At 49.5% G+C, this 57,671-nt stretch carries 42 protein-coding genes, 1 tRNA gene, 3 rRNA genes and 1 pseudogene (2 of these 47 only partly in view); 13 read left to right on the top strand and 34 right to left on the bottom strand.

Annotation, left to right across the window (positions count from 1 at the left end; genetic code table 11):
- From steA to CIP100161_RS05645, 23 genes are all read right to left on the bottom strand, one after another.
- On the bottom strand, positions 1–1,126 hold the 5' portion of the coding sequence (steA, locus tag CIP100161_RS05755; RefSeq protein WP_166443189.1) for a putative cytokinetic ring protein SteA. It extends 68 nt beyond the left edge of the window; the window shows 1,126 of its 1,194 coding nt (coding positions 1–1,126); it begins with the start codon at positions 1,124–1,126; its stop codon lies off the left edge, out of view.
- Positions 1,127–1,230: 104 nt separating this feature from the next.
- Positions 1,231–2,976 carry a DNA repair protein RecN gene (gene recN / locus CIP100161_RS05750; protein WP_155872678.1) on the bottom strand — a complete coding sequence of 582 codons (1,746 nt, stop codon included), beginning with the start codon at positions 2,974–2,976 and terminating at the stop codon, positions 1,231–1,233.
- Positions 2,977–3,099: 123 nt separating this feature from the next.
- Complete coding sequence (locus tag CIP100161_RS05745; protein ID WP_155872676.1) at positions 3,100–4,038, bottom strand: NAD kinase; 939 nt, start codon at positions 4,036–4,038, stop codon at positions 3,100–3,102.
- Entirely contained in the window at positions 4,038–4,859 is an 822-nt protein-coding gene (locus CIP100161_RS05740) for a TlyA family RNA methyltransferase (RefSeq protein ID WP_155872674.1), read from the bottom strand. Before CIP100161_RS05740 ends, CIP100161_RS05745 begins: the two co-directional genes overlap by 1 nt.
- 42 nt (positions 4,860–4,901) lie before the next feature.
- A complete protein-coding gene (locus CIP100161_RS05735; RefSeq protein ID WP_166443147.1) occupies positions 4,902–5,063 on the bottom strand; it encodes a hypothetical protein in 162 nt (53 codons plus the stop codon).
- Between the two features lie 17 nt (positions 5,064–5,080).
- A complete protein-coding gene (locus CIP100161_RS05730) occupies positions 5,081–6,076 on the bottom strand; it encodes an HAD-IIA family hydrolase (protein ID WP_155872672.1) in 996 nt (331 codons plus the stop codon).
- A 37-nt stretch (positions 6,077–6,113) separates the two neighbouring features.
- Complete coding sequence (locus tag CIP100161_RS05725; protein WP_155872670.1) at positions 6,114–7,235, bottom strand: hypothetical protein; 1,122 nt, start codon at positions 7,233–7,235, stop codon at positions 6,114–6,116.
- Between the two features lie 98 nt (positions 7,236–7,333).
- Positions 7,334–7,450: ribosomal RNA gene (rrf, locus tag CIP100161_RS05720) — 5S ribosomal RNA — on the bottom strand.
- A gap of 139 nt (positions 7,451–7,589) precedes the next feature.
- Positions 7,590–10,674: ribosomal RNA gene (locus tag CIP100161_RS05715) — 23S ribosomal RNA — on the bottom strand.
- Between the two features lie 355 nt (positions 10,675–11,029).
- Positions 11,030–12,551, bottom strand: a 16S ribosomal RNA gene (locus CIP100161_RS05710).
- Together the 16S, 23S and 5S rRNA genes form the textbook arrangement of a ribosomal RNA operon.
- A 623-nt stretch (positions 12,552–13,174) precedes the next feature.
- Complete coding sequence (gene tyrS / locus CIP100161_RS05705; protein ID WP_155872668.1) at positions 13,175–14,437, bottom strand: tyrosine--tRNA ligase; 1,263 nt, start codon at positions 14,435–14,437, stop codon at positions 13,175–13,177.
- A 13-nt stretch (positions 14,438–14,450) separates the two neighbouring features.
- Positions 14,451–14,642, bottom strand: coding sequence for a Trm112 family protein (locus CIP100161_RS05700; RefSeq protein WP_162495022.1), 192 nt, complete (start codon positions 14,640–14,642; stop codon positions 14,451–14,453).
- Between the two features lie 84 nt (positions 14,643–14,726).
- Positions 14,727–16,160 carry an argininosuccinate lyase gene (gene argH / locus CIP100161_RS05695; RefSeq protein ID WP_155872666.1) on the bottom strand — a complete coding sequence of 478 codons (1,434 nt, stop codon included), beginning with the start codon at positions 16,158–16,160 and terminating at the stop codon, positions 14,727–14,729.
- A complete protein-coding gene (locus tag CIP100161_RS05690) occupies positions 16,160–17,359 on the bottom strand; it encodes an argininosuccinate synthase (protein ID WP_155872664.1) in 1,200 nt (399 codons plus the stop codon). Before CIP100161_RS05690 ends, argH begins: the two co-directional genes overlap by 1 nt.
- Before the next feature lie 157 nt (positions 17,360–17,516).
- The gene (locus CIP100161_RS05685) at positions 17,517–18,008 is read right to left on the bottom strand and encodes an arginine repressor (RefSeq protein ID WP_155872662.1); all 492 of its coding nucleotides are present in this window, start codon (positions 18,006–18,008) and stop codon (positions 17,517–17,519) included.
- Between the two features lie 105 nt (positions 18,009–18,113).
- The gene (argF, locus tag CIP100161_RS05680; RefSeq protein ID WP_155872660.1) at positions 18,114–19,073 is read right to left on the bottom strand and encodes an ornithine carbamoyltransferase; all 960 of its coding nucleotides are present in this window, start codon (positions 19,071–19,073) and stop codon (positions 18,114–18,116) included.
- Positions 19,074–19,101: 28 nt separating this feature from the next.
- The gene (locus CIP100161_RS05675) at positions 19,102–20,343 is read right to left on the bottom strand and encodes an acetylornithine transaminase (protein ID WP_155872658.1); all 1,242 of its coding nucleotides are present in this window, start codon (positions 20,341–20,343) and stop codon (positions 19,102–19,104) included.
- On the bottom strand, positions 20,336–21,268 hold the full coding sequence (gene argB, locus CIP100161_RS05670; protein ID WP_155872656.1) for an acetylglutamate kinase: 933 nt from the start codon (positions 21,266–21,268) through the stop codon (positions 20,336–20,338). Before argB ends, CIP100161_RS05675 begins: the two co-directional genes overlap by 8 nt.
- A 36-nt stretch (positions 21,269–21,304) precedes the next feature.
- Positions 21,305–22,465, bottom strand: coding sequence for a bifunctional glutamate N-acetyltransferase/amino-acid acetyltransferase ArgJ (gene argJ, locus CIP100161_RS05665; RefSeq protein WP_155872654.1), 1,161 nt, complete (start codon positions 22,463–22,465; stop codon positions 21,305–21,307).
- A gap of 76 nt (positions 22,466–22,541) precedes the next feature.
- On the bottom strand, positions 22,542–23,585 hold the full coding sequence (argC, locus tag CIP100161_RS05660; protein WP_166443146.1) for an N-acetyl-gamma-glutamyl-phosphate reductase: 1,044 nt from the start codon (positions 23,583–23,585) through the stop codon (positions 22,542–22,544).
- A gap of 125 nt (positions 23,586–23,710) precedes the next feature.
- On the bottom strand, positions 23,711–26,221 hold the full coding sequence (pheT, locus tag CIP100161_RS05655; RefSeq protein ID WP_155872650.1) for a phenylalanine--tRNA ligase subunit beta: 2,511 nt from the start codon (positions 26,219–26,221) through the stop codon (positions 23,711–23,713).
- Between the two features lie 41 nt (positions 26,222–26,262).
- On the bottom strand, positions 26,263–27,318 hold the full coding sequence (pheS, locus tag CIP100161_RS05650) for a phenylalanine--tRNA ligase subunit alpha (protein WP_155872648.1): 1,056 nt from the start codon (positions 27,316–27,318) through the stop codon (positions 26,263–26,265).
- A gap of 131 nt (positions 27,319–27,449) precedes the next feature.
- On the bottom strand, positions 27,450–28,268 hold the full coding sequence (locus CIP100161_RS05645; RefSeq protein WP_155872646.1) for a TrmH family RNA methyltransferase: 819 nt from the start codon (positions 28,266–28,268) through the stop codon (positions 27,450–27,452).
- A gap of 245 nt (positions 28,269–28,513) precedes the next feature.
- Here CIP100161_RS05645 and CIP100161_RS05640 point away from each other — a divergent pair.
- Positions 28,514–29,057: pseudogene (locus CIP100161_RS05640) on the top strand (hypothetical protein).
- A gap of 248 nt (positions 29,058–29,305) precedes the next feature.
- Here the strand turns inward: CIP100161_RS05640 and rplT are convergent.
- From rplT to uvrA, 4 genes are all read right to left on the bottom strand, one after another.
- The gene (gene rplT / locus CIP100161_RS05635) at positions 29,306–29,689 is read right to left on the bottom strand and encodes a 50S ribosomal protein L20 (protein WP_003851301.1); all 384 of its coding nucleotides are present in this window, start codon (positions 29,687–29,689) and stop codon (positions 29,306–29,308) included.
- A gap of 61 nt (positions 29,690–29,750) precedes the next feature.
- Complete coding sequence (gene rpmI, locus CIP100161_RS05630) at positions 29,751–29,945, bottom strand: 50S ribosomal protein L35 (protein WP_003851299.1); 195 nt, start codon at positions 29,943–29,945, stop codon at positions 29,751–29,753.
- A gap of 29 nt (positions 29,946–29,974) precedes the next feature.
- Positions 29,975–30,496: a translation initiation factor IF-3 gene (gene infC / locus CIP100161_RS05625; RefSeq protein WP_071570303.1), complete on the bottom strand. Its 522-nt coding sequence runs from the start codon at positions 30,494–30,496 to the stop codon at positions 29,975–29,977.
- A 270-nt stretch (positions 30,497–30,766) separates the two neighbouring features.
- Positions 30,767–33,628, bottom strand: a complete 2,862-nt coding sequence (uvrA, locus tag CIP100161_RS05620; protein ID WP_155874541.1) for an excinuclease ABC subunit UvrA — start codon at positions 33,626–33,628, stop codon at positions 30,767–30,769.
- A 160-nt stretch (positions 33,629–33,788) separates the two neighbouring features.
- On the opposite strand from uvrA, the gene CIP100161_RS05615 reads away from it, so the two are divergent.
- The 3 genes from CIP100161_RS05615 to CIP100161_RS05605 all read left to right on the top strand — a co-directional run bounded on the left by CIP100161_RS05615 (position 33,789) and on the right by CIP100161_RS05605 (position 37,904).
- Complete coding sequence (locus CIP100161_RS05615) at positions 33,789–34,427, top strand: MBL fold metallo-hydrolase (protein WP_155872644.1); 639 nt, start codon at positions 33,789–33,791, stop codon at positions 34,425–34,427.
- A gap of 184 nt (positions 34,428–34,611) precedes the next feature.
- Positions 34,612–35,469, top strand: a complete 858-nt coding sequence (locus CIP100161_RS05610; protein WP_155872642.1) for a DoxX family membrane protein — start codon at positions 34,612–34,614, stop codon at positions 35,467–35,469.
- Between the two features lie 122 nt (positions 35,470–35,591).
- Positions 35,592–37,904, top strand: a complete 2,313-nt coding sequence (locus tag CIP100161_RS05605; protein ID WP_155872640.1) for a HelD family protein — start codon at positions 35,592–35,594, stop codon at positions 37,902–37,904.
- 47 nt (positions 37,905–37,951) lie between these two features.
- Here the strand turns inward: CIP100161_RS05605 and CIP100161_RS05600 are convergent, their stop codons facing one another.
- The 4 genes from CIP100161_RS05600 to coaE all read right to left on the bottom strand — a co-directional run bounded on the left by CIP100161_RS05600 (position 37,952) and on the right by coaE (position 42,787).
- On the bottom strand, positions 37,952–38,392 hold the full coding sequence (locus CIP100161_RS05600; RefSeq protein ID WP_003851286.1) for a universal stress protein: 441 nt from the start codon (positions 38,390–38,392) through the stop codon (positions 37,952–37,954).
- A gap of 228 nt (positions 38,393–38,620) precedes the next feature.
- Positions 38,621–40,717 carry an excinuclease ABC subunit UvrB gene (gene uvrB, locus CIP100161_RS05595; RefSeq protein WP_155872638.1) on the bottom strand — a complete coding sequence of 699 codons (2,097 nt, stop codon included), beginning with the start codon at positions 40,715–40,717 and terminating at the stop codon, positions 38,621–38,623.
- Positions 40,718–40,766: 49 nt separating this feature from the next.
- Positions 40,767–41,999 (bottom strand): TIGR04053 family radical SAM/SPASM domain-containing protein, encoded by a 1,233-nt coding sequence (locus CIP100161_RS05590; RefSeq protein WP_155872636.1) that lies wholly within the window; start codon positions 41,997–41,999, stop codon positions 40,767–40,769.
- 185 nt (positions 42,000–42,184) lie between these two features.
- Entirely contained in the window at positions 42,185–42,787 is a 603-nt protein-coding gene (coaE, locus tag CIP100161_RS05585; RefSeq protein WP_155872634.1) for a dephospho-CoA kinase, read from the bottom strand.
- Between the two features lie 386 nt (positions 42,788–43,173).
- Here coaE and CIP100161_RS05580 point away from each other — a divergent pair, with 386 nt between their 5' ends.
- From CIP100161_RS05580 to dcuC, 3 genes are all read left to right on the top strand, one after another.
- Positions 43,174–45,201 carry a glucose PTS transporter subunit IIA gene (locus tag CIP100161_RS05580; RefSeq protein WP_155872632.1) on the top strand — a complete coding sequence of 676 codons (2,028 nt, stop codon included), beginning with the start codon at positions 43,174–43,176 and terminating at the stop codon, positions 45,199–45,201.
- Positions 45,202–45,312: 111 nt separating this feature from the next.
- Positions 45,313–46,140, top strand: a complete 828-nt coding sequence (locus CIP100161_RS05575; RefSeq protein ID WP_155872630.1) for a PRD domain-containing protein — start codon at positions 45,313–45,315, stop codon at positions 46,138–46,140.
- Positions 46,141–46,359: 219 nt separating this feature from the next.
- Positions 46,360–47,772 carry a C4-dicarboxylate transporter DcuC gene (dcuC, locus tag CIP100161_RS05570; RefSeq protein WP_155874540.1) on the top strand — a complete coding sequence of 471 codons (1,413 nt, stop codon included), beginning with the start codon at positions 46,360–46,362 and terminating at the stop codon, positions 47,770–47,772.
- 83 nt (positions 47,773–47,855) lie between these two features.
- On the opposite strand, the gene rpsA is transcribed toward dcuC, so the two are convergent.
- Positions 47,856–49,316, bottom strand: a complete 1,461-nt coding sequence (gene rpsA, locus CIP100161_RS05565) for a 30S ribosomal protein S1 (RefSeq protein WP_155872628.1) — start codon at positions 49,314–49,316, stop codon at positions 47,856–47,858.
- 210 nt (positions 49,317–49,526) lie between these two features.
- Between rpsA and CIP100161_RS05560 the strand changes: the two genes are divergently transcribed.
- Complete coding sequence (locus CIP100161_RS05560) at positions 49,527–50,294, top strand: class I SAM-dependent methyltransferase (RefSeq protein WP_155872626.1); 768 nt, start codon at positions 49,527–49,529, stop codon at positions 50,292–50,294.
- Positions 50,295–50,343: 49 nt separating this feature from the next.
- On the opposite strand, the gene polA is transcribed toward CIP100161_RS05560, so the two are convergent.
- Complete coding sequence (polA, locus tag CIP100161_RS05555) at positions 50,344–53,043, bottom strand: DNA polymerase I (RefSeq protein ID WP_166443145.1); 2,700 nt, start codon at positions 53,041–53,043, stop codon at positions 50,344–50,346.
- Between the two features lie 71 nt (positions 53,044–53,114).
- On the opposite strand from polA, the gene CIP100161_RS05550 reads away from it, so the two are divergent.
- From CIP100161_RS05550 to CIP100161_RS05530, 5 genes are all read left to right on the top strand, one after another.
- Positions 53,115–53,188: transfer RNA gene (locus CIP100161_RS05550), tRNA-Leu, on the top strand.
- A 219-nt stretch (positions 53,189–53,407) separates the two neighbouring features.
- The gene (locus tag CIP100161_RS05545) at positions 53,408–54,340 is read left to right on the top strand and encodes a DUF368 domain-containing protein (protein WP_155872624.1); all 933 of its coding nucleotides are present in this window, start codon (positions 53,408–53,410) and stop codon (positions 54,338–54,340) included.
- 69 nt (positions 54,341–54,409) lie between these two features.
- Positions 54,410–55,303 (top strand): ABC transporter substrate-binding protein, encoded by an 894-nt coding sequence (locus tag CIP100161_RS05540; protein WP_155872622.1) that lies wholly within the window; start codon positions 54,410–54,412, stop codon positions 55,301–55,303.
- Positions 55,304–55,360: 57 nt separating this feature from the next.
- Entirely contained in the window at positions 55,361–56,305 is a 945-nt protein-coding gene (locus CIP100161_RS05535; protein ID WP_155872620.1) for an amino acid ABC transporter permease, read from the top strand.
- Between the two features lie 3 nt (positions 56,306–56,308).
- Positions 56,309–57,076 carry an amino acid ABC transporter ATP-binding protein gene (locus CIP100161_RS05530; RefSeq protein WP_003851262.1) on the top strand — a complete coding sequence of 256 codons (768 nt, stop codon included), beginning with the start codon at positions 56,309–56,311 and terminating at the stop codon, positions 57,074–57,076.
- A 62-nt stretch (positions 57,077–57,138) separates the two neighbouring features.
- Here the strand turns inward: CIP100161_RS05530 and CIP100161_RS05525 are convergent, their stop codons facing one another.
- Positions 57,139–57,671, bottom strand: the 3' portion of a protein-coding gene (locus tag CIP100161_RS05525) for a sulfite exporter TauE/SafE family protein (protein ID WP_155872618.1). 211 nt of this gene lie beyond the right edge of the window; only the last 533 of its 744 coding nucleotides appear in the window; the start codon falls outside the window, past its right edge — the gene reads right to left on this strand; the stop codon is at positions 57,139–57,141.

The raw sequence follows: 57,671 nt of genomic DNA, 5'->3' as shown, positions 1-57,671 counted from the left end.
AACCATCGCCTGATGTACCCGCAATAGCGATAATGACCGCAGCTGCCACCAAAATTCCTAAAATTGCCCATAACCAAGCAAGACCAGTTGAAGAACGAACTGTATAGAGATCTGTGATAGCTGTAGCGTCTACTAATCGTGACCCCAGTTTGGAACGTGTCAACAACGTAGCAGGTGATGCGGTCTCTGAATCAGCGAAAATCAAATCCAAGTCGAATGGAGAACCAGCGTTAACCACTAGCTCTGCGCCATGATAATCAGCTAGCAAAAGAGCTAAGTTGGTCGATGAATCAACAGAGGACGGAAAAGTTACTGCACCAACACCTAGGTCTTGGATTCGTTCCAATCCCAAGGCATGACCATCTGGATCCGCGGGAAGAACTACTTGGGCACCACTACGTAATGCATCGGATCCAATCATTGAAGGATCACCAACGATAAAATCGGGTTTGTACCCCAACTCCACTATTGTATCAGCTGCTGCATCGACACCAATCAAAACTGGCTCGTACTCTCGAATAAAATTACGAAGACCTTTTAATTGTGTACGGTGTCCTGAACCTGGGCTGACCACCAATACTTTGCGCCCGCGGAGTATCCCACCGCGATCAGGTACGCCAAGTCCATCGATGAGCAATGGAGCCTCAGCATGAATAAACTGGATGGTATTACCAAAATAGGCTTCCATTCGGTCAATTAAGGACCCTTGAGCCTCTACGAATATAACTTCAGCATGTTCTGCAGTGATTACTGTTCCAGAAGCGACGAGTTTTTCGCCATAGAAAATCTGACCGTCTTCCGTTACACGGGCTTTCTTTCCATCTTTAAGACTCGTCCACACATCCTGCCCAACTGAATCAATCAGCATGATGCCCGCATCGAGTAGCATTTGTGGACCGAAATTAGGAATCGCCCCTGTGGAGAATTGCCCACTATTGACTACTGCAAGAGGCTTGGCATCGATCAACTGCTGTGCAATGGATCGAGTTATGTCGGGTGCGTCAACGACTGCGATCTCTCCGCTTTTCAGCCTTTTAAGACCTCGATTAAGCGATGAACAATCGCGCGTCACTGCATGAATACCGGGAAGATCCGCAGAACGGTTGAACAGACTCATGGTGAGCATTGTGCCTTCCATCAATGAATTGTGTACAGAGGCGCGCGGAAGGGAAAGCCTTATTTCGCATAAAAATTCGGCATCAACGGTATTTGTACAATGCTTATCACTGTCTACCGTTGAACGCGAAGCGCACGATTTTCCTCTTGAGCTTTGTCAAAAAGCTCCCTGGCGTGCGCCCGACCGGTATCAGTATCCTCAAGACCCGCGAGCATACGGGCAAGTTCTTCAACTCGGCGTTGTTCCGATAAATTTTCTACGCCTGAAGACACAGTTGAGTCACCAACGTCTTTTGCTACATGCAGATGGGTATCTGCATAAGCCGCCACTTGCGGCAAATGCGTGACAACGATGACTTGATTATTCTGGGCAAGACGGGCTAATCGACGCCCTATTTCTACTGCAGCACGCCCGCCAACTCCTGCATCCACCTCATCGAATACAAGTGTATTCCCGTGTTGTCCGGCCGAGAGAATAACTTCCAAAGCAAGCATGACACGAGACAGCTCGCCTCCTGATGCAGACGAAGCCAATGGCCGAGGATCAGTAGTTTTATTTGGCGCTAAGCAAAACTCAACTTCATCGAATCCAGAAGGTTGTGGTTCCGTTGGATTCACAACAACGGAAAACATGGCCTTAGGCATAGCCAATCCCCGCAGCTCTTTCGTAACTGCATTACTAAGTTCCGCCGCAGCTTCGATACGAGCTGCACGCAAAGCCATACCGGCATCATTCATTTTTCGCTCTGCGAGAGCTGTTTCTTTTTTGAGCTGATCAAGAGCTTCAGGTGAAACATCAATCGACTCCAGTTTTTGCTCAGCTTTAAGCTTCCATTTTATAACTCCATCGATATCGGAAGCATACTTACGCGTTAGCTGTTTAAGTGCCTGCTGCCGTTGAAGCAATTCATCTAACATTTGAGGGTCCGCTGGTAAATCATCCAGGAATCCACCTAATTGCGCGGAAACTTCCATCAAAATTGATGTAACGGCTTCTAGCTGTTGCGAAACACCTTGTAGTGTTGGATCACTACTTACTCTGACACTTGATAGTGCTTGACCAATAAGATCAGAAGCCGCATTATCCTCACCAGAGTTACACGTAGCATATCCTTCAACCCCTGCAGCACCATCAATTACAGAAAGCGCCCCTACAGCCTGCGCTCGAAGATCATCTACATCCTGTAGTCGTGTGATTTGAACAAGAAGATTTTCTTCTTCACCTGGTTGCGGATCGACCTCACTAATCTCTCGAATAGCAAACTCTAGGCGATCAACTTCTTGTGCAAGTTCTCGTTTCGATTCTTGACGTTCTCGGAGGTTCTTCGAGAGATTTTTCCACGCCCTATACGCTTCGGAATAAACTGCCATCAAAGCACTAATCTTTGAGGAAAAACGATCCAGAGCATCTCGCTGGCGATCCCCATTAAGCAGCCGAAGCTGGTCATTTTGACCATGAATTGTGAGAACTTCTTTCGAAAACTCCACTAGATTCGCTGCAGGAACGGATCGACCTCCAAGGTGAGCCCGAGAGCGGCCTTGCGCACTCACCGTGCGGGAAACTATAACCTCACCATTTTCATCCAGAGCGCCTCCTGCCGCGGATACCACCGCGCGTGCCATTTCGGCTGAACCGGGGGCAATAGAATCCAGCAAAAAACGCCCTTCTACAACAGCTTGGCTGCTACCACTTCGAACACGTTGAGCATCGGCACGGCCACCTGCCAACAGTCGCAATCCTGTAACAACCATCGTTTTACCGGCACCTGTCTCACCGGTCAAAACGGTAAGCCCCTCACTCAGCTCAAGTGACGCACTCGGAATAACCCCAAGGTCGTGAATGGTGATATCTGAAAGCATAGAGTCATGGTACATCAAAACCATTCAATTAAGGAACAGATGTTCTATTATGTTCGAATATTAAAAATTCTTCCCCGGTATTTTCGCTATGTTCCAACTAAATCTAAACAGCTTTAGTGGAGATTAACCTGTGGAATCATGCTTCTTCGGTCCCCTCCACCCTTCTACAGGCAGTCGCAATTTTGTAACAAGTCTGTCTGTAAACGGGATATCATCCAACCGCACCCACTTAATCGATTGAGCACCGCGTCTGACTTCTACTCGTGCGCCTGGCGGGACAGAAATCGAACGAAATCCATCCATGACGGCAGTTGCAGGAAATGCACTAGGATGCGATTCCACGGCCACCGATGACCGAGGACTTACTACTAGAGGCTTGGTGAATAGTGCATGTGCGTTGTTTGGAACGACCAAAATTGCGTCTAGCTCAGGCCACAATACGGGACCACCTGCGGAAAAAGCATAAGCGGTCGAGCCTGTAGGTGTTGAAACAATGACGCCATCACACCCAAATGAGCTTACAGGCCGACTATCAATTTCTAATGTTGCATCCAAAACACCACTTCGATTGCTATTTTCGATACTAACTTCATTCAAAGCCCACCCTCGACCAATAGCAGCACCATCTGAATCGTAAACGCTGACATCGAGAGTCATGCGCTCTTCAATTCTGAAACTTCCTTTTGTAACTCTACGGACAGCTTCGTCTAAAGAATCTTTCTCCCATTCGGCCAAAAAACCAACATGGCCTAGGTTAATACCTAACACTGGTAGATCAGCACCATGGGCGAGATCAGCTGCACGCAGAAATGTACCGTCACCGCCTAATACCAGTACTAGATCAATACTTCGAGTCGCTTCCGGAGAATGAGAAACTCGCTCAAATTGTCCCAAAACTGGATGTGTTGCAACCGTCGTGTCTTCGGCCGGAACGAGTACACGAACTCCCACACCTGAATCGTCGAGAAGCTCAGCAGCCAATGCAGCTGAAGCAACATTTTGTGGTCTTCCGGTATGGGGAACTAGTAAAACTCTGCGATCTTCAAGGGAATCAATAGTCATTACTGCGGACCTTTCTGCACTGCTTCCACGACTTTTTCATGAATCTCTTGTAAGCTTCTAGCAGACCTGCCTGCATCCTTTTTCAACCAAAGGAAATACTCAACATTTCCTGATGGGCCAGGTAACGGTGACGCAACTGCGTCGATAAAGCTAAGACCTAGTTGCTGAGCAAATAATGCGATATCTTCGGTAACTTCTGCCCGAAGCTTTGGGTCACGGACGACCCCGCCGTGACCCAGTCGTTCTTTACCTACCTCGAACTGAGGTTTAACCATAGGTAAAAGGTCCGCACCATCACTCATGCAAGTTGCGATAGCTGGCAACGTGAGCTTGAGGGAAATAAATGAGAGATCCCCCACCATTAAATCGCAGGGGCCTTCTGTGATTTCCAAGGTCAGATTTCGAATATTGGTACGGTCCAAAACCTTAACGCGATCATCATTTTGTAGCCGCCAAATTAGCTGACCATACCCAACATCGACTGCTACGACCTCAGAAGCAGACTCCCGTAATAAAACATCTGTGAAACCGCCAGTTGAAGCACCTGCATCAAGCGCACGACGTCCAGAAACATTCAAGCCTTTAGATTTAAACTCTTCGAGCGCACCCAATAATTTATGAGCCCCACGAGATGCCCAATCATCCAAACCGGCGTCCTCGACACGAATCGACGCCTCTGGGGTCACTTGAGTAGCTGGCTTTTGGGCAATGAAACCCTGTACGTAGACTCGGCCATCTTTAATCATCTCTACTGCTTGCTCGCGAGAGCGTGCGATTTTACGACGAACAAGCTCGGCATCGAGGCGCCTTTTAGGTTGCATCTGTTGTAGCTCTTTCCGATAACGATGTGTGCCATCCCCATTTTAGGAAAGCGCATCATGTAATAGTGAATGAGCCCGCATTAATAGCTGGGCTTCATCGTGGAGACTATTGGGATTTTGTGCCAATACTTCACTTATTTTTGCCGCAATTTGAGATGGGTTAATAGAAACACTTTGAGGATCATGAGGCTTAGGAATTTCCATTGGACACGATCCACTCATTAACGCCAGTCAGACATACACCGAACAGCATGCTCACTGATTGGTTTGACGGTGCCTCCAAAGCCAGCATTTTGCCAAGCAACAGACAACACTGATCTCAATGCTTCCATCGAAGTCGAAACCATCGAACCACCATCAAGAAGAATGTCACATCCTTGGAGATAAGCGTTAAAACCTCCCTGCATATGAGGCATTAACGACCTTCTATCAGAACTAAGAGAACGTAAATCCTCTGCTATAAGAGTTGGGCGTTCCGATTCAATAGCATTAATGAGCGCCCAATGCTGGGATACGCCTGTAAGAAGATGCAGGGTATCAAAACCCGCAGCCACGCCGCCAGCAATATCGGTATTTAAACGATCGCCGATAGCTAACGGACGCGCTGAAGCCAGTTTTTCAGCGGCAACATAAAACATAGCGGCGCCCGGTTTGCCCGCCGCAACGGGTTGAACACCAGTTGCGCTCACAACAGCCGCCACCATAGAACCATTGCCGATACAAAGCCCTCGTTCACTCGGAAGAGTTGTATCTAAATTTGAAGCGTAATATTTCGCGCCACTTCTAATTGCCAGAGCGGCCTCGCTCAACTCAGTCCAACCGGTGGCTGGGTTATGACCATGGAAGACAGCAACTGGCTTCATCTCTGCAGAAGCCACAACCGTATATCCAGCGTCAGCAGCCAGCGATTTAAACGAATCAGTGCCTAACACCAAGACGTTGCTACCTACAGGTACCTCTTTACGTGCTAGATCAATGGCCGCCTGAGCTGAGGTAAGAACCTGTTCAGGTTGAGTAAAAATACCCATATCCGACAACAGAGAAGCGACTGCTTCTGGACCACGCGAAGCATTATTGGTCACATACATAAGCGGAAGATTTGCTTGATTAATTGAATCAACGGCAAAGGGTAACGCCCTACCGCCTTCCCAGACAGTACCGTCTAAGTCAAACAACAGGGCATCATACTCATCCAAAACAGTCATGCGTATCAGCATAGTGGACGAAAGAGATCAGAGTTCAATCAAGCACAAATTAATGGCTGAGGGACTCCAAGCGATCAACTACATCGGTAGTCTCATCAATATCTTGTTCTTTGCAAATTGTGAACCAACGACGAGCATCTTCTTTTCTTCCAGCTTGCAGCAATGCATCAGCATAGGCATAAGACAGCCGAGCTGCTTCGAGTCCAGAAGCACTTTCTTTTGGATTCATGCTCTCTAAAATTGCTACTGCAGACTCAGATTGGCCCAAATCAAGACGTGCGCCAGCAACCACGATTGCAAGCTCGATACGAGTATCGTGATCCAGATGCTTAGTGTCTTCATCACGAGCTAGTTCAATAGCCTTTTCTGGACGTCCTAAACCACGTTCACAGTCAGCCATGACTGCGATAAGCCCTGGGCCGCCACTCATTCGACGCGCAGCACGAAGCTCAGACAAGGCTTCTTTCCATTCACCTGCATGGTAAGCAGCAATACCGCAGGTCTCACGAGCGATTGCAACTCTTCCAGCGCGGTCTTTGGCAGCACGTGCGTGCTTCAAAGCTAATTCTGGATCTTCAGCCATCCAAACGGCAGCCATAATCATATGCTTTGCAACTGCGTCGGCGTTATCCTTAGCTAATACCTTTAGATCTTGAAGCACCATAGGGTCAAGATCTCGCACGTCGATATCCGCGGGCAATGCTGGCTCATTTAGGCGCTTGGTAATACGTTCTTCTCGATATCCAGAACGCATAGGCCCATTGAAATGCTTATCACGATCAGAACCGCCACGCTGGCTATGCTGGCGCTTTAGGCCCTTTGACTCGAAGCGATTTCCGCGATCACCACGATAATCATCTCGACGTTCACCGCGGTTGCCAGGACGATCTGAACGATAGCCCTTACGGTCACCACGTTTCCGTTCGCCACCGTCGCGGTCATTTCGCCGTTGCGAATTCTCAGAATCTCCTCTATAGCTACGACGGTCGCCGTCCTGTTTTTCCCATCGCTTACCGTGGCCTTGACCACCACGTGACTCAGAGTTTTGGTTACCAGAGCGCCGAGGTTTTCCACCTTCTGAACGCTTTTTACCGTAGCTACCTCCACGTGGTCGCCCTTCGTTGGAACGGCAAGGTCCGTCGTGTGAGCTACGTGATGAGGAATCAGCCATAGAGAAAGTCCTTTGAAATTACGTAATATGCGATAAAGCGTGCACAGAAAAGAATATTCTCTTCTGCACACGCCTTACCATATCATTTTTAAGTTTTAGGTTGGCGGCGACCTACTCTCCCACACCCTCCCAGGTGCAGTACCATCAGCGCAATCGGGCTTAGCTTCCGGGTTCGGAAAGGGACCGGGCGTACCCCCGACACAATAACCACCAACACACACAACCAACCACCCACACGAAGAAGGCGTGTCATGCCAGACACTGCACAGCAGACGCGAGAAACACTTTCATACCTTCACTATCACCCAACAGGTGACACGCTCAATAATGCTATATATTTTTGCTCGTTACACACAATGTTATTACTCGGTCATATTAGTACCAGTCACCTTAACGCATTACTACGCTTCCAGATCTGGCCTATCAACCCCCTAGTCTAGAGGGAACCTCAAAAGAAACCTCATCTCAAAACAGGCTTCCCGCTTAGATGCTTTCAGCGGTTATCCCTCCCGTACGTAGCCAACCAGCCCTGCCACTGGCGTGACAACTGGCACACTAGAGGTACGTCCGTCCCGGTCCTCTCGTACTAGGGACAGCCTTCTTCAAGTTTCAACGCGCGCGGCGGATAGAGACCGAACTGTCTCACGACGTTCTAAACCCAGCTCGCGTGCCGCTTTAATGGGCGAACAGCCCAACCCTTGGGACCTACTCCAGCCCCAGGATGCGACGAGCCGACATCGAGGTGCCAAACCATCCCGTCGATATGGACTCTTGGGGAAGATCAGCCTGTTATCCCCGGGGTACCTTTTATCCGTTGAGCGACACCACTTCCACAAGTAGGTGCCGGATCACTAGTCCCGACTTTCGTCCCTGCTCGACCTGTCAGTCTCACAGTCAAGCTCCCTTGTGCACTTACACTCACCACCTGATTGCCAACCAGGCTGAGGGAACCTTTGGGCGCCTCCGTTACACTTTAGGAGGCAACCGCCCCAGTTAAACTACCCACCAGGCACTGTCCCCAACCCAGATCATGGGCCAAGGTTAAGGTATCCAATCCGATCAGAGTGGTATTTCAACTTTCGACTCCACAACCACTAGCGTGACCACTTCACAGTCTCCCACCTATCCTACACAAACCGAACCAAACACCAATACCAAGCTATAGTGAAGGTCCCGGGGTCTTTTCGTCCTGCCGCGCGTAACGAGCATCTTTACTCGTACTGCAATTTCACCGGGCCTGTGGTTGAGACAGCAGGGAAGTCGTTACGCCATTCGTGCAGGTCGGAACTTACCCGACAAGGAATTTCGCTACCTTAGGATGGTTATAGTTACCACCGCCGTTTACTGGGGCTTAAATTCTCCGCTTCGAACCACAAAAAGTCCTAACAGGTCCTCTTAACCTTCCAGCACCGGGCAGGCGTCAGTCCGTATACATCAACTTCCACGTTTTCGCACGGACCTGTGTTTTTAATAAACAGTCGCTTCCCTCTATTCTCTGCGACCACCACCAGCTCAACCACGTCGGTCACCAGCAATGGTCCCCCTTCTCCCGAAGTTACGGGGGCAATTTGCCGAGTTCCTTAACCACAGTTCACCCGATCGCCTTAGTATTCTCTACCTGACCACCTGTGTCGGTTATGGGTACGGGCCATATATGCACTCGCTAGAGGCTTTTCTCGACAGTACAGGATCACCAACATCAACCAAACGGTCTACGCATCACGCCTCACCCACAATGCGACACGGATTTACCTATGCCACGGGCCACACGCTTACACCACAATCCACTAAGTGGCTCAGCTACCTCACTGCGTCACCCCATCACTTGGCTACTACCAACGAAGATCCCACGCACATCACCACCAACCACACAAAAAGCATGACCAGAAGATCAGCGGATGGTTAGTACCATTGATTCACCACTGGGCGCACATACACGGGTACCAGAATATCAACTGGTTATCCATCGACTACGCCTGTCGGCCTCGCCTTAGGTCCCGACTCACCCTGGGAAGATTAGCTTAACCCAGGAACCCTTAGTCATCCGGCGGAAAAGTTTTCCACTTTTCATTCGTTACTCATGCCTGCATTCTCACTCGCACACACTCCACACCATCAAGTCACCCAGGTGCTTCACAGCAGTGCACGACGCTCCCCTACCCAACCAACAAAAAATGCTGACTGCCGCGGCTTCGGCGGTGTACTTGAGCCCCACTACATTGTCGGCGCAGAACCACTCGACCAGTGAGCTATTACGCACTCTTTCAAGGATGGCTGCTTCTAAGCCAACCTCCTGGCTGTCTTCGCGATCCCACATCCTTTTCCACTTAGTACACCCTTAGGGGCCTTAACCGGCGATCTGGGCTGTTTCCCTCTCGACCAACGGAGCTTATCCCCCGCAGTCTCACTGCCATGCTTAACATTACCGGCATTCGGAGTTTGGCTGACATTGCTAAGATTGTAGTCCCGCTCAACCAACCAGTAGCTCTACCTCCAGCAAGAAACACACAACGCTGCACCTAAATGCATTTCGGGGAGAACCAGCTATCACGGAGTTTGATTGGCCTTTCACCCCTACCCACAGCTCATCCCCTCAGTTTTCAACCTAAGTGGGTTCGCGCCTCCACAACCTCTTACAGCTGCTTCACACTGGCCATGGGTAGATCACCCCGCTTCGGGTCCAGGACATGCCACTAACAACACCCTCATTAGGATTCGCTTTCGCTACGACTACCCCACACGGGTTAACCTCGCGACATGCCGCTGACTCGCAGGCTCATTCTTCAAAAGGCACGCCATCACCCCACAAAAAGGCTCTGACGGATTGTAAGCACACGGTTTCAGGTACTATTTCACTCCCCTCCCGGGGTACTTTTCACCATTCCCTCACGGTACTAATCCGCTATCGGTCATCACAAGTATTTAGGCTTACCGGGTGGTCCCGGCAGATTCACAGCAGATTCCACGAGCCCGCTGCTACTCGGGAACATCATCCACTCGCATGCATGCACTTTCACGTACGGGACTCTCACCCACTACGGCAGGCCATTCCAAACCACTTCCGCTAACACACACATATCACAAGCGAGGAGCCGGCAGCCTCCTCCAACAACGCCCCACAACACCACACACGCAACCCCTGCCAGGTATCACACGCATACGGTTTAGCCTCATCCACGTTCGTTCGCCACTACTAGCAGAATCATTAATTATTTTCTTCTCCTACGGGTACTGAGATGTTTCACTTCCCCGCGTCACCCCCACACCAGCTATGAATTCACTGATGGGTAACCACACATAACCATGGCCAGGTTTCCCCATTCGGACACCCTCGGATCAACGCTCTATTGGCAACTCCCCGAGGCCTATCGCGGCCTTACACGTCCTTCATCGGCTCATAATGCCAAGGCATCCACCGTGTGCCCTTAACAAACAACACGAATATAACAAACAAAACACCAAGAACAATTAAAGAATAAAGATTACTCGCGTCCACTATACAGTTCTCACACAACACACCAACCACAAGACCCCATGACAGCACAACCAGCACACAACCAGCCACACCACACGAAACCACGTGAGTGATCAACCAGAACAACCACGTTGTCCCAGACACCCAACAGCGCACCAACACACAAACCTTAAGAAAAACACACAACAACACAACACACACAACAACCATGACACCCCACACCACACAGTGCAGAAAAACCATCACAGGTCACACGCATCCACCCGGATAAAAAACAAAAACAGGTAACAACTGTCACCCAACAATAAAAACTCCTTAGAAAGGAGGTGATCCAGCCGCACCTTCCGGTACGGCTACCTTGTTACGACTTCGTCCCAATCGCCGATCCCACCTTCGACAGCTCCTCCCACAAAGGTTAGGCCACTGGCTTCGGGTGTTACCAACTTTCATGACGTGACGGGCGGTGTGTACAAGGCCCGGGAACGTATTCACCGCAGCGTTGCTGATCTGCGATTACTAGCGACTCCGACTTCATGGGGTCGAGTTGCAGACCCCAATCCGAACTGAGGCCGGCTTTCAGCGATTCGCTCACCCTCACAGGCTCGCAGCGCGTTGTACCGACCATTGTAGCATGTGTGAAGCCCTGGACATAAGGGGCATGATGATTTGACGTCATCCCCACCTTCCTCCGAGTTAACCCCGGCAGTCTCTCATGAGTCCCCACCATCACGTGCTGGCAACATAAGACAAGGGTTGCGCTCGTTGCGGGACTTAACCCAACATCTCACGACACGAGCTGACGACAACCATGCACCACCTGTATACAGACCACAAGGGAAAACGTATCTCTACGCCGATCCTGCATATGTCAAGCCCAGGTAAGGTTCTTCGCGTTGCATCGAATTAATCCACATGCTCCGCCGCTTGTGCGGGCCCCCGTCAATTCCTTTGAGTTTTAGCCTTGCGGCCGTACTCCCCAGGCGGGGCGCTTAATGCGTTAGCTACGGCACAGAAGTCGTGGAAGACCCCTACACCTAGCGCCCACCGTTTACGGCATGGACTACCAGGGTATCTAATCCTGTTCGCTCCCCATGCTTTCGCTCCTCAGCGTCAGTTACTGCCCAGAGACCTGCCTTCGCCATCGGTGTTCCTCCTGATATCTGCGCATTCCACCGCTACACCAGGAATTCCAGTCTCCCCTACAGCACTCAAGTTATGCCCGTATCGCCTGCACGCCCGAAGTTAAGCCCCGGAATTTCACAGACGACGCGACAAACCACCTACGAGCTCTTTACGCCCAGTAATTCCGGACAACGCTCGCACCCTACGTATTACCGCGGCTGCTGGCACGTAGTTAGCCGGTGCTTCTTATCTAGGTACCGTCACAAAAAGCTTCGTCCCTAGCGAAAGAGGTTTACAACCCGAAGGCCGTCATCCCCCACGCGGCGTCGCTGCATCAGGCTTGCGCCCATTGTGCAATATTCCCCACTGCTGCCTCCCGTAGGAGTCTGGGCCGTATCTCAGTCCCAATGTGGCCGTCCACCCTCTCAGGCCGGCTACCCGTCGACGCCTTGGTAGGCCATTACCCCACCAACAAGCTGATAGGCCGCGGGCTCATCTCGTACCGAAAAAACTTTCCACCACACACACTAAAGCATGGTCCTATCCAGTATTAGACCCAGTTTCCCAGGCTTATCCCGAAGTACGAGGCAGATCACCCACGTGTTACTCACCCGTTCGCCACTCGAGTACCCCAGCAAGCTGAGGCCTTTCCGTTCGACTTGCATGTGTTAAGCACGCCGCCAGCGTTCGTCCTGAGCCAGGATCAAACTCTCCATAAAAAAAATCAGTCAAAAGACCAACCTTCAAGCTGGAACAAGCCCAACCAACTGGCTAAAAACCACCACAAACAACAATTGTTTGCAACTGGCAAAATAAAAAAATAATGATTTGCTCTATCAAACATGGTCACCATCCCTTGACGGGGAAAAAATAACAATGACCACCAATACAACAATTCACAACAACCACAAATGTTATTTACAAGCCATGGCACACTTGCCGGCCGTATGACACATCATGCCTGTTATCATTGCATGTATCTTTTTCTTAGAATCCAACCCCCACCCAAGATCAATCAAGGATGGGAATCAAAAGTACATTGGCACACTATTGAGTTCTCAAACAACACGCACACACAACACCAACCACCATCACAATGACGATCAGAACTTTGCGGTGAATGAAACGTTAAACCCTGATGAACATAAAGTCAAACAGAATCAACACTATTTCTAAAAATTTTGTCTTATCCGAACAACCTCTCAGCGTCGGCGACTCGCTATAAGTTACACACGTTCACACAAACACACAAACCCGCAGGTAGAACGGTTTTGAAGATATTAAAATGACTTAAGGTCCAATCTCACGAGAAAACGTGAGATTGGACCTTAAATATCGATCTTTATGCGGAGTACTTCACACCTGCAAAGTTTTTCTTGCCTTTGCGAAGCACCAACCATGTTCCATGTAGCAAAACCTCATCAGTTGGTTGCCAATCTTCTGATTCAATTCGCTCATTATTGACGTATGCACCGCCTTCTTTAATTGTTCTACGGGCTGCACCCTTCGAATCAACAAGACCTACACCAATTAGAAGATCGACAATCGTGGGCGATTCGCCTTCAGCTACTTCAAAAATGACGGTTTCAGACAATGCGCCTTCCAACGTAGCTTCATCTAAATCTCCTAACGAAGCTCGGCCGAAAAGTGCCTGAGCGGCCAGCTCTACCGAAACAGTTGCAGCGTGCCCATGAACTAAATCGGTCATCTCTTGAGCAAGTCGGCGTTGTGCTGCTCTTTGGTGAGGACGCTCTTGCACTTCAGTTTCTAATTCGGCGATTTCTTCTTGAGTTAAGAAAGTAAACCATCGAAGGTAATCAATGACTACAGAATCTCCCGCATTGAGGAAATATTGATACCACGAATATGCAGAGGTTTTCTCGGGATCAAGCCAAAGCTTTCCGCCGCCCGTTGACTTACCAAATTTCTGCCCCTGGGCATCAGTTACAAGAGGAACGGTCAGTGCATGAGTTTTTGTTCCGGATATTCGACGATTGAGATCGACACCCGAAACAATGTTGCCCCACTGATCTCCACCACCGATCTGCAATACACAGTCGTATTCACGATTCAGCTGAACAAAATCATTAGCCTGGAGCAGCATGTAGGAAAACTCTGTGTAGGAAATTCCGTCCGTTTCCAAGCGTCGCTTAACAGTTTCACGATCAAGCATCGTATTTAGTGAAAAGTTTTTTCCGACATCACGCAAAAAATCCACAACAGACATCGACATAGTCCAGTCCGCATTGTTTACCATGATGGCTGGATTATCACCGTCAAAGCGGACAAATGACCGAAGTTGTTTTTTAATCGACTCAAGATTGTGCTCGATAGTATCTTGGGACAGCATAGAGCGCTCCCCCACATCGCGTGGATCCCCAATAAAACCTGTTGCACCCCCAGCAAGAGTAATCGGTCGGTGACCAGCTTCTTGGAAACGTCGGAGCATAATCATCGGTACCAAGTGACCTGCGTGTAGAGAGTCACCAGTTGGATCAAATCCGCAGTATAGTGTGATCGGTTTTTCGCATGCTTCTCGCAACGCGTCGATGTTGGTGGACTGATTAATCAGGCCACGCCATTGGAGTTCGTCGATAATGTTCATAAAAGATCCCTAATTATTTTTCTGCTGGTGGCCACGCGATTGATTCGTCGACAAGCATTACTGGAATGCCGTCATCAATTCGATAGGCAATCCCGAGGCGTTCATTAACGAGGACTTGTTCCGCCTCGAGATATTTTAGTGGGCCTTTATCCTGAGGGCAGGCCAGCACTTCAAGCAGCTTAGGGTCAATACTCATGATTGGCATTGTACCTATCCCAACAGGCAATACTCATATCGCTACCCCAAATAAGAAAAATGCCAGTGCATCTCTTCACTGGCATTTTCTATGTCACTTACGAATAGGAGTAAGCGCCCATTCCTTGAAGGATTGAGAAGCCGCTTCTACTCGAGCACGTTGTTCCTCAACTCTTACACCTGCTGTCCCGCCGCGTGTGGCTCGCGATGCAACCGCGCCTTCTACAGTAAGCACGGTACGTACTTCTGGCGTCAAGCGTATATCCACGGAAGCAAGTTCATCATCAGTAAGCCCGTCTAGGCCGACACCACGAGATTCTGCAATCCTGACGCATGCTCCGGAAGCTTCGTGAGCTTCGCGGAATGGAACACCTTGACGTACCATCCACTCTGCCAAGTCAGTAGCAAGGGTAAAACCTGCTGGAGCTAATGAGAGGAGTCGGTCTTCGTGGAAGGTAAGCGTAGAAACGAGGCCTGTCATAGCTGGAACCAGCAAATTCAGCTGAGCAAACGAGTCAACAATAGGCTCTTTATCTTCCTGAAGATCTCTGTTGTAGGCAAGCGGCTGTGCTTTAAGAGTTGCCAAAAGCCCCGAAAGATTTCCGATCAAGCGTCCAGTCTTGCCACGAGTTAGTTCAGCGACATCAGGGTTCTTCTTTTGTGGCATGATTGATGAGCCAGTTGACCACGCATCAGAAAGAGTTACGTAGCCGTACTCTGGCGTACACCAATAAATAATTTCTTCTGCCAAACGCGACATGTCAATGGCAATTTGCGCTAAAACATATGCAGTTTCCGCTGCAAAGTCACGCGAAGACGTACCATCAATCGAGTTATCACACGCTGAGTCGAATCCTAACTCCTGGGCAATCGCCTCAGGATCCAAGTGTAAAGATGAACCAGCTAATGCACCTGAACCATACGGAGAAATAGCAAGGCGTTTATCTAGATCTTGAATACGATCGATGTCACGAAGCAACGGCTGCGCATGAGCAAGCAACTGATGCGCTAGCAAAACAGGCTGAGCTGCTTGAGAATGCGTCTTTCCAGGCATAATCGCACGGGGATGCTGAGTCGCTTGATACACCAAGGCATCAACAAGCTCGGTAACCTGCAAGGCTACTGAACGCACGGCATCGCGAACCCACATCCTAAACAAGGTAGCAACCTGATCGTTGCGGGAACGACCAGCACGCAGACGTCCGCCTACTTCAGGCCCCACGATGTCGATAAGTCCGCGCTCCATGGCGCCATGAACGTCCTCATCGGTCGGCAACGGTTTAAAGTCGCCTGAAGCTACGGCCTCGCCCAACTTGTCGAGTCCGCGAAGCATCGTCTCTAAATCGGAGTCAGAAAGTAGTTTCGCCTTATTTAAAACACGAGCATGGGCTTTTGAGGCTAGAACATCGTACGGAGCTAAAACCCAGTCAAAGTGCGTAGATACAGATAACGCGAACATCGCCTCTGAAGGGCCGCCAGAGAAGCGGCCGCCCCAAAGCGCGCCTTCATTAGTACCGTGTTTTTGCACTATTGTGCCTCACGGTCACGCTTGTTCGAGATCTTGGACGACAAACCGTGAAGTTCTACGAAGCCCTTAGCCAAAGTCTGGTCGAAGGTATCACCGGTGTCATAAGTAGCCAAGTCGAAGTCGTAAAGCGAATGCTCAGAACGACGTCCATTTACGGTGCACTTACCAGCATGCATGACCATGCGAATGTCACCTGTTACGTGCTCTTGAGTATTTTCAATGAACGCATCCAAAGAACGCTTGAGCGGCGCGTACCACAATCCGTCGTACACCTCTTCAGACCAACGAGCGTCGATTCCACGCTTGTAACGTGCAAGCTCACGCTCAATGGTCACATCTTCCATAGCTTGGTGCGCTGTAATCAGAGCAATTGCGCCTGGCGCCTCGTAGATCTCGCGAGATTTAATACCAACGAGACGATCTTCCACCATGTCCAGACGGCCAATGCCTTGTGCACCTGCACGACGGTTCATTTCTTCAATTGCTTCAAGTACGGTGACTGGACGTCCATCGATTGCTACCGGAACACCAGCTTTGAAGCTAATAATGATCTCATCAGGAGCATTTCCGAGAGCTGGATCTTCAGTGTAGGAGTAAAGATCTTTTGTTGGTGGGTTCCAGAGATCCTCGAGGAAACCGGTCTCTACGGCGCGTCCCCAAACATTTTGATCGATGGAGAATGGCGACTTCTTGGATTGCTCGATAGGTAGATTAATCTCTTCAGCAAAAGCAATCGCCTTATCGCGAGTCCATGCGTAATCACGGGCTGGTGCGATGATCTGCAGTTCTGGGGCAAGGTTGCGGAAACCTACCTCAAATCGAACCTGATCGTTTCCTTTACCAGTACAACCATGGGAAACATGGGTACCACCATGTTCTTTAGCGGCTTCTACCAAGTGCTTCACGATGAGCGGACGAGAGATTGCAGATACCAAAGGGTACTGCTTCATGTACATGCCGTTTGCTTTGATAGTAGGCAGGCAGTAATCATTGGCAAACTCATCTTTAGCGTCAATGACGATAGATTCAACCGCGCCACAATCGAGCGCACGCTGACGAACGGACTCCATGTCCTCTCCGCCTTGGCCAAGATCCAAAGATACTGCGACAACTTCGCCGCCAGTCATCTTAGCCAGGTATGGGATTGCAACGGAGGTATCGAGTCCACCTGAATAGGCGAGGACGACACGATTGGTCATGGTTTTCTCCTTCGAATAAAGCTTTTGCAATACAGAAAGTTCAAAGTATCTACAGCACCAAGAAATTCTGCATATATTAAGTCAAACGGATAGTTTACGCCTTTTATAGAAAAGACAACACACTGGCATGGAGTTTAGTGAAACTGATAACTCATTTTTAGAGTGAGGTTCGTCGTTGGCTTAGAAATTCTCCCAATTCTTTGCCTGTCATAGGGTCACGCGCCAGCACAAACACGGTGTCGTCGCCCGCAATGGTCCCTACAACCTCGTCCATTCCAACACGATCAATAAAGGAGGCTAAAAAGGGGGCCCCCGCCGGAGGTGTACGCAACACTGCAATGTTTCCAGAGTGGTCTACTGACACCAAAAGATCGTCTAACATTTTTCGTAATTTTTCACGAGTTCCCGCCGTCGTAGAGGACGTAGCATCCTCAGAAGTCCCTACGGCATAAAATGCACGCCCACCATTAGGGCGGATTTTTTTAGCTCCGAGCTCATCTAAATCGCGCGACAAAGTACCTTGAGTGATGTCGACGCCGCGTTGTTTTAATAATTCCGACAACTGCATCTGACTCGACACTTGGTTTTGCTCGAGCAAATCCAAAATAAGTGCTTGACGAACCGTCCTAGTAATCGGGGCAATGCTCATAGATTCATCCTTAAAGAACTTAAAACGCGGGGAAAAGTCTGACTTCACGCCTGATACTAAATAGTACAAAGTCAGACTAAAACAAATGAAATGCCAGTCGATAAATTATCGCGGTTGGTTTTCCATAAGCCAGACAAGCAGGGCTTTTTGCGCATGAAGTCGATTCTCTGCCTCATCAAAGACCACTGATTGAGGTCCGTCAATAACCGATGCTGCAACCTCACTACCCCTATAGGCCGGCAAACAATGCAAGAAAATTGCCGACTTTTTTGCCAAAGCCATCACCTCATCATTAACCTGATAAGGCAAAAATGGAGTGCGGCGGTCGATACCGTCATTTTCCATTCCCATAGATACCCATGTGTCTGCAATTACTACATCTGCACCAGATACTGCGGAAATATCAGCTGTGACCGAAACAGTTGCTCCAGTTTCACTGGCGCGCTTTTCCGCCCTATCGACGAATTCTTGCTTGGGTTGGAATTTTTCAGGCGCAATAATAGTGATATCAAGACCAGCGGTAGCGAAACCAATCATATAAGAGTTAGCCATGTTGTTATCACCATCGCCCAAATAAACAGCTTTCAGCCCTTTCAAGCCAGGTACACCTTCTTGCGGGCATAAATGCTCGATACAAGTTTGCAAATCAGCCAATATTTGGCAGGGATGCAAGTCATCTGACAATGCATTGACAATAGGAACAGTTGCGGTTTCTGCCATGTCCAAAAGATTTTGATGAGAACTCGTTCGCCACACAATAGTGGAGACAAAACGAGAAAGAACAGCACCAGTATCTTGGAATGTCTCCCCCTTACCCATTTGCGATTTGCCGGAGTCGACTACGATCGCATGTCCACCCAGTTGTGAAATACCAGCATCGAAGGAAAAACGCGTGCGTGTCGACGTTTTATCGAATAGGACTGCTACTGATTGCGGACCGTCGTATGTCTTTCGTGAATATGGATGTTGCTTCAATTCCGAGGCGAGTTCCAGAACCTCACGTTGCTGCGCAGGAGTAAGGTCATCGTCCGCTAAAAAGTGGCGTACACGCGTTTGAGTACTCATATCTATTCTTTCTTCCGAAGACAACACCCTAATGGCATTCTTTCTTCTTTATCTTAGTCAGCACTATTGAAAGGCGTTCAATTGATTCATAGATTTCTGCGTCACTGATAACTAACGGCGGAGTAAGACGCAGTACAGATGCAGAAGGCGCATTCAAGATGAGCCCATGTTCCAGAGCAAGTTTTACGCAGTCCTTAGCAACCGGTTCGGACAACACCACACCAAGCATCAGACCACGTCCGCGGATCGACTCGACTAAAGGCAGTCGGCTCATTCCTTCGACTAACTTGTAACTCTTACGCTTGACGTTCTCGAGGAAATCGTCGTCAATTGTGCGCAGAACTGCCCCTGCTGCGGCACAAGACACCGGATTTCCACCAAAAGTCGTGCCATGTTTGCCAGGACCTAACAAATCTTTCGCTTTTCCCGTTGCAAGGCATGCACCAATCGGTAACCCCCCTCCCAAACCTTTCGCCATAGTTACGACGTCGGGAATGACACCAGTTTCATGCTGAAATGCGAAAAAATCCCCCGTTCGTCCGATTCCGGTTTGGACTTCATCAACGATCATCAGAATGTCAAATTCATCGCATAATCCCCTAACCGCTGACAAAAATCCAACTGGTGCAGGAATAACACCAGTTTCACCTTGAATTGGCTCTAAAACTATGGCTGAGACATCTGTCGAGTTGATTTGGACAAGCTTACGCAAATAGTCAATGTCACCATAGGGATAAAATTCAACGCCTGCGGGCAGCGGATAAAACGGCATTTGTTTGTCAGGTTGGCCCGTCATAGCAAGTGCGCCCATCGTACGACCGTGAAAACCATGCTGCGCTGCTAATATTCGGTTCTTTCCAGTCATACGAGCCAACTTGAAAGCCGCCTCATTAGCTTCAGTACCTGAGTTACAGAAAAATACTCGGGTATCGTGAGCAATTTGAGTTGAGTCTGTGGTTCCTTCAGCAAAGCGTTGGATTAACCGAGCTGCGACATCGATAGCTGGCTGCGATCCGAAGAGATTTGAAACATGAGCAAAATTTGAAATCTGTTCTGTTACGGCCTCAACAATGGCCGAATGCGCATGCCCCAAAGAGTTTACGGCAATTCCTGCCAGTAAATCGATGTAGATTTTACCTGTAGAATCCGTAACGGTGGCGCCTTTCCCTCCTGTGATCGTCACGGGGGGCGTGCCATAAGTATTCATAATGACATCGGCCCATTGAATCTCTAACAATTGCGAATCTGCGTCCGCCTCATTCTTAGACATGATTATCCTTTCGATACACTGTTCCATTTGTCATTTCTGTATCGGGAACCACCATGGTCCCAACGCCGCCCGAAGTCAGTAATTCCAGAAGCACTGAATGTGCGACTCGCCCATCAATTACGTGAGCTGCTGAAACACCATGAGTGACCGCGTCTGCACAGCTTTCCATTTTAGGAATCATTCCCGAATCCAACGATGAAAGCTTTTCACGCAACTTCTCAGCACCAATCACTGATACCAACGACTCTTTATTCGGCCAGTCGGTATAGAGACCTTCAACATTAGTAAGGATAAGTAGGCGTTCGGCGGACAGCGCAGCAGCCAACGCTCCTGCAGCTGTATCAGCGTTGATGTTGTACACCGACCCATCATCACCTGGAGCAATGGTCGAAACTACCGGAATTCGACCAGCATCAATGATATCCATCAAGCTTGAAGCGTTGACTGCTGTAATATTGCCAACTTGGCCAATATCGGTTAGCTCCCCATCGATTTCTACAAGTCGCTTCTCGGCTCTGAAAAGACCAGCATCCTCGCCAGAGGTACCCACCGCATAAGGACCGTGTGAGTTAATCAGTCCAACTAGGTCACGACCTACTTGACCAAAGAGGACCATCCTAACGATTTCAAGGACTTCCGGCGATGTAACGCGAAATCCTCCCTTAAATTCACCTTCGATGCCAAGGCGCTGCAGCATTTGTGAAATTTGAGGGCCGCCACCATGCACAACAACCGGACGAACGCCTACAGTGCGAAGAAAGACCATATCTGCCGCAAAAGCGGCTTTGAGCTCTTCGTCTACCATGGCGTTGCCACCGTATTTAACTACGACGATTTTGTCGCGATAACGCTGCAACCATGGCAGCGCATCGGCCAGTACGGTTGCACGCTCTCGTGAGGTCAAGTTATCGATAGTGGCTGTCATAGCCCCACACCGGCTTTCTTGTCTGAAATGTTTGAGTTATGAGGAATACGCTGAGTTAATTTCAACGTATTGATGTGATAGATCGGTCGTTCGAACAAAAGCCTTTCCAGGTCCCCCTGTTCCAAGATCAACTCGAACATCGATATCAATTCCAGAGAGGTCCACCTGACGGGCTTCTGGAGTACCTCCAGATTGCAGGCATACTGCTTGATCATTGAAATATACCGATATGTTATCTGGATCCATGTCAACATCAGCCATTCCAACTGCAGCTAGAACTCGCCCCCAGTTCGGATCAGAACCAAACATCGCACACTTGAACAGGTTGTCTCGCCCCAAAGTTCTAGCCGCATTCAGCGCTTGGGAATCCGTAGTTGTTCCGGTCACAGTAATACGCACACGTTTTGTCACGCCTTCAGCATCAGCTTGCAGCTGATCGGCAAGATCAGCACAAGCCTGAAGGACAGCGTCGTTAAATTCTGATTCAGGGGGCGCGATTCCCGATGCCCCATTTGCCAACAAAATTACGGTGTCATTGGTAGAGGTTGAACCATCAATATCGAGAGTATTAAAAGTCACGTCGCATGCCTTGGACAAAGCAGCGTGAGCTTGTTCTTGGGTCACACAAGCATCAGTAGTAAGACATACCAACATCGTGGCGAGGGAAGGCGCCATCATGCCAACACCTTTACCCATACCCCCTAATGTCCAGCCATTACACTTGACAATAGTTTCTTTGGCGACCGTATCGGTCGTCATGATCGACTCTGCCGCTTCCCTGCCGTTATCCCCCAATGCAGGAATTAGCTTATCGACGCCTGCTTTTATCTTGATCACTGGAAGCGGCTCTCCAATGAGACCAGTGGAGCATGCCGCTATGTCTAGTGGATCTATCTTCAAATTTGAGGCAAGATAGTCCACGATTTCGTGCACGTCCTTGTCCCCTTGCACACCATTACAAGCGTTCGCATTGCCAGAATTGTAAAGAACTGCACGCAAAGTACCGTTTGCAACCGCTTTCTTTGTGTACTTGACTGGCGATGCCACCACCCGATTCCGAGTAAATACCGCTGCACCAACAAATTCCGGCCCTTGGTTTACAACCAACGCCATATCTTTGTTTCCGGATGGCTTAATTCCTGCAGTCGCACCTGCCGCAACAAACCCCAGTGGAGCAGTTACTCCTTGTGAACTCATTTTCATTCCCTTCGCATTGCCAGTTGTGTTGTACGCTACCCTGTTTAATCTCATGGTGAGAGGATTTTTCAATTCCCTATGGCGCAACTCCACCACAAGGTAGACCTGAAGTTTCGGAAACCTCGAGGGATAAATTCATACATTGAACCGCAGCCCCAGCCGTACCCTTTGTTAGATTGTCGATAGCAGAGGTAACGACTAGTTTTCCCGAATGATCGTCAACATCGACTTGAATGTGACACATATTGGAACCTACGACTGCCTGAGTTTGAGGCTGCTGCCCCGAAGGCAATATATGAACAAACGGCTCATTCTCATACGCGTTGAGATAAACCTCCCGAATTTCATCAGACGTTATCCCACTCGCTAACTTTGCAGTCGCGGTAGTGAGAATTCCGCGAGGAAGCGGAGCCAAAACGGGGGTAAAGCTAACGACGACTTTTTGGTCTGCATATTCGCTAAGATTTTGAGATATTTCAGGCGTGTGACGATGCTTTCCAGCCACGTTATAAGCTTTCAAAGATCCCATCGTCTCCGCGCCTAGCATGGCAACTGATGCTTTTTTCCCAGCTCCAGATACTCCCGTAATTGAGACCACAGAGACGTCAGGTTCAATAATATGTGCGGCAATTGCCGGCAATAGTGCAAGCGTTGCACCTGTCGGAAAACATCCCGGCACTGCAATACGCTTTGATGATGCAATCAAATCCCTATGCCCTGGCATTTCTGGGATGCCATATGGCCATGAACCTGCATGTTTTCCCCCGTAGTATGCATCCCAGTCTTTTTGATCCCTAAGCCGAAAATCTGCAGCACAGTCAATCACCGTAATTTCGGGAGGAAGCTGCTGAGCAATTTCCGCAGAAAACCCATGAGGCAACGCTAAAAATACGACATCATGACTTTTGAGTATTGCAATATCGGTTGGTTCGACTATGCGATCAGCCAGTTCGGGCAGGTGTGGCATGAGTTCGCCAACTGTCTGGCCAACAGTTGAAGAGCCCATCAGCGCTCCAATGCTCAGCTGACCTGATAAATACAACGGATGTTGCAGTAAAAGCCGAAGGATTTCTCCTCCGGCATATCCACTCGCGCCGACGATAGCTACCTTGATATTCATAGCAGCTATCATACACATACTATGCATTCAAATGTAAAGTATTCGCTATTAATATAGCGAATCCCCATGTCAATAGAAAATTATTTCATTGACATGGGGATTTTCACTGAAGAGTCGTCGCTATTTTATGCGCGCATCGTCGCACCGAATAGCTCAGCAGCCCGACCCGCAGCTGCAAGCCTACCTTCAGAACATTCATCGTCTGTCAGCGTGCGATCCTGAGCACGGAATTCAAGAGAAAAAGCGAGAGATTTTTTCTCTGCACCTAGCGCCTCAGAACGGTAAACGTCGAAAAGCTCAACTTTTTCCAGTAACTCTCCTGCTGCCTCCTCGATCACTTTACGTACGGATTCTGCCGGTACTGACTCGTCTACGACAAGTGCTAGATCTTGATGTAATGCAGGAAACGCTGATAGAACCGGCGCTGGAAATGATTCCTTCAATGGCAGCGCAGATACATCGAGTTCCATGGCGCACGTACGTGCTGGCAGATTCAATGCTTCAACGATCTGAGGATGCAATTCGCCAGCATATCCGACAATGTGGTCACCAGCTTTTAATGCAGCACAGCGCCCAGGATGCCAAGGTAGCATCTCTACATTTTCGACGTTAAGTTCAACGCCTGCTGCACGAGCGACAACTCGAGCCGACTCGATAGCATCAGCAAACGAATACGTTCGGCCATGACCCCATGGGCCTTCCAGCTCCACAAAACCAACGCCAACTGTTGCCACATGTAGTGGTTGTACTGGCAGGGAATTCAGTAGCTCAGCGACTTCTTTATCGCTAGGACGCTGACGGACGTCGAGCATTGGCGAGATACCTGAGCCGCGTTTAAAAGAAACCTGCTGAAGACCGAAAAGATTGACAGAAGTTTGTCCTCGGGAAACATTGCGGTTAACAGCCTCGAGCATAGAAGGCAACAATGTAGTCGCAAGAACTCCATACTCAGCATCGAGTGGATTTTGTACCGTGACGACGCTTCGACGCTCATCGTCTGCTGCAAGACCCCACACATCAAACGTATCGTTTCGAATGAAAGGCGTAGGTAGGATCTCCGCATAACCACTGTAAGCTAGCGCATGCCCGATCGCACGACGACGCAATTGCGCAGGCGAGAGACCAGATCCCACAGGCGCAAGTGGAACGATTGTTGGAATGTCTTCCAGTCCTTCTAGACGAAGCACCTCTTCAACCAAATCAGCAGACATAGTCATGTCTGGACGCCACGTAGGAGGCGTGACAAGAAGATCATTACCATCGACTTCGACGGCACATCCGACTTCTTCCAACCTCGCAATCACAGTAGCGTCCGAGTAAGCTACTCCAGCCAACTCGGCTGGGCGAGACGTCTTCATACGGATTTGAGGCATGCTTGGCGCAGATCCAATCAAAGTACGGGTGGATTCCACAGAACCACCAGCAATACTGACGAGTAAGGCACAGGCAACGTCTAGAGCTACCTCAATAATTTCTGGATCAACGCCACGCTCGAAGCGTCGTGACGCTTCGGTGCTGAGCTTATGGCGACGCGACGTACGTGCTGTAGTAATTGGATGCCAATTGGCAGCCTCAAAAAATACATCAGTTGTTTCGTCTGAAATTTCTGAAGTAGTTCCACCCATAACGCCGGCCAAGGATTGAATACCAGCATCATCGGAGATAACGACGTCTTCTGCAGACAAAGTACGCTTTACATGATCAAGAGTCTCAAAAGACTCCCCTTCTAGGGCATTACGTACAACTAATCCGCCCTTAATTAAGTTGGCATCAAAGGCATGCATAGGCTGCCCCAAAAGTAACATGACGAAATTGGTCACATCAGTTGCGGCATTCACGCAACGCTGGCCTGACAACATGAGCTCACGCTGCATCCAAAATGGTGTGGGAGCCTTTGGATCGATTCCAGAAACTTTACGAACTCCGAAACGACGTGCCTGCGTTTCTGGTCGCAGATCAACCTTAATTAACTCACCTGAGGCTTCTGGAACATCCGAAATATCGACGCCAGTCACGCTAAGATCTACTGCAGGATCAGTGAACTTTAGGTCAAAAGCAGAAGCCAGTTCTCGAGTCAATCCACGTGCAGACAATGCATATCCACGATCTGGCGTGATATTGACGTCAAAAACGGTATCGTCCAGACCAAGAATGCTTCGTGCATCAGTTCCTGGTTCAGCAATTGCATCCGGAAGCGTTATAATTCCAGAATTTTGCTTGTCAGATAGCCCCAATTCCGCTGCCGAGCAAATCATGCCAGCTGACATACGTCCATATGTCTCACGTGCCGAAATTGCGAAATTACCAGGCAAAACAGCACCTGGAAGTGAAACTACTACATAAGAACCTTCTTGGAAATTATGAGCCCCGCATACAATGGACTGAAGCTCTCCAGTGCCATTCGCATCTCCAACGTTGACGAAGCAGTGACGAATTGGCTTTTTAAAGCCCTCTAGCTCTTCAATTGTTTCAACTCGACCGATGACGAGTGGACCAGTCGTCTCAGGGATTGCGCTATAGCCCTCGGTTTCAAATCCGACTCGGACATATCCCGAATCCAGCTCAGCTGGGCTAACTTTCCAATCTGGGTTCGATCGACCTAACAATTCGGTGACCCAGTTTTGTGAAATGAGCATGAAATCTAACTCCTGTTTATTCTTTGGATACTCGAATTGCTCTACGCCTGAACACCAAATGGAAGAGTGAAACGAACATCGCCTTCCACCATGTCACGCATATCAGTCAAACCATTTCGGAACTGCAAAGTACGTTCCAATCCCATTCCAAAAGCGAATCCTGAATACACTTCTGGGTCAATACCTGCGGCTTTCAACACGTTAGGGTTCACCATGCCGCAGCCGCCCCATTCGATCCAACCAGCACCGCCCTTTTTATTGGGGAACCAAACGTCCACTTCAGCTGATGGTTCAGTAAAAGGGAAGTAATTGGCACGCATACGGGTTTTTGTTTCTGGGCCAAACAAAGTCTTAGCCAAATGATCAAGTGTGCCACGCAAATGAGCCATAGTTAGGCCCTTATCCACAGCAAGACCTTCTACCTGATGGAAAACTGGAGTATGTGTCGCATCTAATTCATCCGTGCGAAACACGCGGCCTGGGCACACAACATAGACCGGCACCTCCCGGGACAACATGGTTCGCATTTGTACCGGTGAAGTGTGAGTGCGCAAAACTTGACTCGAACCAGGCTCGCCGACGTGGAAAGTATCTTGCAACGTACGGGCAGGGTGATCAGGGATGAAATTTAGCGAATCGAAGTTGAAGTACTCTGCTTCTACTTCAGGCCCGTCTGCCACCTCATAGCCCATTGCTACAAAGATATCCGCGATCTTTTCACTAAGGGTCGTAATTGGGTGTAGAGCACCTGTCTGATGACGCGTTGTAGGAACAGTGACGTCTACCCGCTCAGCCTTCAGCACCTCTTCGAGATGTTTAGCTTCCAAGACTTCTTTTACCTGAGCAAAGTGTTTCTCTACACGGCCCCGAGCCATGTTAACAAGACGACCGGCATCTTTACGCTGATCTTTAGGCAGAGTGCCTAGGCTACGTCGCGCTTGTGGAATCGGTGCCTCATCACCTAGATGATCTCGACGAGCGATATTTAACTCATCTAAGTTTGAAGCAACGTCAAAGGCACGGATCGCGGCATCAGCCGCTTGCGCTAGGCCCTCCTCAGTCAGCTCGACAGCGGGATAGTCCGGTTGTTCAGACACTCGATGCTCCTCGTCATAGTTAGCAGAAGTTATAGATAACCATGACATCATACCCCGTTATGCCAAGCCGAAGACCAACTCGCCCACTACTGGGAAAGTGGGCCAATTACTTGTGAGAGGAACTCACCTACTCAGTTATCTTTGTGAGCTTGTGCTTTTGAAGATTCATACATACAAATACTTGCAGCAGTTGCGAGGTTGAGAGACTCTGCCCTACCACGAATGGGAATACGAACCGAATGATCCGCAGCAGACAATGCCTCATCATTGAGCCCATGAGCCTCATTTCCCATCAGCCATGCCGTGGGCTTTTCTAACAATTCACCTGCTGTATCCAAGTTAATTTCACCTTGGGCAGTCGTTGCTAACATCTGCACATTTCGAGCCCGAAGAATCTGCCAAACTTTTTGCATGTCCGGTTCTCTCACGACAGGAATATGGAATAAAGATCCAGCACTTGCCCTGACAGCCTTTGGCGATTGCGGATCTACCGTTGATCCCGCGAATATCACGCAGTCTGCCCCCATAGCGTCTGCCACACGAACCAACGTACCTGCATTACCAGGTTCACCAGTTTCGACCGCCACGCACACCAATGATGGATTACCTTTTAGCGCTTCTCGAGCACTCCACAATACTGGAAGGCAAACCGCAAAAATCCCAGTAGAGGTCATGGTGTCCGACAGGCTCTTTGCAGCACGATCAGTAATCGGGTGAACAAAAACCCCCATATGCCCTGCAGCTGTAACAATTGCTTCAAATCGCTCAGCAGCTTTTTTGGTAACAAAAAGGTCTGTAGCAGCACCCGTAGCAACTGCAGCCTCAACTGCATTTTCCCCTTCAGCAAGAAAATGATCAGCCTTCTTACGGCCCGCAGAACGCAAGAGTTTAGCGGCGTTCACTACACGAGGGGTTCTTTCAGTAAAAGGGGAGGAAAAATCAATCGGCATAGTTTTCTACCCTATCAGCGCACTCTAAATAAACCCCTAGTTGACCACAATATTCAATTGTGGACTTTCCATCTACCATATCCATGGGTCTGACTAAAAATTGGTGGCATATCCGATAAATCGCACCGTCAAAGCGCGGTTTCCAGTGGAAAGTACACACGTCGCTGATCTAACTTACTAAAGGAAAGCAAAAATATTGCTTATACCACAGTGGAGTTCTCCTACCACTGTCGCAGAAGAACCCCATGATTAAAGCAACATACGGTGTGCTCGCACGAGTTTTTGCGATTATCCTCATAGTCGTTGGCACCGCAGCTATTTTCGGCGGAACCTACGCCCATGGTTTTGCGACTGAACAGCTAAAACAGGAAAGAATTACAATGCCAACGCAAGAAGGCATCGACAAACTCGAAGATCAAGCTTCAAAAGAAATTTTGCAGCAGTGGGTCGGCCAAGATCTCACTACTGGACCACAAGCTAAAGCATGTGCTGACAATTACATCTGGCAGCACATGATGGCTTCCTCTGGTGGCAAGACTTTCCAAGAATTTGGCACTGTTATTACGCAAGCCAAAAGGATGGAAAATCGGCCGATGGGATTGCAGCACTTCAAAAGAGGCACGATAGCCTCTTTTGAAGTGCTGCCCTCCGCGGCATTCTTTTGAGCGCCTATGAATGTGGCTTGTTGGCAGCATTGCTTTGTGGGCAGGAATTGGCTTGATCGTTTTGGGTCTTATTCTTGCTGCACTCGGATTTGTTACTTGGAGTGCTAAAAAGACTCAAGCATAAATCTACAAATTTGTTTCTCCCCTTTCACATATCATTTTGCTACGCATTAGGAAGTCTGATTTCCGAAAGTAGCCGCGATATGTGAGGGGGTTTTAATCTACTAGTTCAGCCTTTTACTTCTAGCTTTAAACACACTGGCAAAAGTGTCAACCACATATGTCTCAACGCGAAAGGCCACACTCTTCGAATAAGAGTGCGGCCTTTCGTTGATATCAATGGAGCATACGCTCACATTGATTAAAACCTTATTAGGCAGCCTTAGGAGCGTTAACGTCTGCCGGCAAAGCAGCCTTTGCAGCTTCGCAAATTGCGGAGAACGCAGCAAAGTCGTTAACTGCCAAGTCAGCCAAAACCTTACGGTCAACCTCGATCTCAGCAAGGCGCAGACCCTGGATGAGACGGTTGTAGGTGATGTCGTTCATACGAGCAGCTGCGTTGATACGGGTGATCCACAGCTTGCGGAACTCAGACTTACGTGCGCGACGATCGCGGTAAGCGTAAGTCATGGAGTGCAGCCACTGTTCCTTAGCCTTACGGTACAGGCGGGAACGCTGACCACGGTAGCCCTTGGCGGACTTCAGAATCTCGCGACGCTTCTTCTTGGCATTCAGTGAGCGCTTGACACGTGCCACGGTGTTACTTCCTTATCAGTTATATAGGTCTAAAGGGTAATGAGAATGAAGGGGAAAGGAATTAAGCCTTGCCCAAGAGACGCTTGATGCGCTTGGTATCAGCCTTAGCAACATCCTCGGTACCCTTCAAACGACGAGTGCGCTTGGAAGGCTTGCCCTCGAGAAGGTGGCGGCGGTTAGCCTGCTCACGACGGAGCTTGCCGGAACCGGTGATCTTGACGCGCTTAGCGGTGCCCTTGTGGGTCTTCTGCTTCATGAAAATTACGTCCTTTTTGTTTTAAGTGTCTACTTCTTACCCTTGCGCGCTGGACCAAAGACCATGGTCATATTACGACCATCCTGCTTTGGCTTGGACTCAACGATGCCATACTCGGCAACATCGCCAGCCAGGCGCTCAAGGAGACGGAAACCAAGTTCAGGACGAGACTGCTCACGTCCGCGGAACATGATAGTGACCTTTACCTTGGATCCCTTTTCGAGGAACCGGATCACATTGTTCTTCTTCGTCTCGTAATCGTGGTCATCGATCTTGGGACGGAACTTCTGCTCCTTGACCACAGTCTGCTGCTGGTTCTTCCGAGCTTCACGCGCCTTCTGCGCCTGCTCGTATTTGAACTTTCCATAGTCCATAATTTTGCAGACTGGCGGTTTAGCATTCGGAGCAACCTCAACCAAGTCAAGGTCTGCTTCGTAGGCAAGCTTACGGGCGTCGTCGATACGCACGATGCCCACCTGTTCACCGTTCGGTCCGACTAGACGAACCTCGGGAACTCGGATGCGCTCATTAATGCGAGCTTCAGCGCTGATGGGGACTCCTCAAGTAGCAAATGTATGTGATATACCGCGCCCATCGCTTATAGAAACTTCTTCAAAGGAAGAACACACAGAAAAAGCCCGCCTCACAAGAGGCGGGAGATCTGCTTGCTGGGGTTAAACCCATACCCTTTGACCTTTGTCCAGCTGTAAACAGCGGCTTCAGGTGGGAAGATCTCCACTTGCGACCCGATCAGAAGAACCAATCAGGCGGTAGTACGGAAATACTAACAGAAGACAGCAAGATTTGTAAAATATCATTCGTTATTTCGAAGCTGCTAGAACTTCTTTGAGGAAGCCTCCCGTATACGAACCCGAAACTTCAGCTACTTGTTCAGGGGTTCCTTCAGCAACCACTGTTCCGCCTCCAGAGCCACCTTCCGGCCCCATGTCGATTACCCAATCGGCTGCCTTAATGACGTCCAGATTATGCTCGATGATAATGACAGAATTGCCTTTATCAACTAGTCCTTGGATCACCAACATAAGCTTACGAATATCTTCAAAATGAAGACCTGTTGTTGGCTCATCCAAAATATAGACTGTTCGACCATTCGATCGCTTCTGAAGCTCCGCGGCAAGTTTCACTCGCTGTGCCTCACCACCAGACAATGTGGTAGCCGACTGTCCCAGACGCACATATCCAAGACCTACTTCGGTAAGAGTTTTAAGATACCGATGTATAGAAGTAATGGGTTCAAAAAACTCTGCAGCCTCACTAATTGGCATGTCTAATACTTCAGCAATGTTCTTACCTTTGTATTTAACCTCTAGCGTCTCTCGGTTGTATCGAGCACCGTGACATACTTCGCACGGCACATACACGTCTGGCAGGAAATTCATCTCAATTTTTAAAGTGCCGTCGCCTTGGCACGCCTCGCAACGACCACCTTTGACGTTGAAGGAAAATCGACCAGGCTTATAGCCCCGAACTTTTGCTTCTGTTGTTTCTGCAAAAAGGTTACGAACTTTATCAAAAACGCCGGTGTATGTAGCGGGGTTTGAACGCGGTGTTCGACCAATGGGAGATTGATCAACCTGAACTAATTTATCGAGGTTGTCGATCCCTTCTACTCGCTGGGCACGCCCTGGAACAGTACGAGCTCTATTAAGTTCATTGGCCAAGACTTTTGCCAGAATCTGGTTTATCAGTGTGGATTTGCCCGAGCCCGATACTCCTGTCACACATGCCAAAACACCTAATGGGATCGTGACGTTGATCCCCTTGAGGTTGTTCTCCTTCGCACCAACAATTTTCAGTGCTCTGTCCGGATCAATCGCACGCCGTTTCTCAGGTACTCCAAGGACTTTTTTCCCAGATAAATACGCACCTGTGATGGACTCTTTACAGTCAACAATTCCCGCAGGTTCACCTTGGTAGACGATTTCGCCACCGTATTCTCCCGCTTTTGGCCCTACGTCGATAAGCCAATCTGCTGCCCTAATCGTATCTTCATCATGCTCGACAACGATCAGTGTGTTTCCGATATCACGGAGTCGCTCGAGCGTTGAGATCAACCGCTGATTATCGCGTTGATGTAGTCCAATAGAAGGTTCATCGAGAACATACAATACGCCTGCGAGGCCTGACCCAATCTGGGTGGCTAGACGAATTCGCTGAGCCTCGCCGCCAGACAGCGTCCCTGCTGCACGATTCAAGGTTAGGTATGTCAGCCCGACGTCCAAAAGGAACCGCAATCGCGCATTTATTTCTTTAAGAACAGCGCCGGCAATAATTTCTTCTCGTTTGCCCAGCACTAAGTCCTGAAGAAAATCAGATGCGTCTTGAATAGACAGCTCACTCAATCCTGCGATTGAAAGCTCTCCATGGCTCGATGATGCTAATCGGACAGCCAAGATTTCAGGTTTTAGCCTCGATCCATGACACGTAGGACATGCAACCTCACGTGTATATTGCAGCAACCGATCTTTCTGTGACTCGGTATCCGCTTGCTCCAATTTACGTTCGATGTAACCCAAGACCCCTTCAAAAGGGGCGGTCCACGTTCTCACACGGCCATACCGGTTTTTATACCGTACGGTTACTTCTTCTTGACATCCATGAATCAACGCATCGCGCTGGTCTGCTGATAGTTCATCGAAAGGAGTGTCAGGATCAAAATCTTTAGCTTTAGCGAGGGCTTCAATGAGTTTTTCAAAATACTTGTGGTTGGGACTTGAATTCCATGGCTGAATTGCTTTTAACGCTGGGGCGTGCGTATCAGGAATCAATAGTTCGGCATCAACCACTGTTCGTGTACCTAAGCCATCGCATGCGGGACATGCACCGTAAGGTGAATTAAAAGAAAATGCCCGTGGCTCCAATTCATCGACGCTTAATGTATGCCCGTTAGGACATGATCTTTTCTCGGAAAATCGAACGAATCGCTGTGGATCATCTTCACTCAGGTCCACAAATTCGAGAGCTACAACGCCGTCGGCAAGCTTCAGTGCCGTTTCTACCGAATCAGTCAAACGCTGCTGTTGCGATGCCTTTACCTGTAGACGATCCACAACAACGTCAATATCATGCTTGACCTGTTTTTTAAGCGTCGGCGGCTCCGAAAGTGAATAGATGGAACCATCGACGCGAACACGCGAATAGCCTTGAGTTGCTAGGTCCGCAAAAAGATCAACGAACTCCCCTTTGCGCGTGCGTACTACTGGAGCAAGAACCTGGAATTTTAGCCCTTGTTCCATATCCATGACTTGATCAACAATTTGCTGTGGCGTTTGTCGTTCGACTTTGGCGTCACACACAGGGCAGTGAGCAGTGCCAGCGCGAGAAAACAATAATCGAAGATAGTCATACACTTCAGTGATAGTGCCAACGGTGGACCGAGGATTACGATTTGTTGACTTTTGATCGATCGAAACCGCAGGTGACAATCCATCAATGAAATCAACATCCGGCTTGTCCATTTGGCCTAAAAACATGCGCGCGTAGGAAGACAACGACTCAACATAGCGCCGCTGCCCTTCTGCAAAGATCGTGTCGAACGCTAGAGAAGACTTACCGGATCCCGAAAGGCCAGTAAATACAACCATAGCGTCGCGTGGGATATCAATATCCACACCTTTGAGATTGTGTTCACGGGCGCCGCGGACTACAAGACGATCAACCACTAACGATTCTTCCTTACGCATGGGGATGGGAAAAGAACAAAGTCCATTGCGATAACCAGCACAAATCGCTAGTTCACGCTTGGACATGCCCAGACTATCGAGCTATATACAACCAACACTACATCATTTCGAACATACTACCGAAGGAAAATTGATTAGTGTGGACACTATGACTAACACATCTTCCGCTGAAGGTATTTCACTACACCACATCTCAGTATCTGATCTAGACAACAACTGCTATCTACTAACCACGGAGTCGGATGAAGGCACTCAAGGCTTGCTTATCGACGCCGCCGACAACGCGCCAGCCATCCTAGACTTGGCCGAATCAGCGGGCGCGCGCATCACCGCTGTTGTAACAACGCACCGGCACTTTGATCATGTCAGAGCACTTGAGGATGTCCTGGACGCGACTAAGGCAATACATTATGCCAGTTCCGGCGATAGCCCTCGTCTCCCCCGATCCGCTGACACAACGCTAGGCGAAGGCGACGCCCTCCACTGGGCAGGCCATATCTTGAGAGCCCATATTCTCCGCGGCCACACCCAAGAAGGGCTAGCACTCAGCATCAAAATAGATGGCATCTACCATCTATTTGTCGGAGATAGCCTTTTCCCAGGAGGGGTAGGAAAAACCTCAACACCAGCGGACTTCAATCAATTGCTCACAGACGTTAAAACTAGGCTATTCGATGTATATCCAGATACTGCTGTTGTACATCCTGGCCACGGAAAACCTACTACTTTAGGAACTGAGCGTCCACATCTGGAGCAATGGCATCAACGCGGTTGGTAATTACCTCAGTTCATCCCACAGATCTTCTTACATAAAGCCCATAGTCTTTACCAACTTGTTGCAATTATCGCGAGCAGGAACAAGCAATGGTCTGTAGCATGGGCATCGTATTCTGGTTTGATGATCCGAACACTAAACGATCAAAACTAGTGATTTTAAGGGCTTAAGAGAAAGGGAATTCTATATGATCCGCAAATTTGCTCGCCCCATGCTCGCCTCCGTTTATGTGGCTGACGGTGTCGACGTTGTTCTCAACAGCCAAGCTCATGTGGAAGGCACGCAGGCCGTTATCAACCGACTGCACACGGTTGTTCCTCGCAAATATATGAAAAAACTTCCAGAGGATCCACAAGTAATCACTCAGGCAGTTGGAGCAACCAAAGTATTAGCTGGCAGCTCACTCGCACTCGGTAAAGCACCTCGCACCTCCGCTACTGTTCTGGCTGCTATTAGCGTTCCAACTATCATCGCTCGCCACGCGTTTTGGGAAACTCAAGATCGTGAAGAAAAAATTGCCCGACGTCAGGGCTTTTTAACGAGCATCGCATTACTTGGCGGTTTGGCAATCACGAGCGCAGATACCGCCGGAAAACCAGGTTTGAAATGGCGTGCTGATAAAGCTGCACAAAAAGCATCCACGCAGATTCAGCAAGCCCTGCCTACTAAATCTGAGACCAAAAAATTTGGCGACCAAGCATCTACTGTTGCAAACCAGACAGCATCCGCAGCGAAGGATTTAGCGAAGGATTTGTGGAACGAAGCAACTGATGCCGTTTCTGAATACAGCCAAACAGCGCAAGACTACCTCGAAGATAACAAAGATGATTGGCTAGCTCTTGCACAAAAGAACGCTATTTTGGCTAAAAAGAAAGCCGTAAAAGTTGCAGCACGCGCTCAAGAACGCGCAGCTCAAGCATATGAAAGTGCAGAAAAATCTACTGGCCGCAGCGCCAAACGAGCTTCTAAAAAAGCTAACCAACTGCAGCGAAAAGCAGAAAAATCTCTGAACAAAGCAATGAAACGATTCGATTCAGCTTTCTAGAATCACCTTCATGCAATCCAGAAACTAGTGCTGGCTTTATCACCTAACGAGAGGCGGTGATAAAGCCAGCACTCGCATTTCCCACTACAACGATTAAATGCTAACCGTAGTTTAGAAGCGGTATGATTGACAGCTTGTTCTTTCATAACCACACGAAAGGCACGCGATCAATGAAACACCCCATTGACTCAACTTCTGCAGAGATCCAAGATGAACAGGCTTACGTCGATAAGCTATTTGGAAAACTCGACGAGGAAGTTGTAGCAGCGAATCAACGACTCAACGACGTTATGTTGCACGTCGACCCTGCCAACCCTGATGCGGAAGCATTGGTCAGACGTGAAACTGAATATCACGCATTGAATGAAAAAATCGACCGCCTCAACATTGCCCAATTGGGATTAGCGTTTGGCCGAATCGACGTAACTACCCAGCGCACAGACCTTATCGATAATTTGGTCGCAGGAACAGAAAACGTCGACCGTCGTTATATCGGACGCATGGGGCTTGACGATCGCCAAAATGATTACCGGACTCTCCTATTGGACTGGCGTGCGCCATTAGCTCGACCGTTTTACTTGGCTACTACTGCCCGCCCCGAAGGCGTCTTGCATCGTAGACACATCCGTACACAAGGACGTTCAGTCGTAGGTATAGATGATGAAGTGCTCAGTGGTGCTGGTGCAGAAAATACTCACAATGAGTGCGCAGATGTAGTGAGTGAAACCGCTTTGTACCGCGCTATGTGTTCTGCACGCACCGGCCACATGCATTCCATTGTAGAAACCATTCAACGCGAACAAGATGATATTATTCGCGACCCGACACGTGGAGTCATGGTCGTTGAAGGCGGACCTGGTACAGGTAAAACTGCTGTAGCGCTGCACCGAGTGGCGTACCTTCTCTATACTTGGCGCGATCAACTCGCAAAAACTGGAGTGCTCATCGTAGGTCCAAACCGTAGTTTTTTGGACTATATTTCTCGAGTTCTTCCAGAATTAGGCGAAACTGGTGTCGTGTTATCAACTGTTGGGGATCTCTACCCTGGTATTAACGGCACCTCTGTTGAAGATTCACTCACACGTGAGATTAAAGGCAGTGAGGAAATGGTCACTGTTCTCCGGCGGCTGGTGCAGGAGTATCAGCAGGTTCCTTCGGAGCCATTTGCCATCAAAATCGATGGCCTAGAACTCACAGTCACTCCAAACATGGTAAAAAAAGCGCGAACGCGCGCTCGCAGATCAAGGCGACCTCACAATGAAGCAAGGCCACTATTTACCGAGCAGTTGACTGAGCTGCTTTCACATCAAATGGCAGACCTTATTGGTGCTGACCCCATGGGCGGAAAGAATTTGCTCTCGGCTGCCGATATCGCGCAATTACACGATGACCTGCTAGAAGAATCCGTCGTTGCCAAGCTAGTCGATGAGTACTGGCCACAGCTTAATCCTCAAGACACATTGATGAGTCTGCTTGAATCGCACAGCATGATCAGCAAAGTTGCCTACGACTACGACGAGGAAACTCAAGAGGCTCTATGGAGACAACAAGGCAGCCCATGGGCTGCCTCAGATGCAGCACTGTTGGACGAACTAGCTGTCATCATCGGGGTACCGGATCCAGAAAAAGAGCGAGCCGAACAAGAAAGAGCGTGGCGCGAACAAATCGAAGAAGCTCGGGATGTACTAGAAATCCTCACCGGTTCAGCTAATACAGACCTAGATGATGAATCCGACGCTGAGATCCTTTCAGCTCATGATGTCATCGATGCAGAAACGTTAGCCCGACGCCAAGAAGTTCGTGATATTAGATCAACAGCGCAACGTGCACGTGAAGATCTAGCGTGGGCGTACGGCCATGTCATTGTCGACGAAGCCCAAGAGCTCACTCCCATGGAATGGCGAATGGTTATGCGTCGCTGTCCATCACGATGGATGACCCTCGTAGGCGATACCGCACAAACTAGTTCTCCGGCCGGAGTTGACTCTTGGGCTGAAACCCTAGAGCCGTTCGTCAGCGGTCGCTATGTAACCCACCACCTCACCATTAACTACCGCACGCCAACAGAAATCATGGAATGGGCTAATAAAGTCCTTCACGTTTTTGCACCTGACGCAGTAGAAAGCACAGCGCTACGACAATCAGGTACCCCAGTACGCTTCGAAAATAGTGATGTTCATGCAAGTGAGATTGCACAAGAGCTCCGCCGAAATGATCCGTCACGACTTACTGCCATCATTGGACCTGACAGCATGGCGAACAACGATATTCTCGGCGTTTCAGATGTCAAAGGGTTGGAATACGATCATGTTGTTCTGATCAACCCGATCAATATTGTTAATGAATCCCCACAGGGATGGCAAGATCTTTACGTTGCACTAACTCGGGCCACGCAGTCCCTTTGTATCATCGGCGATCTTCCTGATTTATCATAAAAAATGGTGCCATGCGATAAAGCATGGCACCATTGCGTATTTGCTCTTTAGCTTACGGTGTGAACAATCATGACGTCACAATCCGACTGACGTGCAACATCAGCAGGAACCGAACCGAGCAGACGACCGGTCAGGGAGTTAATTCCGCGGTTTCCCACAACGAGTAGATCTGCGTTGTGCTCGCGAACGATTGCCATCAATGCCTCAACTGGAGTTCCTGGACGAATGGCAGTCTCAATCTTGGTAGCGCCAATCTCCTTTGCCACTGCAGCTGCTTTATCCAAATTCTGTTGAGCTGGATCGTTACCCAACACAGTGACAGAATCTTGTCGCAGGGTCTTGGAAGCATCTTCTTTATTTTCGTAATAAGCACAGCCGACAACCAAGGTGCAGTCCATAGCAGCAGCAATCTTTGCTGCACGCTCGACAGCTAGCATCGAGGACTTGGAGCCATCTGTACCGACAACGATGGTGGAATAATCGCTCATGAGAGCCTTTCATTGTTGAACTCGCGTTACATGCTTAATTGCTAGCCAGCCTACTCCTAAATTAAGAGCATGGCAGGCAAGCGCAATAACTGTAAGTTTAACAATATATTGCGTTTTTAAATACCAATCGAATGGTGACGTTATAACAAGCAGATAGCAGGATTAAGGCACGTCACAATAGGAAAATTCAATATCCATACTCACAACAGTGGCCTAGAAAACACCCATTTATGCAAGCCCTATTTCTTCCATACCGCGAAGTTCTTTCTTCAATTCGGCGATCTCATCACGTAAACGTCCAGCTAATTCAAACTTTAATTCCCGCGCTGCTGTACCCATCTGGGTCGTAAGGTCGTCGATAAGCGATCGCAACTCTGCCACGGGCATCGACGACGTATTCGCTTTAGAAACAACCACGGCGTCAGACGAAGGTGCCGTACCTTCGGCCTTACTTTCTTGAACCTGTTCCAAGATATCCGCGATCTTTTTGCGTAGCGGCTGTGGATCGATTCCATGCTCCTTGTTGTATGCAATCTGTTTTTCTCGACGCCGCTCGGTCTCATCGATCGCATATTGCATAGAATCTGTGATCTTATCTGCGTACATAATCACAGCGCCTGAAACATTTCGGGCTGCACGACCAATAGTCTGAATCAACGATTTAGTTGATCGAAGGAATCCTTCTTTATCGGCATCCAAAATAGCTACGAGAGACACCTCCGGTAAGTCCAAACCCTCGCGCAACAAGTTGATACCAACGAGAACGTCATATTCCCCTAATCTGAGCTGCCTCAGTAACTCAACACGTTGCAAAGTATCGATATCGGAATGCAGGTACCGCACTCTAATACCATTTTCTAGAAGATAATCTGTGAGGTCTTCGGCCATTTTCTTTGTCAGAGTGGTTACTAATACACGCTCGTCTTTGGCGGTCCGCTGTTTGATCTCATGAATGAGATCGTCAATCTGGCCCCGAGTCGGTCGTACATCAATTTCCGGATCTACCAGACCAGTAGGTCGAATAACCTGTTCCACGTACTCACCGCCCGAAGCCGCAAGTTCGTAATCTCCAGGAGTTGCCGACATATACACCGTTTGCCCAACGCGTTGTTCAAATTCTTCCCACGTTAGGGGACGATTGTCGAGAGCCGAAGGTAACCGGAATCCAAATTCAACCAAGTTGCGCTTACGCGACATATCTCCCTCAAACATTCCGCCAATCTGCGGAACTGTCACATGGGACTCGTCGATAATCGTCAAAAAATCTTCAGGGAAATAATCAAGCAACGTTGCCGGTGCGGACCCAGCTGGTCGGCCATCTAGATGCCGAGAATAGTTCTCAATACCAGAGCAAAAACCGACCTGCTCGATCATTTCTAGGTCATATTCGGTGCGCATACGTAACCGCTGTGCCTCTAGAAGCTTGCCTCTGTTTTCTAAATCTTCGAGACGATCATGCAACTCAGCTTTAATATCCTCAACAGCTTTTGCCATGCGTTCTGGCCCCGCGACGTAGTGTGTCGCAGGAAATATACGAACTTCGTCTACCCGTCGAATAACGTCTCCAGTTAAAGGATGAATGTAATACAAAGCGTCAATATCATCACCGAAGAACTCAACGCGGATCGCAACCTCTTCATATGCGGGAATGATATCGACTGTGTCACCTTTTACGCGGAAAGTTCCTCGCGTAAAACCAACATCATTGCGATCGTATTGAATATCCACGAGTAGTCTCAAAAAACGATCTCGTTCAACTTCTTCATCTACGCGTAAAACAACAGATCGATCCAAATATGACTGAGGAGTTCCCAAACCATAAATACAGGAAACTGAAGACACCACCACCACGTCGCGTCGAGACAGCAACGAACTGGTGGCTCGGTGCCTAAGCCTTTCGACGTCATCGTTAATAGAGGAGTCTTTTTCAATATAGGTATCCGTTTGCGCTATATACGCTTCAGGCTGGTAGTAATCGTAATAAGAAACGAAATACTCAACCGCATTATTAGGAAGCAATTGACGTAGCTCATTAGCCAATTGCGCCGCTAGAGTCTTGTTCGGGGCCATCACAAGAGTAGGCCGCTGCTGTTGCTCAATAAGCCACGCAGCTGTTGCAGACTTACCAGTGCCCGTTGCACCTAATAAAACAACGTCTCGTTCTCCCCGTGACAATCGTGCGTCTAATTCCTTGATAGCAGCTGGCTGGTCACCAGCCGGCTCATATTCGGAGATGACCTCAAATCGCGCATCTGCACGCTCAATATCACCCACCGGACGAAATTCTGAAACCGATAACTCTGGATGTTCCGCCGCAAAAGCCATATCCAAAAGTGTAGTGGCTGAATCATTTTCTCGCCCGAAACACCAATTTTTAATCTTCTACGCCAGAATGACCCGCATCTAACCACGGCTGCGGTATATATACACACGTAGGATCTGAAGCACGAACGTCACCAGTGAGCGCATAAGCAGTCGAACGCGAACCACCACAGACATCATGAAACTCACATACTGAGCATTTACCATGCCAGTGGTTAGGGTCTCTTAAAGCTTGAAATGTTGGCGATTGTGAATAGATAGTCTTAATTGAGGCTTGTTTTACATTGCCGCAGTGAATTGGCAAGAAACCACTAGGATAGACATCTCCGATGTGATCAATAAAAACAAAACCTGATCCCGAATTTACTGCCATCGGCGGACGTGGGCGGCGTGGTTGAACTGGGTGGGCCCCTAGTAATTCCGTAGTTTTTTGGGTTAGGTATCGATAAAGTTCACCGCCAAGATACTTATCAAGCTGGCCTTCTTTCCGTAAGCGCTGCTGGATCACTACGCGGCGATATTGTGGCGCTTCAGTAGTTTTAATCGCAATACGATCGGATACGTCGGCAAGCCAATGCAAAACATCTTCACGCTCGTGAGGGTTTAACGCATTTAAGGCAGCACCACGCCCAGTTGGCACAAGGAAAAATACGTACCACATTTTTGCACCCATCCCCATCACTGTCTTCAATAATGCTGGAGCTTCTCGGATGTTGGACTTCGTAAGGGTGGAATTAATTTGCAGCCTAAAACCTGCTTGAAGAATATCCGCTGCGCGCTCAACCGTCGTGTCGAAAGTCCCACTAAAACCGCGAAAGGCATCATGCGTTTCTGCGGTTGCTCCATCTAAAGACATCGACATTGCTTTGCCGCCGAGTTCATGAAGTCGGTGAATTCTTTCGGGTATCAAACGCGGGGTGACCGACGGCGACAGAGAAACATTTAAGCCAAGAGAAGTACCGTAATCCACCAACTCTTCAAGGTCTTGACGCTCAAAGGGGTCGCCCCCCGTAAGCACTACCAATGGCTTAGGTCGTTCATATGATGCTAGGTCTGAGAGCAATTGTTTTCCCTGTTCAGTGGTCAGCTGTTCAGGGTGAGGTTCGTGCTGTGCGTCCGCCCGACAATGCTGACACACCAAGCCACAAGCCCTCGTTACCTCCCAAATTGCGATGAATGGTTTGAGGTTAATGTCTCCTCGAATGTGCCGGACCTCTTTAAAATCAGCAACATCACTTGATGTATGAGGAACTTGAAGCGAAGTTGGGTTGAAAGTTGTTGACACCTGACGTCGACCTCCGGCTTGGGGCAAAAGTAACCACTGAGCTGTAATCTACAAATCAACCTTTTGATTGATTTCCATATCAACCATTTTGAAACTAGTTGCCTACCTAAATCTAGTTAGGCAACAGTAATCAAGGCCGCGCCATCTCAATCACAATCTCAACTCCAAAATGCATAACTTCCTGCTCATTCCACTTGTTCAACAAAACGTTGCCATAATTCACAAGCCGAACACTCTAGAGCATCCCTAGATCCAGAGTTATCAATCACATAATCCGCGCGCATTCGACGATCCTCATCGCTCATCTGTCGCATTATCCGATGGCGCGCATCATCCTCCGCCAGGCCTCTCAACTTCACAAGCCTATGAACTCTCAGCTCGGCCGGAACATCCACCACAACCACATCGTCCACTAGATCCGACATTCCAGATTCCAACAGCAGCGGATGATCAAGCACTAGGACTTGAACTCCTCCCACCCGAGCACGCTCGATACCCATCCCAATCTGATACCTAATTGCCGGATGAGTAATGGAATTTAGTTGCGCTGTTTTCTCTTCGGAGATAAAAACGCGCGCGGCCAACTCCGCTCGCCGAAGTTTTCCTTCCACATCAAGGAGATCCCTGCCAAAAGCTTGAGCAACTTCTTCAAGCACCTTCGACCCAGGTTGCATCAGGTCACGAGCAATAGCATCAGCGTCTATAACGATTGCTCCACAACCTTGCCAAATCCTCGCGACTGTAGATTTGCCACTGCCAATACCGCCAGTTAATCCAATAATCCGCATACTCGTACTGTAACCCAACGACCATCACGCCCCTCCACCCCCGAAAAGATCAAAATGTGATTCAGATCCAATTAACCCCATCAGACTTACTAAAATTATTTAAAAACTTCTCTTTACCTGCTTTTTTACAAAGAGTAACAATCCTTAGAGGCATTGATACCAATGGATCGGTCAAGCTTTAGACCTTTGCATAACAACGGTCACACCTTTCCAACAAGGTAAATACACATCACGATTGTCTTTGCTGCGTAGCTAGCTGTATTCTCAAACATGGATTGTTACTTCGGGCAAGACCTAGGACGTTTAATTGCAGCGCCCTAGGTCTTTTGTGGTTTCTAGGCTTTTTACATGAGATCGAGCCCGTCTATAAATGAAAGGAAAAGCGAATGTCTACGCAAACCCGCGAAGATACCGCTCGGGCCATCCTTGATGGCATCGGTGGTGCGGGCAACATTACATCGTTTACGCACTGCGCGACCCGCCTGCGTTTCGAGCTTGCCGACGCCTCCAAGGTTGATAAAGCAGCCCTAGAATCTATCCCTAAGGTCATGGGTGCGGTCCCACAAGGCGGCCGCAATTATCAGGTCGTCATTGGTGGCGATGTAGCCAACGTCTACGACGACATGACCCACCTCCCTGAAATGAGTTCTGCAACTCCTTCAGATGCCGATATCAAGGCTGCTGCCCGTGCAAAGTCTAAGGGCAAACTGCCATGGATGGACTCTTTCTTTGAGTACCTATCCGACTCTTTCCGTCCAATTCTGGGCGTGCTGCTGGGCGCTTCCCTCATTATCGCTTTTACCGCTGTACTCGATGCATTCCACATCGTCGACTTCCGCGCAGCCGACAAGTCGGCTTCTTGGGTCTTTGTCGATGCGATGTGGCGCTCGGTCTTCTACTTCCTGCCAGTCATGGTGGCCTTCAACGCGGGTAAGAAACTGCGTATCGACCCGTGGGTTCCAGCCGCCATTATGTTTGCGCTATTTACCCCAGAGTTCCTTGGACTTAAAGGGAGCTCTACGGCTGAATGCGTAACCAACGCAGCCTTGGGCACCGAAACCTGCCATGCTCCAATCTTCGGCATCAACATGACCTTCCCCGATTACGGCGGAAACGTCTTCGTGCCGTTGATCATGGCCGCTGTCGCTGCAGTTGTTTATAAGAGCTTCCAGAAAGTCATTCCTACCGCAGTCCACATGGTTTTCGTGCCATTCTTGACGTTGGTCATCATGATTCCTGTGACCGCCTTCATCATCGGCCCATTTGGTACTTGGGCTGGCAACGGTATCGGCCTTGGCTTGTCGTGGATGAATGAGAACGCACCATTCGTTTTCGCACTTGCTATTCCACTGCTATACCCATTCTTGGTTCCACTCGGCCTACACTGGCCTCTCAACGCCTTGATGCTCATCAACATTCAGACCTTGGGCTACGACTTCATTCAAGGCCCAATGGGTACCTGGAACTTCGCTTGCTTCGGCGCCACCGCCGGCGTCTTGGCACTGTCCATCCGCGACAAGGACACCGTAATGCGCCAGACCGCTGGCTCTGCTCTTGCGGCAGGTCTTCTCGGCGGCATCTCCGAGCCTTCCCTCTACGGCATTCACCTCCGCTTCAAGCGCGTGTACCCACGTATGCTCGCCGGTTGTTTTGCAGGTGGCTTGACCATCGCTGTATTGTCCACCATCTTCGAACCAGTTACCACCAAAGCCTTCGTCTTTACTTCGATCCCAACCATGTTCGTGTTTAACCCCGCATGGATCTACATGGTTTCGATCTTGGTCGCTTTCACTGTGGCATTCCTCGCCATCTTCATTACCGACTATCGCACCGCAGAAGAAAAAGCAGAAGCCTTCGCTCGTCACGACAACGCTGACGACGTTCCCGCAGCAACAGTCCCAGCTACTACCCCAGCGCCTGCAGCTGCAGCTGTAAAGCCCGCCGGTGAGTGCAATGTCGGTTCCCCTATCACCGGCGAGGTACTCCCTATGGCCGAAATCGCCGATCCTGTATTTTCCGCAGGCACTCTAGGCGATGGCGTTGGAGTCAATCCAACGGCTACCGCTGGTGCTGGCACAGAGGTTTATTCGCCAGTCTCCGGCACCGTTAAATCTGCAATGAAGTCCGGACATGCTTACGGAATTAAGACAGATGACGGCGTCGAGGTTCTCGTTCACATCGGAATTGATACCGTTCAGATGAAGGGCGAAGGTTTCACGCCTGCAGTCCAAAAGGGCGATCGCGTAGAAGCAGGGCAAAAACTCGCCACAGTTGATTACGACAAGGTCCGCGCAGCAGGATATGGCACCACCATCGTCGTTGCAGTTACCAACACCAAGGCTATGAAGGCCGTAACCCCAACGGGCGTCAAGCATGCCAGCGCGGGTGACACCATCTTCACTGTTACGCAATAAACTGAACATTCGATACTGCACCCTGTTATAGGGTAGCCTTCGAAGTCACTTATAGCCAAGAGCAGGGTCGCTTCCTTTCTGGGAAGCGACCCTGCTTTAGAATGAGTACTCATGCAAATTCTGCGCGTTTTTAACAACAATGTGGTTCTCGCCCGTCGTGGTGATGAAGAGGTCATTGCGACCGGCCGCGGCCTGGGATTCCAAGCTAAGACTGGGGATGACGTCGACCCCACAAAGGTGGCACGCGTTTTCGTTCCTGCTGATGGCCGAGATCCAGACCACTCCGCGCTCATGCTTGCCGCTATTCCTGGTGAGTACATTCGGTTGGTACTCGAAGCCATGGAACGCGCTGGTTTGTCAGAAAAACTACGCAGCACACTCACTCTCGTGATTGCCTTAGCCGATCACGTACATGCAGCATCGACTCGCACCAAATCAGTTGAGTACCCGCTAGAGGCAGAGGTTCGCCACCTTTACGCCGAAGATTTTCATAGTGCGCAGCGGTTACTCAAAGAAATTAACGCCGATTTACAAAAGCCTCTCGATGAAGCCGAGGCAATCGCATTAACACTCCACATTGTTAATGCTGGTTTTTCAGTAGGAGACCTATCTGGGACGTATCGGATGACCGGTCTTATTGAACAGCTCTTGGAGATTATCGGCGGTTTTTATGGAACGACACTGAGTGGAGAAGATATTTCCGTCGCTCGGTTTATTACCCATCTGCGCTATCTTTTCGTCCGCATGGCCGAGCACAAACAGCTTGACTCACCTAAAGCACAGGTAGCAAGCACAATTGCCGAGCAATACCCCACCGCTGCGCAATGCGCCAAAGCTCTTTCGGCCATCATTGAATTACGTATGAATGCCCCTCTAACAGCAGAAGAAGTGTCCTACCTCACCTTGCACGTCGCTCGCCTCGGCGCAGACAATCGCTAGGCAATTGTCGTAGTATTTCTCGTGTCAATGGTCACAAGTAGAAGATATTCTCCACAGAGGTCATAACCTCTAGCTAAAGTGGTTACTACATGAAAGTGTTAGATTAAGGCCACACGGGGAGATCACCGCGTCAGTTTGGCAAGATCGAACGTTTTCACCAGCAAAGGCCAGTACTCCTTACATGACGCGGATGGTCGCTATGCCGAAGGACCTCAGATAGTGCTTTATCTCCTCATAGCCCTCATTTCCTTCGCCGCAGTGATGTACCTGATTATCAAGAAAGTCAATGCTGCTGCTGCGATTTTCTTCGTTGGTGTACTTCTTCTTATGATTGCGGCTATTTCCGGAAAAGCCGAGCCGTCAGTAGAAATCAAACCATCTGGTAATAGTTTTTACGATGAGTTGCTTGTCATAGAGGCACTTTTTAAATCCAGATTTTCTGGAATTGGCATGGCCATCATGGTGCTCTTTGGTTTTGTCTCCTACATGCGCACAATTGGAGCCGATGCCAAAGCAGTCGTTCTTTTATCTGCACCCCTCCAAAAAATGCGCGGTTCTTACTGGATGGTACCGATCGGTTTTACCATTGGAACTGCGTTGTCACTGATCGTGCCCTCAGCGTCCGCACTTTCCTTACTATTGGTAGCTACTCTTTTACCAGCACTCGTCGCAGCCGGTCTAACTCCACTCACTGTGGCCGCTATAATCGTCACCTCATCAACCATCGTCGCTACTCCTTTGGAAGCTGGTCTTATCCAAGGTGCTGATCTCGTGGGTATGCCAATTTCAGAATATGTGTACGGCAACGTTGCTAAGGCCACTATTCCAACTCTTGTGATCACCGCTTTTGTTCACATGGCTTGGCAACATCATTGCGACAAAGTAGATGAACGCAAATCAGCGCTTCTCTCAAGTGACACGACGTCGATTCAACATGACACGTCAGCAGTAGACGACGCGCTCCGTCGCGCAGCTGGACTTCCCGCCTACTATGCCCTCCTCCCCTTGCTACCACTTCTCCTTATTTTGGTGACGGCCGTCTTACATCGCGCCGACCTATTATCTTTTGAAGCTGGCATTTTACCGGTCACAATTGTGTCTCTATTCATTTCACTAATAATCGAATCCATCCGTCATCGTAGCCTCATGGATGCACTAGAAACTGTGAAACTCTTTTTTAAGGGCATGGGAGAAGGTGCTGCAGGTGTCGTCGCACTATTGGTTGCAGCTGCGGTACTCGTCGAAGGCGTCACCCAACTAGGTGTGATCGATATGCTGATTAATGCTACTGAGGGATCCTCTGGCGCTGCTGTAATTATCATTTTGGCATTCGTTGCTTCCACAGCACTCATGTCAGCTTTAACGGGATCTGGTACAGCTCCTTACTTCGCATTCTCTGAAGTCGTACCGTCGCTTGCAGCCCAGACTGGCGTTTTACCTGTTCAAATGCTTACGGCAATTTGGGGAACGTCCAATTTGATGCGCCAGGTGTCCCCCGTTAACGCGGCAGTCATTATTGTTTCGACTGCGATTAATGTCAGCCCTATCAAACTCGTCAAACGTACATCTGTACCCATGATTGTTGCCACGATTTTGAACGTGGTGTTTGCGTTCATTTTCATTCACGTTTAGCACGCCATGCGTCGAAGAAAAAGGTGGTAGCCCTAGCACATTTGCTAGGGCTACCACCTTTAAAGGCTTCTAATCAGTACTGATTAGCTACCAGCGAGCTTCTCGCGCAGAGCAGCGAGCTGCTCGTCGGAAGCCAAGGAGCCACCTTCTGCCTCGGTGTTAGCTGCGGCCGGAGCTGCCTCAGCGGACTCAGAGGAGTAGTTGGTAGCTTCGCCTGTTGCTGCAGCTTCAGCGGCAGCAACACGGTTCTTCTCAATCTGAACAGTGTGGAGCTGGAAGCGACGCTCGGACTCAGCGTAGCGAGCCTCCCAAGCCTGACGCTGCTCGTCGAAGCCCTCGAGCCATTCGTTGGTCTCTGGATCGAAGCCCTCAGGGAAGATGTAGTTACCCTGCTCGTCGTAAGAGTCAGCCATACCGTACTTGGATGGATCGAACTCTTCGGTGTAGTCTTCGTCAGCCTGCTTGAGGGACAAGGAGATACGACGACGCTCAAGGTCGATGTCGATGACCTTGACCATAGCCTCATCGCCGACGTTAACGACCTGATCTGGAACCTCAACGTGGCGCTGAGCCAACTCGGAGATGTGAACCAAGCCCTCGATGCCCTCTTCGACGCGAACGAACGCACCGAATGGAACGAGCTTGGTGACGCGACCTGGAACGATCTGGCCAACAGCGTGGGTGCGTGCGAATACGCGCCATGGATCTTCCTGAGTTGCCTTCAGGGAGAGGGAAACGCGCTCACGGTCGAGATCGACGTCGAGAACCTCAACGGTGACCTCGTCACCAACGGTGACAACCTCAGATGGGTGATCGATATGCTTCCAGGACAGCTCGGAAACGTGAACGAGGCCGTCGACACCGCCGAGATCGACGAATGCGCCGAAGTTGACGATAGAGGAAACGACACCCTTGCGGACCTGACCCTTTTGCAGCTGGTGCAGGAACTCGGAGCGAACCTCAGACTGGGTCTGCTCAAGCCATGCACGACGGGACAGAACAACGTTGTTGCGCTGCTTGTCCAACTCGATGATCTTTGCTTCGATCTGCTGACCGATGTAAGGATCGAGGTCGCGAACACGACGCATTTCAACGAGGGATGCAGGCAAGAAGCCACGCAGTCCGATGTCGAGGATGAGGCCACCCTTGACAACCTCGATAACGGTACCGGTAACTGGCTCGTCCTTCTCCTTGAGCTCCTCGATAGCGCCCCATGCACGCTCGTACTGTGCACGCTTCTTGGAAAGGATCAAACGGCCTTCCTTGTCCTCCTTGGTGAGAACAAGTGCGTCGATCTGGTCGCCGACTTCGACAACCTCATCTGGATCGACGTCGTGCTTGATGGACAGCTCGCGGGAAGGGATAACACCTTCGGTCTTGTATCCGATGTCAAGCAAAACCTCATCATGGTCAACCTTGACCACGGTGCCCTCGACGATGTCACCATCGTTGAAGTACTTGATGGTTGCGTCGACTGCAGCGAGGAAATCCTCAGCGGTTCCGATGTCGTTAATCGCAACCTGAGGGACGTTGTTGGTTGGCATATGTATAAATGCTCCGAAAATAATGCAGGAATCGTTGATGGACAGGAACGCGTCTCTCAAAACACCGCATAACCTTGGTGTTTGATCCCACTAGAGTTACAGTGCCATCCTCCTACTAAGACAACCTGCAACTTAAGCACAGACACGCTGTGACAACAGTAGTACATAATCCCAGCTAGATCAAGCAGTTTGAATGGAAAAGAATGATCGATGATGAACACCTCTTATAAAGACCACCACAACAATCAAGAAATCTCGGACGCCAATCGAGATTGGTGGGATTCAGATGCCCAGCGTTATCACAACGACCATGCGGCATATCTCAATGGATTTCATTGGTGCCCAGAAATGCTCGCAGAAAGCGAGGCACATCTATTGGGTGATATTTCAGGACTAAATGTTTTGGAGATAGGATGCGGATCTGCCCCATGTTCTCGCTGGCTATCAAATAATTATGATGCCTTTGTTACGGGATTTGATCTATCAATGGGCATGCTTCGGCACTGCCCCCTCAACGTGCCTCTCGCCCAGGCTAACGCCATGAATCTTCCCTATAAAGACAACAGCTTCGATGTAGTATTTTCCGCTTTTGGCGCCTTCCCCTTCATAGAAAATTTGGGCCCAGTGTTAGAAGACATTGCACGGTGCCTTAAGCCTCGTGGCAGATTCGTGTTTTCCACAAATCATCCCATGCGATGGATCTTCCCAGACGATCCCACCGAAGCAGGATTATGCGCTGAGCTGTCTTATTTTGATCGAAGTTACATAGAACGCGATAAGAATGGCAAAATAACCTACGCAGAATTCCATCGCACTATGGGTGATTGGATCGAGCTCCTTAATGCCTCTGGATTCATGCTAGATCGTCTCATTGAACCAGAATGGCCTACCAATCTCACTGAAACATGGGGCCAATGGTCACCGCTGAGAGGTCGAATCTTTCCAGGAACGGCTATTTTTGTCACTCATTGCCGTTAGCCCGTGACTGAATTCCATGCTCGGCCACGGGCCCAATTCCAGCTTGGAATTAGTGTGCAGCTTCTTCCCAGTTAGAACCGACACCTGCAGAAACCTCCAGCGGTACGCGCAGTGAAATAGCCGCGTCCATTTCTTCTTCTACAAGTTGTTGAACCTTTTCTTGTTCCCCTGAAGCTACCTCGAGTACTAATTCGTCGTGAACTTGAAGAAGCACCCTCGATTGACAGTTTTCGGCGGTAAGGCGGGCGTCGACACGCAGCATTGCAATCTTAATAATGTCTGCTGCCGTGCCTTGAATTGGAGCATTCAAGGCAGCTCGTTCGGCATTTTCCCGTGCCACTCGATTATCTGAAGAAAGCTCCGGTAAGTAACGTCGACGGCCAAACAAGGTCGACGTGAACCCATCCTTTCGGGCTTGTTCGACTACTTGATCAAGGTATCGCTTTACCCCTCCAAATCGTTCGAAGTAACTCTCCATGATCACTTTGGCTTCACCAGCAGGGATGTTTAATTGCTGCGAAAGCCCAAATGCAGAAAGCCCATAAACCAACCCATAGCTCATCGCTTTAACTCGGCGGCGTAATTCAGGAGTTACCTGATCAACTGGCACATCGAAGACCTTCGAACCCACGTAATTGTGGAGATCCTCGCCCGTTTGATAAGCCTCGATCAAACCTGGGTCCTCAGAAAGGTGCGCCATAACACGCATCTCAATCTGTGAATAGTCTGCAGTAAGCAGGGACTCATATCCCTGGCCTACGACAAAAGCTGAGCGGATTTTCCTTCCTGCCGGAGTACGCACAGGAATGTTTTGCAAGTTCGGTTCGGTTGAGCTTAAACGACCAGTTGAGGCGACTGTTTGATTAAACGTAGTGTGAATACGGCCGTCATCTCCGACTGCTTTAATGAGGCCGTCGAGAGTCGTTTTCATCTTTTGGAACTCTCGATGCGCCAAGAGATGATCAAGGAATGGATGGGGATTTTTAACAGCCAGCGATTCTATTTCTTTTGCTGCCGTGGAGTATCCAGTCTTGGTCTTCTTAGTCTTAGGAAGCCCCAAGGTGTCGAACAAAACCACTTGAAGCTGCTTAGGGCTCGACAGATTTAACGCCTCATCCCCCGCAAGTTCCCGAGCAGCGCGTTCTTCCTCCCGAACCTGCTCAACAAATACGTCTCGCTGTTCCCGCAATGTGGCCACATCGACACAAATTCCAGTTGCCTCCATGCGCGCCAGCACACCGACAAGTGGAAGCTCCATTTCCCGGTAAAGCTCATACGCATCGATGGCTTGTAGCTGCGCGGTGAGCGAACTGCTTAATTCCAAAATCGCTACAGCATTGTCAACAAGTTCTTGAGCATCAGGCGCGTCAAGCAACGAGAGTTGACCGCTTTCGCTAGTGCCCCCACTTAGTTGACGTTGCAAATGGCGCTGATACACATCTTTCAGATCATACGTACGCTGACCGGGACGCAATAAGTACCCTGCGATTGCAGTATCATGCTCAATCCCGTTGAGGGTGTAGCCCCTGCCTGCGAGCATATGAAATACAGCTTTAGCTTCATGTAGGTATTTAGGCGAATCACTAGCAATCCACTGCGCAAATGCTTGGTCATCATCTGCGTCAAGATCACTGAAATCAAGTGCTACGGCATGATATTGCTTATCGACGATCGCCGCCGACTCAGCATCACCGCCGGCGGGGCTACCATGGCCGCGCACATACAATGCCAGCGACTGCCCAGCGCGATTGGCAAGCCATGATGCTAGTTTTTCATGATCGATGACGACTTCAGGTTTGTCTTCTTCAGACCCCTCAGGCACATTTCCCTGCGCATCAACTGCATGGATCACACGATCACGAAGATTCGATCCAAATTCGAGTTCATCAAACTTAGATGCAATTGCCGAGGCATCAGCGGGTTTGCGCTCCAGCTGATCTGGGACATAAGGAAGTTCGAGATCCTTGACCATCTCAGTCAAAGTCCGATTCATCCGCACTTGGTCTAAACGCTCGCGGAAGCTATTACCAGCTTTGCCTTTAATCTCATCGGCATGAGCAAGCAAGGATTCCAAGCTTCCATATTGGACAATCCACTTTGTGGCGGTTTTCTCGCCAACACCTGGGATATTAGGCAAATTATCTGAAGGATCCCCTCGCAATGCCGCAAAATCTGGATACTGCGCTGGCGTTAACCCATATTTCTCTTCCACCGCTTCTGGGGTGAAACGATGAAGAACAGATACACCACGCATGGGATACAACACCGTGGTTGATTCGTTTACTAATTGGAAAGAATCGCGATCACCAGTAACGATATACGTCTCAAAACCAAGTGGACCCGCCGCCGTAGCCAACGTGGCGATAATATCGTCCGCTTCAAAGTTGTCTTTTTCCAAGGTGGTGATTCCCAAAGTCTCTAGGACCTCTTTAATAATCTCCACCTGTCCCTTGAATTCTGGTGGTGCAGCCTCACGCTGCGCTTTGTATTCAGGGAACATCTCGGTTCGAAATGTTTGGCGGCCAACATCGAACGCAACTGCTACGTGGGTTGGCTTTTCTTCAACGAGCAGAGACGACAACATCGACAGAAATCCGTAAACGGCATTCGTCGCCTGTCCACCAGATGTAGAGAAGTTCTCCGCAGGCAGCGCGTAGAACGCGCGGAAGGCCATCGAGTGGCCGTCGATAAGCATGAGTCGGTTCGCATTGGAAGTCACGGCAGCCAGTCTAACGAGTACATCTAACATTTGCCCGAATCCACCCTACGAACAGGCGATTTGGCATAAACCTACCTTGATGGTCTATAGTTTTTTCCAGCGCCCCTGTATCCCAATTGGCAGAGGAAACGGATTCAAAACCCGTGCAGTGTGAGTTCGAGTCTCACCAGGGGCACTACTTATAACGTCTTGTCGCTAGAATTTTCTCTAGTACAAGGCGTTTTTCGTTTTTCCTACTTTCCCTAATCCAATAGACAGGCTCACATCCGAGCGCGCTTTCTTAATCGCGTCACAAATTTGACGAGATTTCACAATAAAAACAGGTTCTCTTAACGCAGTAGGTTACAGTGGAGAGTTCATTCAACCGCGCTCTTTGAGACGAGAAAGTAGAACCATGACCTCCCCTGTGAAGGCCAATACTAGTAAGACTCGCCCCATCAACGCAGTAATCAATGTGGTTTTTGGTGCATTGATCGGACTCGCAGAGTTGGTGCCAGGCGTTTCTGGCGGCACCGTTGCTCTAGTCGCCGGCATTTATGAACGAGCAATCCACAATGGCAACGCCCTGGTCCATATTGTGCGTGTCCTAATAAGTGATCGATCCCAGCTTAAAACTTCCATCCAAAATGTGGAGTGGGGATTTTTGGCATCGGTAGCCGTAGGCATGATCGGCGCCGTATTTACAATGTCTTCCGTGATGCACCACTTTGTTGATCACCACCCTGTGACAGCGCGTGCCCTGTTCCTAGGAATGGTTGCGATATCAATCGTGGTTCCATTGCGTATGATCCGGGCTGAAAGTTTGAACTCTCAGAAATTGCCAGCCCTACTTCTGTTTGTTATTGGCACTATTGCTACGTTCTTTGCCACGAGCATGACCTCAGAACCTAAGACTGACCCATCGCTACTAGCCGTTTTCTTTGTAGCAATGGTTGCCGTGTGTGCGCTCGTCCTACCTGGCGTATCCGGCTCATTTATTTTGCTGGCGCTGGGTTTTTACGAGCCAATAATCCAAGCGGTAAGTGACCGTAACTTCACCATCATCGCAGTATTCGCTGCTGGCGCTATCACAGGCTTGGCATGTTTTATCAAGATCCTCGATGTTCTCATGACTCGCCACCACACGCTAACCTTGGCCACCATGGCTGGCATGATGCTCGGTTCCCTTCGCGCACTATGGCCATGGCAAACGGACAATGCCAATCTTCTCTGGCCACCAGCTAGTTCAGGCACAACATTTGGATTTATTGCCTTGGGCGCAGCAGTTGTAGCTTGCGTAGTGCTCACGGAAATTTTGCTCGAGCGCAAGAACTTACACCACAAATAGCTACCCCGTTTTGTGGATACCCGCGATAGGAATTCTTAATATTATGAACATCACTGTATTATTTTAAGAATGACAATCCGCTCTCACGTTGTGGCTGTATGCGCCACGGCCGCGTTGACATTACCGCTTACTGCGTGTGTTACCAACGAAGAACAAGGCCATCCGGATTCTTGGGTGGAAGTAACCCCAGCCGTTGTCCCCGAGATCGCCGCCATGGTTCCGCAAGATCTAGCCAATCGCGGCACCTTGGTGGCAGGCGCTAACCCACCGTTCGCACCATTCGAATTCAAGGACTCCAATCACAACATCATTGGGATGGAGATGGATTTGATGCGGGCAGTATCAGCGGTAATGGGTCTGAAATATGAGGCTCAGCAGCAAGACTTTTCATTGATTCTTCCGTCGTTAAGCGCAGGAACAATCGACGTGGGTGCCTCTGGTTTTACAGATAACGACGAGCGTCGTGAAAACTATGATTTCGTCGATTTTTTGTATGCCGGCATTCAATGGGGCGTGCAAAAGGACTCTTCGGTCTCTCGCGAAGATCCCTGCGGTCTGACCATCGCAGTACAACGCACCACGGTGGCAGAAACCGACGATGCGTATCCTTTGCGGGAAAAATGTATCGCCGAGGGTAAAAAACCAGTAGAAATTCTTCCTTATGCCACATCTGATCAGGCGGCTACCGCGCTAGTTCTAGGGCGCGCAGATGTCTTTTCCGCGGACTCCCCTGTGTTGGGATGGGCTGTCGAACGTGCAGAGGGCAAGCTCACTACTACTGGTGAAATCTTCGACGCGGCTCCTTACGGTTTTGCCGTGCCTAAAGGTTCGCCCTTGGGACCAGCAATCGCCGCAGCTTTAGAACATCTCATCAAGACTGGCGATTACCAAAAGATTTTGAACATGTGGGGAGTCAAAGAAGGTTATGTTGAGCAAGGAATGATCAACGAAAAACCCGTCTAAATCGACACTTTGCGTGCAACTTCCCTGTTTATTTCCCCTCGTTAAAAGGACTTATCCATGACTTCCCCACAACCTATTCAGGCAAAACCATTGCGGCATCCGGGCCGCTGGGTAGCTGCCATTATTATTCTCGCGCTGTTTGTTTGGTTTCTTATTAGCGCTGCTACTAACGATGCATACGGCTGGGATATTTATCGCCAGTACCTTTTTGATACACGCATCGCTTCTGCTGCAGTACATACGCTAGCTATCACGATTTTATCGATGCTCATGGGTGTCATTTTAGGCTGCATTGTAGCGATTATGCGTATGTCGCCAAACCCCGTTTTGCGTGGTATTTCGTGGTTCTATTTGTGGATCTTCCGAGGTACTCCGGTCTACGTCCAGTTGGTGTTCTGGGGACTATTGGGATCTATTTACAGTGGCATCAACTTGGGCTTTACCGAAATTTCGTTGGAAAACTTGCTTTCCAACATGTTTATTCTTGCAGTCGTTGGTCTTGGACTTAATGAGGCTGCTTACATGTCTGAGATTGTCCGCTCTGGTATCCAGGCAGTTCCCGAGGGACAGACAGAAGCATCTAAGGCTTTAGGTATGAGCTGGTGGATGACCATTCGTCGTACTGTATTGCCACAGGCGATGCGTATCATCGTCCCACCTACTGGCAATGAGTTTATTTCTTTGCTGAAGACCACCTCGCTGGTTGTGGCAATCCCTTACACCTCTGAGTTGTACGGTCGCGCAACCGATATCGCAGCGGCGCTTTTCGACCCAGTACCGCTTTTGCTCGTGGCGGCAACGTGGTACCTGGTGATTACGTCGTTGCTCATGGTTGCCCAGCACTACTTGGAAAAGTATTACGATCGTGGCGCAACACGCCAGCTCACTGCACGTCAACTCGCAGCACTTGCTGACGCTGAAGGCACCCTTCCAAAGAATGTTGACATCATCGCAGAAGCACCCAAGCCTCACACTCCCCGCACCCCTAAGAAAGGCGCCTAAGCCATGACAGACAATCTCATGATTGATGCACAGAAACTGTGTAAAAACTACGGCCAGTTGAGTGTGCTCAAAGGTATCGATCTCCAAGTTCCCCAAGGAACAGTTACTTGTCTTATCGGCCCGTCTGGCTCAGGTAAATCCACACTGCTTCGCTGTGTGAATCACCTCGAGAAAATCTCCGGTGGTCGCCTTTATGTTGACGGTGAACTCATTGGGTATCGCGAACGCGGTGGAGTTTTGTATGAAATCTCCGAAAAAGAGGCTGCCCGACAGCGTTCCGGTATCGGCATGGTGTTCCAAAACTTCAATTTGTTCCCGCATAGGACAGTCATTGAAAATATTATCGAGGCGCCTGTGCATGTTAAGGGCGTTTCGGAATCGGAGGCTCGTTCTCGCGGAATGGCGCTCCTCAAGCAAGTTGGATTGGAACATAAGGCAGACGCGTATCCAGCCCAGTTGTCCGGTGGTCAACAGCAGCGTGTAGCGATCGCCCGCGCGGTTGCTATGGAGCCAAAGCTCATGCTTTTCGACGAACCTACTTCGGCTCTCGACCCTGAGCTTGTTGGTGAAGTTCTACGCGTCATGCGAGAGCTTGCCCAAGGTGGAATGACCATGCTTGTGGTTACCCATGAGATGGGCTTCGCACGCGAGGTTGCCGATACCGTTGCTTTCATGGATGGCGGCGTCATTGTAGAGCAAGGCCCAGCTGAACAGGTCATTGATAACCCGCAGCACGAGCGCACCAAGGCGTTCCTTTCAAGCCTTCTGTAAGTGCTGAGCCCATAAAGGTACGAGGGTGCCCCACGACGATCTCTGTCGTGGGGCACCCTTTTTTATAGGATCCCCACCAATCCGCGAACAACAGCGGATACCCCACCACCGGTAGCTAGGAGCAAAGCGAGCTTTCGTGCGTGGGTTCTGCTCACTATTCTCGAAGCCCTGGCACCGAGACTGATACCTATAAACATTCCCGCAATGCCTAGGATCCATACCCATGCCGATATCTGCGAAATTGTTCCTGCACCTGAGACAATTTTTACGATGAAGGATACAAGGCCCGAAATAACAAATATGGGTTGTAGAGTGGCAGCGAAGCGCTGTTGGTCCCACTTTGACGCTTGGGCATACACGGTGATCGCAGGACCTGCAACCCCTGCAAGGGTATTCATAAACCCACCAGCGATACCCGCCACTATTGCAGGAATCTTTCCACGTGCCGGTGGCAGATAAACCGCTCCGAATACCACTAATGCCAATGCGACTAGGAGAAGAAGTCCTACTAGAAGTTGAAGTAATGATGTCGAAACTTGGGTGATTAGCCAGGCGCCTGGGATTGCTCCAAGAATGAGCACTGAACCGATCAACG

This window comes from Corynebacterium rouxii (genome assembly GCF_902702935.1).
GTDB lineage: Bacteria > Actinomycetota > Actinomycetes > Mycobacteriales > Mycobacteriaceae > Corynebacterium > Corynebacterium rouxii.
This window is presented reverse-complemented; position numbering and strand designations above follow the sequence as displayed.

Coding starts and splice junctions, on each gene's coding strand:
- recN (WP_155872678.1), bottom strand. CDS start 2,976: ATGCTTTCAGATATCACCATTCACGACCTTGGGGTTATTCCGAGTGCG.
- CIP100161_RS05745 (WP_155872676.1), bottom strand. CDS start 4,038: ATGACTATTGATTCCCTTGAAGATCGCAGAGTTTTACTAGTTCCCCAT.
- CIP100161_RS05740 (WP_155872674.1), bottom strand. CDS start 4,859: ATGCAACCTAAAAGGCGCCTCGATGCCGAGCTTGTTCGTCGTAAAATC.
- CIP100161_RS05735 (WP_166443147.1), bottom strand. CDS start 5,063: ATGGAAATTCCTAAGCCTCATGATCCTCAAAGTGTTTCTATTAACCCA.
- CIP100161_RS05730 (WP_155872672.1), bottom strand. CDS start 6,076: ATGCTGATACGCATGACTGTTTTGGATGAGTATGATGCCCTGTTGTTT.
- CIP100161_RS05725 (WP_155872670.1), bottom strand. CDS start 7,235: ATGGCTGATTCCTCATCACGTAGCTCACACGACGGACCTTGCCGTTCC.
- tyrS (WP_155872668.1), bottom strand. CDS start 14,437: ATGAACATTATCGACGAACTCCAATGGCGTGGCCTGATTAATCAGTCC.
- CIP100161_RS05700 (WP_162495022.1), bottom strand. CDS start 14,642: ATGCCAATCATGAGTATTGACCCTAAGCTGCTTGAAGTGCTGGCCTGC.
- CIP100161_RS05690 (WP_155872664.1), bottom strand. CDS start 17,359: ATGACCAATCGTGTCGTCCTCGCCTATTCAGGTGGACTCGATACCTCC.
- CIP100161_RS05685 (WP_155872662.1), bottom strand. CDS start 18,008: ATGAGCATTGCCCCGATTACTAGGACGGTTCGTCAAGCACTTATTTTG.
- argF (WP_155872660.1), bottom strand. CDS start 19,073: ATGAGTACTCAAACGCGTGTACGCCACTTTTTAGCGGACGATGACCTT.
- CIP100161_RS05675 (WP_155872658.1), bottom strand. CDS start 20,343: ATGTCTAAGAATGAGGCGGACGCAGATTCGCAATTGTTAGAGATTCAA.
- argB (WP_155872656.1), bottom strand. CDS start 21,268: ATGACAGCCACTATCGATAACTTGACCTCACGAGAGCGTGCAACCGTA.
- argJ (WP_155872654.1), bottom strand. CDS start 22,465: ATGAGTTCACAAGGAGTAACTGCTCCACTGGGGTTTGTTGCGGCAGGT.
- argC (WP_166443146.1), bottom strand. CDS start 23,585: ATGAATATCAAGGTAGCTATCGTCGGCGCGAGTGGATATGCCGGAGGA.
- pheT (WP_155872650.1), bottom strand. CDS start 26,221: ATGCTCATTTCACAAAACTGGGTCACCGAATTGTTAGGTCGATCGAAC.
- CIP100161_RS05645 (WP_155872646.1), bottom strand. CDS start 28,268: ATGCCGATTGATTTTTCCTCCCCTTTTACTGAAAGAACCCCTCGTGTA.
- rpmI (WP_003851299.1), bottom strand. CDS start 29,945: ATGAAGCAGAAGACCCACAAGGGCACCGCTAAGCGCGTCAAGATCACC.
- CIP100161_RS05610 (WP_155872642.1), top strand. CDS start 34,612: ATGATCCGCAAATTTGCTCGCCCCATGCTCGCCTCCGTTTATGTGGCT.
- CIP100161_RS05605 (WP_155872640.1), top strand. CDS start 35,592: ATGATTGACAGCTTGTTCTTTCATAACCACACGAAAGGCACGCGATCA.
- CIP100161_RS05600 (WP_003851286.1), bottom strand. CDS start 38,392: ATGAGCGATTATTCCACCATCGTTGTCGGTACAGATGGCTCCAAGTCC.
- uvrB (WP_155872638.1), bottom strand. CDS start 40,717: ATGGCTTTTGCGGCGGAACATCCAGAGTTATCGGTTTCAGAATTTCGT.
- coaE (WP_155872634.1), bottom strand. CDS start 42,787: ATGCGGATTATTGGATTAACTGGCGGTATTGGCAGTGGCAAATCTACA.
- CIP100161_RS05580 (WP_155872632.1), top strand. CDS start 43,174: ATGTCTACGCAAACCCGCGAAGATACCGCTCGGGCCATCCTTGATGGC.
- CIP100161_RS05575 (WP_155872630.1), top strand. CDS start 45,313: ATGCAAATTCTGCGCGTTTTTAACAACAATGTGGTTCTCGCCCGTCGT.
- rpsA (WP_155872628.1), bottom strand. CDS start 49,316: ATGCCAACCAACAACGTCCCTCAGGTTGCGATTAACGACATCGGAACC.
- CIP100161_RS05560 (WP_155872626.1), top strand. CDS start 49,527: ATGATGAACACCTCTTATAAAGACCACCACAACAATCAAGAAATCTCG.
- polA (WP_166443145.1), bottom strand. CDS start 53,043: ATGTTAGATGTACTCGTTAGACTGGCTGCCGTGACTTCCAATGCGAAC.
- CIP100161_RS05545 (WP_155872624.1), top strand. CDS start 53,408: ATGACCTCCCCTGTGAAGGCCAATACTAGTAAGACTCGCCCCATCAAC.
- CIP100161_RS05540 (WP_155872622.1), top strand. CDS start 54,410: ATGACAATCCGCTCTCACGTTGTGGCTGTATGCGCCACGGCCGCGTTG.
- CIP100161_RS05535 (WP_155872620.1), top strand. CDS start 55,361: ATGACTTCCCCACAACCTATTCAGGCAAAACCATTGCGGCATCCGGGC.
- CIP100161_RS05530 (WP_003851262.1), top strand. CDS start 56,309: ATGACAGACAATCTCATGATTGATGCACAGAAACTGTGTAAAAACTAC.